Source organism: Streptomyces sp. NPDC087901, from assembly GCF_044742205.1.
In the GTDB taxonomy this organism is placed as follows: Bacteria; Actinomycetota; Actinomycetes; order Streptomycetales; family Streptomycetaceae; genus Streptomyces.
This window is the reverse complement of the sequence record NZ_JBIUUC010000003.1, coordinates 395,413-452,473: the sequence shown is the minus strand read 5'-3', so window position 1 is coordinate 452,473 and position 57,061 is coordinate 395,413. Positions and strand designations below refer to the sequence as shown.

Annotated in this window: 49 protein-coding genes and 1 riboswitch (2 of these 50 running past the window's edge); of the genes, 29 read left to right on the top strand and 20 right to left on the bottom strand. The window is 71.2% G+C overall.

What is annotated here, in order from left to right; translation table 11 throughout:
* Both ACIOEW_RS11570 and ACIOEW_RS11565 read left to right on the top strand, forming a co-directional pair.
* Positions 1-138, top strand: the 3' portion of a protein-coding gene (locus ACIOEW_RS11570; RefSeq protein WP_401963409.1) for an RNA polymerase sigma factor. 1,113 nt of this gene lie to the left of the window's left edge; 138 of the gene's 1,251 nt are visible here — the last part of the coding sequence; its start codon lies beyond the left edge, outside the window; it ends in the stop codon at positions 136-138.
* Positions 139-201: 63 nt separating this feature from the next.
* Complete coding sequence (locus tag ACIOEW_RS11565; protein ID WP_401963408.1) at positions 202-672, top strand: VOC family protein; 471 nt, start codon at positions 202-204, stop codon at positions 670-672.
* Between the two features lie 75 nt (positions 673-747).
* Here ACIOEW_RS11565 and ACIOEW_RS11560 read toward each other — a convergent pair whose 3' ends face one another.
* Positions 748-1,461: a tectonin domain-containing protein gene (locus ACIOEW_RS11560; RefSeq protein ID WP_362555288.1), complete on the bottom strand. Its 714-nt coding sequence runs from the start codon at positions 1,459-1,461 to the stop codon at positions 748-750.
* 391 nt (positions 1,462-1,852) lie between these two features.
* Here ACIOEW_RS11560 and ACIOEW_RS11555 point away from each other — a divergent pair, with 391 nt between their 5' ends.
* Entirely contained in the window at positions 1,853-2,518 is a 666-nt protein-coding gene (locus ACIOEW_RS11555) for a hypothetical protein (protein WP_401963407.1), read from the top strand.
* 53 nt (positions 2,519-2,571) lie between these two features.
* On the top strand, positions 2,572-2,937 hold the full coding sequence (locus tag ACIOEW_RS11550; protein WP_362555292.1) for a hypothetical protein: 366 nt from the start codon (positions 2,572-2,574) through the stop codon (positions 2,935-2,937).
* 12 nt (positions 2,938-2,949) lie between these two features.
* On the opposite strand, the gene ACIOEW_RS11545 is transcribed toward ACIOEW_RS11550, so the two are convergent.
* Positions 2,950-4,197 (bottom strand): THUMP-like domain-containing protein, encoded by a 1,248-nt coding sequence (locus ACIOEW_RS11545; RefSeq protein ID WP_362555294.1) that lies wholly within the window; start codon positions 4,195-4,197, stop codon positions 2,950-2,952.
* Between the two features lie 96 nt (positions 4,198-4,293).
* Here ACIOEW_RS11545 and ACIOEW_RS11540 point away from each other — a divergent pair, with 96 nt between their 5' ends.
* From ACIOEW_RS11540 to groL, 4 genes are all read left to right on the top strand, one after another.
* Positions 4,294-5,310, top strand: coding sequence for a polysaccharide deacetylase family protein (locus ACIOEW_RS11540; protein ID WP_401963404.1), 1,017 nt, complete (start codon positions 4,294-4,296; stop codon positions 5,308-5,310).
* The gene (locus tag ACIOEW_RS11535) at positions 5,307-5,630 is read left to right on the top strand and encodes a hypothetical protein (RefSeq protein WP_401963402.1); all 324 of its coding nucleotides are present in this window, start codon (positions 5,307-5,309) and stop codon (positions 5,628-5,630) included. The genes ACIOEW_RS11540 and ACIOEW_RS11535 overlap by 4 nt, the downstream gene beginning before the upstream one ends.
* A 264-nt stretch (positions 5,631-5,894) precedes the next feature.
* Positions 5,895-6,203, top strand: coding sequence for a co-chaperone GroES (gene groES / locus ACIOEW_RS11530; RefSeq protein ID WP_024490209.1), 309 nt, complete (start codon positions 5,895-5,897; stop codon positions 6,201-6,203).
* Between the two features lie 103 nt (positions 6,204-6,306).
* The gene (gene groL / locus ACIOEW_RS11525) at positions 6,307-7,929 is read left to right on the top strand and encodes a chaperonin GroEL (protein WP_362555297.1); all 1,623 of its coding nucleotides are present in this window, start codon (positions 6,307-6,309) and stop codon (positions 7,927-7,929) included.
* Between the two features lie 88 nt (positions 7,930-8,017).
* On the opposite strand, the gene ACIOEW_RS11520 is transcribed toward groL, so the two are convergent.
* The 5 genes from ACIOEW_RS11520 to ACIOEW_RS11500 all read right to left on the bottom strand — a co-directional run bounded on the left by ACIOEW_RS11520 (position 8,018) and on the right by ACIOEW_RS11500 (position 13,374).
* A complete protein-coding gene (locus ACIOEW_RS11520) occupies positions 8,018-9,046 on the bottom strand; it encodes a hydroxyacid dehydrogenase (RefSeq protein ID WP_401963400.1) in 1,029 nt (342 codons plus the stop codon).
* 36 nt (positions 9,047-9,082) lie between these two features.
* The gene (locus ACIOEW_RS11515; RefSeq protein WP_351001581.1) at positions 9,083-9,937 is read right to left on the bottom strand and encodes a carbohydrate ABC transporter permease; all 855 of its coding nucleotides are present in this window, start codon (positions 9,935-9,937) and stop codon (positions 9,083-9,085) included.
* A complete protein-coding gene (locus ACIOEW_RS11510) occupies positions 9,934-10,827 on the bottom strand; it encodes a sugar ABC transporter permease (protein ID WP_362555301.1) in 894 nt (297 codons plus the stop codon). The genes ACIOEW_RS11515 and ACIOEW_RS11510 overlap by 4 nt, the downstream gene beginning before the upstream one ends.
* On the bottom strand, positions 10,827-12,155 hold the full coding sequence (locus ACIOEW_RS11505) for an ABC transporter substrate-binding protein (RefSeq protein ID WP_401963398.1): 1,329 nt from the start codon (positions 12,153-12,155) through the stop codon (positions 10,827-10,829). The genes ACIOEW_RS11510 and ACIOEW_RS11505 overlap by 1 nt, the downstream gene beginning before the upstream one ends.
* Before the next feature lie 133 nt (positions 12,156-12,288).
* Entirely contained in the window at positions 12,289-13,374 is a 1,086-nt protein-coding gene (locus ACIOEW_RS11500; protein ID WP_401963396.1) for a substrate-binding domain-containing protein, read from the bottom strand.
* A 213-nt stretch (positions 13,375-13,587) separates the two neighbouring features.
* Here ACIOEW_RS11500 and ACIOEW_RS11495 point away from each other — a divergent pair, with 213 nt between their 5' ends.
* A complete protein-coding gene (locus ACIOEW_RS11495) occupies positions 13,588-15,117 on the top strand; it encodes a right-handed parallel beta-helix repeat-containing protein (RefSeq protein ID WP_401963394.1) in 1,530 nt (509 codons plus the stop codon).
* 8 nt (positions 15,118-15,125) lie between these two features.
* Here ACIOEW_RS11495 and ACIOEW_RS11490 read toward each other — a convergent pair whose 3' ends face one another.
* Both ACIOEW_RS11490 and ACIOEW_RS11485 read right to left on the bottom strand, forming a co-directional pair.
* On the bottom strand, positions 15,126-15,899 hold the full coding sequence (locus ACIOEW_RS11490; RefSeq protein WP_362555309.1) for an SDR family oxidoreductase: 774 nt from the start codon (positions 15,897-15,899) through the stop codon (positions 15,126-15,128).
* Between the two features lie 57 nt (positions 15,900-15,956).
* On the bottom strand, positions 15,957-16,622 hold the full coding sequence (locus ACIOEW_RS11485) for an MOSC domain-containing protein (RefSeq protein ID WP_401963856.1): 666 nt from the start codon (positions 16,620-16,622) through the stop codon (positions 15,957-15,959).
* A gap of 90 nt (positions 16,623-16,712) precedes the next feature.
* Between ACIOEW_RS11485 and ACIOEW_RS11480 the strand changes: the two genes are divergently transcribed.
* The gene (locus ACIOEW_RS11480; RefSeq protein WP_362555311.1) at positions 16,713-17,603 is read left to right on the top strand and encodes a LysR family transcriptional regulator; all 891 of its coding nucleotides are present in this window, start codon (positions 16,713-16,715) and stop codon (positions 17,601-17,603) included.
* A 127-nt stretch (positions 17,604-17,730) separates the two neighbouring features.
* Here ACIOEW_RS11480 and ACIOEW_RS11475 read toward each other — a convergent pair whose 3' ends face one another.
* Entirely contained in the window at positions 17,731-18,057 is a 327-nt protein-coding gene (locus ACIOEW_RS11475) for a WhiB family transcriptional regulator (RefSeq protein WP_362555313.1), read from the bottom strand.
* 412 nt (positions 18,058-18,469) lie between these two features.
* Between ACIOEW_RS11475 and ACIOEW_RS11470 the strand changes: the two genes are divergently transcribed.
* The 4 genes from ACIOEW_RS11470 (at position 18,470) to ACIOEW_RS11455 (ending at position 22,847) form a co-directional block, all read left to right on the top strand.
* On the top strand, positions 18,470-19,081 hold the full coding sequence (locus ACIOEW_RS11470; RefSeq protein WP_003948568.1) for a response regulator transcription factor: 612 nt from the start codon (positions 18,470-18,472) through the stop codon (positions 19,079-19,081).
* A gap of 321 nt (positions 19,082-19,402) precedes the next feature.
* On the top strand, positions 19,403-19,978 hold the full coding sequence (locus tag ACIOEW_RS11465) for a sigma-70 family RNA polymerase sigma factor (protein WP_148020273.1): 576 nt from the start codon (positions 19,403-19,405) through the stop codon (positions 19,976-19,978).
* Positions 19,979-20,115: 137 nt separating this feature from the next.
* Positions 20,116-21,618 (top strand): IMP dehydrogenase, encoded by a 1,503-nt coding sequence (gene guaB, locus ACIOEW_RS11460; protein WP_362555315.1) that lies wholly within the window; start codon positions 20,116-20,118, stop codon positions 21,616-21,618.
* A 104-nt stretch (positions 21,619-21,722) separates the two neighbouring features.
* Positions 21,723-22,847 (top strand): GuaB3 family IMP dehydrogenase-related protein, encoded by a 1,125-nt coding sequence (locus ACIOEW_RS11455; RefSeq protein ID WP_015610798.1) that lies wholly within the window; start codon positions 21,723-21,725, stop codon positions 22,845-22,847.
* Positions 22,848-22,924: 77 nt separating this feature from the next.
* Here ACIOEW_RS11455 and ACIOEW_RS11450 read toward each other — a convergent pair whose 3' ends face one another.
* Positions 22,925-23,509: a hypothetical protein gene (locus ACIOEW_RS11450; protein ID WP_362555318.1), complete on the bottom strand. Its 585-nt coding sequence runs from the start codon at positions 23,507-23,509 to the stop codon at positions 22,925-22,927.
* Positions 23,510-23,626: 117 nt separating this feature from the next.
* Positions 23,627-24,889, bottom strand: coding sequence for a nucleotide sugar dehydrogenase (locus ACIOEW_RS11445; protein ID WP_362555320.1), 1,263 nt, complete (start codon positions 24,887-24,889; stop codon positions 23,627-23,629).
* A 409-nt stretch (positions 24,890-25,298) separates the two neighbouring features.
* On the opposite strand from ACIOEW_RS11445, the gene ACIOEW_RS11440 reads away from it, so the two are divergent.
* From ACIOEW_RS11440 to ACIOEW_RS11410, 7 genes are all read left to right on the top strand, one after another.
* Positions 25,299-27,005, top strand: coding sequence for a glycerol-3-phosphate dehydrogenase/oxidase (locus ACIOEW_RS11440; protein ID WP_401963393.1), 1,707 nt, complete (start codon positions 25,299-25,301; stop codon positions 27,003-27,005).
* A gap of 514 nt (positions 27,006-27,519) precedes the next feature.
* Positions 27,520-29,475: a protein kinase gene (locus ACIOEW_RS11435; RefSeq protein ID WP_401963391.1), complete on the top strand. Its 1,956-nt coding sequence runs from the start codon at positions 27,520-27,522 to the stop codon at positions 29,473-29,475.
* Positions 29,476-29,653: 178 nt separating this feature from the next.
* On the top strand, positions 29,654-32,419 hold the full coding sequence (locus tag ACIOEW_RS11430) for a protein kinase (RefSeq protein ID WP_401963390.1): 2,766 nt from the start codon (positions 29,654-29,656) through the stop codon (positions 32,417-32,419).
* Between the two features lie 132 nt (positions 32,420-32,551).
* Positions 32,552-34,228, top strand: a complete 1,677-nt coding sequence (locus tag ACIOEW_RS11425) for a serine/threonine-protein kinase (RefSeq protein WP_401963388.1) — start codon at positions 32,552-32,554, stop codon at positions 34,226-34,228.
* 217 nt (positions 34,229-34,445) lie between these two features.
* Positions 34,446-36,074: a succinic semialdehyde dehydrogenase gene (locus ACIOEW_RS11420; RefSeq protein ID WP_362546079.1), complete on the top strand. Its 1,629-nt coding sequence runs from the start codon at positions 34,446-34,448 to the stop codon at positions 36,072-36,074.
* Positions 36,075-36,136: 62 nt separating this feature from the next.
* On the top strand, positions 36,137-37,972 hold the full coding sequence (locus tag ACIOEW_RS11415; RefSeq protein WP_362546082.1) for a GMC family oxidoreductase: 1,836 nt from the start codon (positions 36,137-36,139) through the stop codon (positions 37,970-37,972).
* Positions 37,973-38,290: 318 nt separating this feature from the next.
* Positions 38,291-40,042 carry a peptidase gene (locus tag ACIOEW_RS11410; RefSeq protein WP_401963386.1) on the top strand — a complete coding sequence of 584 codons (1,752 nt, stop codon included), beginning with the start codon at positions 38,291-38,293 and terminating at the stop codon, positions 40,040-40,042.
* Between the two features lie 369 nt (positions 40,043-40,411).
* On the opposite strand, the gene ACIOEW_RS11405 is transcribed toward ACIOEW_RS11410, so the two are convergent.
* Positions 40,412-40,732: a chorismate mutase gene (locus ACIOEW_RS11405; protein ID WP_362546088.1), complete on the bottom strand. Its 321-nt coding sequence runs from the start codon at positions 40,730-40,732 to the stop codon at positions 40,412-40,414.
* Between the two features lie 375 nt (positions 40,733-41,107).
* Between ACIOEW_RS11405 and guaA the strand changes: the two genes are divergently transcribed.
* The 4 genes from guaA to ACIOEW_RS11385 all read left to right on the top strand — a co-directional run bounded on the left by guaA (position 41,108) and on the right by ACIOEW_RS11385 (position 45,719).
* Complete coding sequence (guaA, locus tag ACIOEW_RS11400) at positions 41,108-42,694, top strand: glutamine-hydrolyzing GMP synthase (protein ID WP_362546091.1); 1,587 nt, start codon at positions 41,108-41,110, stop codon at positions 42,692-42,694.
* A gap of 172 nt (positions 42,695-42,866) precedes the next feature.
* Positions 42,867-43,637 (top strand): class II aldolase/adducin family protein, encoded by a 771-nt coding sequence (locus ACIOEW_RS11395; RefSeq protein ID WP_401963385.1) that lies wholly within the window; start codon positions 42,867-42,869, stop codon positions 43,635-43,637.
* Between the two features lie 126 nt (positions 43,638-43,763).
* Positions 43,764-45,029, top strand: coding sequence for a hypothetical protein (locus ACIOEW_RS11390; RefSeq protein ID WP_362546096.1), 1,266 nt, complete (start codon positions 43,764-43,766; stop codon positions 45,027-45,029).
* Positions 45,030-45,209: 180 nt separating this feature from the next.
* On the top strand, positions 45,210-45,719 hold the full coding sequence (locus ACIOEW_RS11385) for a DoxX family protein (protein WP_362546099.1): 510 nt from the start codon (positions 45,210-45,212) through the stop codon (positions 45,717-45,719).
* Here ACIOEW_RS11385 and ACIOEW_RS11380 read toward each other — a convergent pair.
* Together ACIOEW_RS11380 and ACIOEW_RS11375 are read right to left on the bottom strand one after the other, a co-directional pair.
* Positions 45,626-45,889, bottom strand: coding sequence for a hypothetical protein (locus tag ACIOEW_RS11380; protein WP_362546102.1), 264 nt, complete (start codon positions 45,887-45,889; stop codon positions 45,626-45,628). The two genes, ACIOEW_RS11385 and ACIOEW_RS11380, sit on opposite strands and share 94 nt — an antisense overlap.
* Positions 45,876-47,210 carry a PspC domain-containing protein gene (locus tag ACIOEW_RS11375; RefSeq protein WP_401963383.1) on the bottom strand — a complete coding sequence of 445 codons (1,335 nt, stop codon included), beginning with the start codon at positions 47,208-47,210 and terminating at the stop codon, positions 45,876-45,878. Before ACIOEW_RS11375 ends, ACIOEW_RS11380 begins: the two co-directional genes overlap by 14 nt.
* A 173-nt stretch (positions 47,211-47,383) precedes the next feature.
* Here ACIOEW_RS11375 and ACIOEW_RS11370 point away from each other — a divergent pair, with 173 nt between their 5' ends.
* Positions 47,384-48,682 (top strand): PspC domain-containing protein, encoded by a 1,299-nt coding sequence (locus tag ACIOEW_RS11370; RefSeq protein ID WP_401963382.1) that lies wholly within the window; start codon positions 47,384-47,386, stop codon positions 48,680-48,682.
* Positions 48,666-49,370 (top strand): response regulator transcription factor, encoded by a 705-nt coding sequence (locus ACIOEW_RS11365; protein WP_362546110.1) that lies wholly within the window; start codon positions 48,666-48,668, stop codon positions 49,368-49,370. Before ACIOEW_RS11370 ends, ACIOEW_RS11365 begins: the two co-directional genes overlap by 17 nt.
* A gap of 38 nt (positions 49,371-49,408) precedes the next feature.
* Here the strand turns inward: ACIOEW_RS11365 and ACIOEW_RS11360 are convergent, their stop codons facing one another.
* A complete protein-coding gene (locus ACIOEW_RS11360; protein WP_401963380.1) occupies positions 49,409-50,182 on the bottom strand; it encodes a GNAT family N-acetyltransferase in 774 nt (257 codons plus the stop codon).
* Positions 50,183-50,258: 76 nt separating this feature from the next.
* Positions 50,259-51,305 carry an NlpC/P60 family protein gene (locus ACIOEW_RS11355; RefSeq protein WP_401963378.1) on the bottom strand — a complete coding sequence of 349 codons (1,047 nt, stop codon included), beginning with the start codon at positions 51,303-51,305 and terminating at the stop codon, positions 50,259-50,261.
* 356 nt (positions 51,306-51,661) lie between these two features.
* On the opposite strand from ACIOEW_RS11355, the gene ACIOEW_RS11350 reads away from it, so the two are divergent.
* A complete protein-coding gene (locus tag ACIOEW_RS11350; RefSeq protein ID WP_401963377.1) occupies positions 51,662-52,015 on the top strand; it encodes a hypothetical protein in 354 nt (117 codons plus the stop codon).
* Between the two features lie 90 nt (positions 52,016-52,105).
* On the opposite strand, the gene ACIOEW_RS11345 is transcribed toward ACIOEW_RS11350, so the two are convergent.
* The 3 genes from ACIOEW_RS11345 to ACIOEW_RS11335 all read right to left on the bottom strand — a co-directional run bounded on the left by ACIOEW_RS11345 (position 52,106) and on the right by ACIOEW_RS11335 (position 54,923).
* On the bottom strand, positions 52,106-52,528 hold the full coding sequence (locus tag ACIOEW_RS11345; protein WP_362546122.1) for a MerR family transcriptional regulator: 423 nt from the start codon (positions 52,526-52,528) through the stop codon (positions 52,106-52,108).
* 17 nt (positions 52,529-52,545) lie between these two features.
* Complete coding sequence (locus tag ACIOEW_RS11340) at positions 52,546-53,547, bottom strand: MDR family NADP-dependent oxidoreductase (RefSeq protein WP_401963375.1); 1,002 nt, start codon at positions 53,545-53,547, stop codon at positions 52,546-52,548.
* A 200-nt stretch (positions 53,548-53,747) separates the two neighbouring features.
* The gene (locus tag ACIOEW_RS11335) at positions 53,748-54,923 is read right to left on the bottom strand and encodes an NlpC/P60 family protein (protein WP_401963373.1); all 1,176 of its coding nucleotides are present in this window, start codon (positions 54,921-54,923) and stop codon (positions 53,748-53,750) included.
* Positions 54,922-55,086, bottom strand: a riboswitch (cyclic di-AMP (ydaO/yuaA leader). It overlaps the preceding gene by 2 nt.
* A 258-nt stretch (positions 55,087-55,344) precedes the next feature.
* Here ACIOEW_RS11335 and pcrA point away from each other — a divergent pair.
* Positions 55,345-57,061: the 5' portion of a DNA helicase PcrA gene (pcrA, locus tag ACIOEW_RS11330; protein WP_401963371.1), read on the top strand. It continues 722 nt past the right edge of the window; 1,717 of the gene's 2,439 nt are visible here — the first part of the coding sequence; it begins with the start codon at positions 55,345-55,347; its stop codon lies off the right edge, out of view.

Sequence of the window (57,061 nt, the reverse complement as noted above, 5' to 3'; positions counted from 1 at the left end):
TTGCTGCCGAGCGTCCGCGGGGATCTGCTGGAGCGGATGGGACGTACGGACGAGGCACGCGCCGAGTTCGTACGGGCGGCGGAGCTCACCCGCAACGAACGGGAACGGGCCCTGCTCCTGGGCCGGGCCGGCCGATGAGTTCCAGGCCTGCCACCGGTCTACCCTGCACGGCGTTTCGCACCACCGAGTGAGGAGAAGACCATGCAGAAGGTCACCACGTTCCTGTGGTTCGACAAAGGCCAGGCCGAGGAGGCGGCGGACCACTACATCTCCGTCATCGGCGGCGACTCGCGCGTCCTGGACGTGACCCGCTGGACCGCGGCCTCACCGGGCGAGGAGGGCGCGGTGATGACCGTACGGTTCCAGCTGGACGGCGCCGAGTACATCGCGTTCGACGGCGGCCCCGAGTTCCCCTTCAGCGAGGCCGTCTCCCTCTCCGTCGAGTGCGCGTCGCAGGAGGAGGCGGACCGGCTGTGGGACAGGCTCACCGCGGACGGCGGACAGGAGAGCCAGTGCGGCTGGCTCAAGGACAAGTTCGGCGTCTCGTGGCAGATCATCCCGCCCGGTCTCGGTGAGGCCCTGACCGATCCGGATCCGGACAAGGCGGCCCGCGCCATGAAGGCGATGCTCGGCATGAAGCGCCTCGACATCGAGGCCCTGCGCAACGCCTGACACGGGTGTCATGCGGCATCGGTACTGCGGTCCGACCTGGTTCCAGGCCGGACCGCAGCGCTCGTAGGACAGGGATCAGCTCGGCTGGTCTCCGGTGTACCGGTAGATCTCCGCGCCGCTGTTGATGTGCCACACGGTGCCGTCGGCGCCGGCGGCGATGTCGATGGCGGTGCCCGGGATATTGATCCACGGGTTGCCGCCACTGGCGTCGTTGTTGGTGTACCGGTAGATGCTGCCGGCAGGATCGACGCCCCACACGTTCGTGCGGGACCCCACCGCGATGCGCTTGAGGCTGCCGGAGACGTTCCTCCACGGGTTCGAGGAGTCCTGGTCCCCGGTGTACCGGAAGACCTGGTTGCCGCTGTTGACGCCCCACACGGTGCCGTCGGCGCCCGCGCCGATGTCGCTCAGCGCCCCGGGGATCTTGACCCACGGGTTGGCGTCGTGGTTCGTGTACCGGTAGATGGAGTTGGCGGAGTCCACCCCCCACACGTTCGTGCGGGAGCCCGCGTCGATGCGGACCAGGCTGCCGGAGATGCCCTTCCAGGGGTTGGAGCCGTCCTGGTCGCCGGTGTACCGGTAGATCTGGTTGCCGCCGTTGACGCCCCACACGGTGCCGTCGGCGCCCGCGCCGATGTCGCTGAGACCTCCTGGGATGTTGATCCACGGACTGGCGTCGTAGTTGGTGTACCGGAAGATGCTGCTTGCCGCGTTGACACCCCACACCGTGGTCCTGGACCCCGCGGAGATGGCAGTGAGACTGCCCGCGATCTTCACCCAATCCGCCATGCCGAACTCGCCTTCCTTCGTGCCAGTGCTTGCCCTCATCCTTGGCAGGCAGACGAGTCGGCCAAACAGGTTAATAACTGCACTAATCATAAAAAAGTCTGCAAACCGGCGTTTGATCTCGGCCCGCCTTGTGAGCTGTGGGCGGTGAGGGGCTCGGCAGGGAGCCGGGCGACCGAAAGCGCAGTCCCGCCCAGGGGGGATGGACACGTGAACCGTCCTGTGCAGATGGCAACTGCGACTGCATCAACAGGCATCGTTGGGTGCGGTGTCGGACGGTGCCATGCGCTCAACGGCGTCTGCGCCCGGCAGTGAACAACCGCCGGCAAGGACGAACAGCCGCGGTGGTCGGTCGGGCGTGGGGCGGCCCCCGGCGCTCGGTAGGGTCTGGCGCATGCCCCCTCGCTCAGCGCTGCCGCCGCCCCCGCCGCCCGTGGAGATACGTTCCTGGCCCGACCGGGGCGCGTTGCTCGCCGACCGGGCCTTCATTCTCGGTGCGTTGGTGAGGATGCACCTGGGGCCCGGACGGCTCGGGCTGCTGTGGCTGTGGGGCGCGCTCGGTGCACTCGGCTGGGCGCTGATCGGCGCGGCCTTCGTCACCTTCGAGGAGTCGTACGACATCTTCAGCGCCGCCTTCGGCGCGATCATGCTGGCCATGGGTGCCTGCTGCCTGCTGCCGGCCGTCATCCTCGTCGTCATCGGTCTGCGCCGGGACCGGGAGATCCGCCGACTGCTCGCACAGTGGGGCGCGTTGGACCGTGATCCGGCGAGCGACGCCGCGTACCGGCTGCCGGGCGTGAGCCTCGCCTGGCTGCTGGGGTCCTTCGCGCTCTGCGCGTGCGGGCTGTACGCCTGCTTCGCGGTGCCGGCGGGCGCCGTCCGCGGCGACGACACCTACGGTCTGATGGCTCTGGTCATGGGCCTCGGGTTCATCGCCTGGCTCATTGGCCTCATCGGCATCACCAAGGCCTTCTGGCACCGGCGTTGGATCCTGAGGACACTGGCCGGCGCGGCCGCACCCGAGCCTCTCGTCTCCTCCGGCGGCGGTGCCCACCGCTGACCCCGGCCCTATCCTTGGCGCGTACACGGGCGACTTTGGGGGAGGGCGTTTTCATGGCGTGGTACTGGTGGGTGCTCATCATCTTCTGGACGGGCGGCTTCGGCTGGGTGGTCGACAACGTCCGTACGGCGCTGCGCAATCGGCACACCCGCAGGCTGGAGCTGCTGGAGGCCGACAAGCAGGAACGGCTGGCGGTCGAGGCGGCGAACAGGCCGCCGGAGCCGGTCTGCGGCTGCACGCACCATCTCGCCAAGCACGACAAGCAGGGCAAGTGCCACGAGCGGGTCGAGGTGCCGACCGCGTGGGACGAGCAGAAGAAGCCGGTGCGCTTCGAGTCGGGGCAGTGCAACTGCCAGCAGTACGTGGGTCCGCAGCCGCTCTCGCAGGTGTACGCGGAGGACCTGACCGACCTCGCCTGAGGCCGTCCGCAGTCACCCGAGGCCGGCCTCCGGGCCGGTCACGGGACGGCCGATCAGCATCGTCGGCGCGTCCGCGACCCGGGTCAGGAAGACCGTGGCCGCGTTCGGGCCCTGGAGCTTCATCTTCCTGCGCAGTTCCTCCGGTTCGACCGCCGAGCCGCGCTTCTTGACCGTGAGGACGCCGACCTTCCGCTCCCGCAGCAGCGCCTTCAGCCGCTTCATGTTGAACGGGAGCTGATCGGTGATCTCGTAGCCGGAGGTGTACGGGGAGTCGTACAGCTCGTCGCTCGTGACGTACGCGATCATCTCGTCGAACAGCCGGCCGTGGCACCGCTCCACGATCCCGGCGACCAGATGCGCCCGGATCACCGCGCCGTCCGGCTCGTACAGATAGCGGCCCACCGGGCCGACGGGCGGGGCGGGCAGTGCGGCCGGAGCGGACAGGGTGGCGCCCGACGGGAGCAGGGTCGCGCGGTACGAACCCGCCTCGAAGCCCTCACCGAACCAGAGCACCGCCTCCTTCACGTCGCCGCCGTCCGAGATCCACTCGGCCTCCGCCTGCGGCCCGATCGCCTCGTGCGGGACACCCGGGGCGATCTTCAGCGCTGCCCTGGGGGCCTTCAGCGCGGCCGCCATGGCCCAGGACAGGGGCGGGGAGTACGCCTCCGGGTCGAAGATCCGGCCGCGTCCGCCCCGGCGGGCCGGGTCGACGAAGACGGCGTCGTAGGGCGAGGTGTCGATCTCCGTGACGTCGGCGCACCGCACCTCGATCAGCGCGTCCAGGCCGAGCGCGACGGCGTTGGCGCGGGCCACCTCGGCGGTCAGCGGGTCGCGGTCCACGGCGAGTACGGAGATCCCGGCCCGGGCCAGGGCGATCGCGTCGCCGCCGATCCCGCAGCAGAGGTCGGCGACGCTGCGCACCCCGGCGTCCGCGAACCGGCGGGCGCGGTAGCCGGCCACCGAGGTGCGGGTCGCCTGCTCGACCCCGTTCGGCGTGAAGAACATCCGGTGCGCGTCCTCGGCCCCGAACTTCGCCACCGCCCGCTGCCGCAGCCGGGCCTGCCCCAGCGCCGCCGAGACGAGGGCGGCCGGGTGACTGCGGCGCAGCCGGGTGGCGGTGGCCAGTTCGGTGGCGGGGTCGTACGACCGCAGCCCGGCCAGCAGCTCGGCGCCCTCGGGGGTGCGCAGGGCCAGGAAGGCGGCGAGAGGGTCGGGGGCGTCGGACGGGCCGGTCGGGGCGAGAGCGTTCACCCGCCCCATTGTGGGCCAGTCGGCTGCGCGCCAGCCGGGGGACCGTGCGGGGCGGGCGCTGTGTCGGGCCGGATGCCCGATCCCGGGCTGGCAGGATGCGGCGCCATGCAGCCAGTACGACAAAAGGAAGAATTCGACATGAAGAGGCGCAGACCGGGTGCGGTGTCGGACGGGCAGGGGCGGAAGAGGCGCGCGCAGGGACACTTGCGTCGCCGGCCGGGCTACGCGGTCCTCGCCGCGCTCCTGGTCGCCGCCGTCGGGTCGGGCTGTGCGGCCGGGACCGGTGACCGTGCCCCGGCCGATCCGGCGCGCGCGGCCGCCGCCCGGGCCGGACAGCAGGGCGGCCCCCCGGCAGGGGCGGTGGGCTCCGTCGCGGCGAAGGCGGAGAAGGTGCGCCGCGCCCAGGCCGCACGGGCGGTCGCCGCCAAGAAGTGGGGCCTGGCGAGCACCCCGCTGGCTCCGCCGGCGCCGCCCGCCGCGAAGCCGCACATCACCACCCGCAAGGGCTTCGAGGTCGAGGGCGGCGACGCCTCGCTGCCGCCGGTCTTCACCACGGTCCCCACCAAGGAGAAGGTCGTCTTCCTGACGATGGACGACGGGGACGACAAGGACCCCGAGCTGCTGCGGATGATGTCGGAGCTGAGCATCCCGTACAGCGCCTTCCTCAGTGACTACCTGGTGCGCGACGACTACGGGTACTTCAAGGAGGCCCAGGCCCGCGGTGTCGTCCTCGGCAACCACACGCTGAACCACCGCTACATGCCGGGCCTCTCCCACGAGGAGCAGAAGCGGGAGATCTGCGACCAGCAGGACATCATCGAGCAGCAGTACGGCGAGCGCCCCCGGCTCTTCCGGCCGCCGTACGGCAACTACAACGGCGACACCCTGCGGATCGCCAGGTCCTGCGGCATCACGGCCGTGCCCCTCTGGGCGGCCGAGGCGTTCCCCGACCACATGGAGTGGCGGGAGGAGGACCAGGACCTGCACCCCGGCGACATCATCCTCACCCACTTCCGCGGCAAGAAGGACTGGAAGGGCAGCATGCCCGACCTGATCCGGTCCGTCATGAAGGTCATCACGGACAAGGGATACGCGGTGGCCCGGCTGGAGGACTACGTATGAGCAGGGCGCACCGGCTGCTGGCCGGACTGCTGACCGCCGGTGCGCTCCTGACCGCAGCCGGCTGCGCGCAGTCGGTGGACGCGATCGAGCGGCTGGGCCGGAAGGCGGCGCAGCGGGTGAACCCGTCGCCGAGTGCGGTGGAGGTGCGGCCCACGGCGGTGCGCGGTGATCACGGGGCGCCCGGGGCGATGGTCGTCGTCGCCTGCGGCCGCGCCGCGGCGGCCGGGGACGCCCGGGTGCGCCCGCCGGTCCGCTGGTGGCCGGAGCGGTCGGGGCCGCGCGGCGGGGCGGCCGCGGATGCGGGGTGCCGGCGCTCCTGACGTGCGGAACGGTCCGGACGCTTGCGGCGTTCTCCCTGTGCCGGGCGGGTCCCGACAGGGGGCGACCGGACGCCACGAGGGGCGTGAATTGGCACTCCGCTTGACCGAGTGCTAATCGCGGTCATAGTCTCAGTGCTGGCACTCCCCACTGGAGAGTGCCAGCAGTTCTGTGCGACCGGCAGGTCCGGCACCCGCGACGACGGGCCCACCTGGTCGCCACCCAAAGACTGATAACCCCGTGAGATCTCCGAAGGGGGAGACCGGATCGTGTCGACCAGCACCAAGGTTGCGATCAAGCCGCTCGAGGACCGCATTGTGGTCCAGCCGCTCGACGCCGAGCAGACCACGGCCTCCGGCCTGGTCATTCCCGACACCGCCAAGGAGAAGCCCCAGGAGGGCGTCGTCCTGGCCGTGGGCCCGGGCCGCTTCGAGAACGGCGAGCGCCTTCCGCTCGACGTCAAGACCGGCGATGTCGTGCTGTACAGCAAGTACGGCGGCACCGAGGTGAAGTACAACGGCGAGGAGTACCTCGTCCTCTCGGCTCGCGACGTGCTCGCGATCATCGAGAAGTAATTCACTTAACGTTTGCTTCTGTTCTGCGCCCCTGGCCCCCTGCGAAATGACTAGCCGGGCGGCGAGGGGCGCAGTTCTTGTTTTGAGAGGACAGTTCAGCTCCATGGCGAAGATCCTGAAGTTCGACGAGGACGCCCGTCGCGCCCTCGAGCGCGGCGTCAACAAGCTTGCCGACACGGTCAAGGTGACGATCGGCCCCAAGGGCCGCAACGTCGTCATCGACAAGAAGTTCGGTGCGCCCACCATCACCAACGACGGTGTCACCATCGCGCGCGAGGTCGAGCTGGACGACCCGTACGAGAACCTCGGTGCCCAGCTGGTGAAGGAGGTGGCGACCAAGACCAACGACGTAGCCGGTGACGGTACGACCACCGCCACCGTCCTGGCCCAGGCGCTCGTCCGCGAAGGCCTGCGCAACGTGGCCGCGGGCGCGTCCCCGGCCGCCCTGAAGAAGGGCATCGACGCCGCGGTCAAGGCCGTCTCCGAGGAGCTCCTCGCGACGGCCCGCCCGATCGAGGACAAGTCCGACATCGCCGCCGTGGCCGCGCTCTCCGCGCAGGACACCCAGGTCGGCGAGCTCATCGCGGACGCGATGGACAAGGTCGGCAAGGACGGTGTCATCACCGTCGAGGAGTCCAACACCTTCGGTCTGGACCTCGACTTCACCGAGGGCATGGCCTTCGACAAGGGCTACCTGTCCCCGTACATGGTGACCGACCAGGAGCGTATGGAGGCCGTCCTCGACGACCCGTACATCCTGATCCACCAGGGCAAGATCGGCTCGATCCAGGAGCTGCTGCCGCTCCTGGAGAAGGTCATCCAGGCCGGTGCCTCCAAGCCGCTGCTGATCATCGCCGAGGACGTCGAGGGCGAGGCCCTGTCGACCCTGGTCGTCAACAAGATCCGTGGCACCTTCAACGCCGTCGCGGTGAAGGCCCCGGGCTTCGGTGACCGCCGCAAGGCCATGCTCGGCGACATCGCCACCCTCACCGGTGCGACCGTCATCGCCGAGGAGGTCGGCCTCAAGCTCGACCAGGCCGGTCTGGACGTGCTGGGCACCGCCCGCCGCGTGACCGTCTCCAAGGACGACACCACCATCGTCGACGGTGGCGGCAAGTCCGACGAGGTCGCCGGCCGCGTCAACCAGATCAAGGCCGAGATCGAGTCCACGGACTCGGACTGGGACCGCGAGAAGCTCCAGGAGCGCCTGGCGAAGCTGGCCGGCGGTGTCTGCGTGATCCGCGTCGGTGCGGCCACCGAGGTGGAGCTCAAGGAGAAGAAGCACCGTCTGGAGGACGCCATCTCCGCGACCCGCGCTGCGGTCGAGGAGGGCATCGTCTCCGGTGGTGGCTCCGCTCTGGTCCACGCCGTCAAGGTCCTCGAGGGCAACCTCGGCAAGACCGGCGACGAGGCCACCGGTGTCGCGGTCGTGCGCCGCGCCGCCGTCGAGCCGCTCCGCTGGATCGCGGAGAACGCGGGCCTCGAGGGCTACGTCATCACCTCGAAGGTCGCCGACCTCGACAAGGGTCAGGGCTTCAACGCCGCGACCGGCGAGTACGGCGACCTGGTCAAGGCCGGCGTCATCGACCCGGTCAAGGTCACCCGCTCCGCGCTGGAGAACGCCGCGTCCATCGCGTCGCTGCTGCTCACGACCGAGACCCTGGTCGTCGAGAAGCCGGCCGAGGACGAGGCCGACGCCGGTCACGGCCACGGTCACTCGCACTAGCGTGTAGCTTTCCGCGCAAGCGGTGAGGCCCGGTATCCCCTCGGGGGATACCGGGCCTCTTGCGTTGCGTGTTCGGGCCCGGGGAGGGTCACGCCGAGCGGGACAGCCCCTCCCCGTGCACCGGGTCCGCGAACGGCCGGCCGGCCGCGAAGCGTTCCAGTTCGTCCAGGGCCTGGTCCGCCATCCGGTGCAGCTCGTTGCCCAGCGACCCCGCGACATGCGGAGTCAGCAGCACGTTCGGCAGGTCGTACAGCGGTGAGGACGCCCGCGGCAGGTCGGGGTCCGTCACGTCCAGGACCGCGTGCAGCCGCCCGCTCGTCAGCTCGGGGAGCAGCGCGTCCTCGTCGACCAGCGACCCGCGCGCCGTGTTGATCAGCGTCGCGCCCGCCGGCATCGCCGCCAGCTGGGCGGCGCCGACGAGATGGTGCGTCTCGGGCAGTTGCGGGGCGTGCACCGAGACGACGGAGCTGCTCGCGCACAGGTCGTCGAGCGTGGTGAGGCGGACACCGAGCCGTGCCGCCCCCTCCTCGCTGACGTACGGGTCGTACAGCAGGACGTCGAGATCGAAGGGGCGCAGCAGCTCGATCACCCGGCGCCCGATCCGGGAGGCGCCGATGATCCCCACCGTGCGGCGGTAGTTGCCGGTGCCGTCCAGCTCGTCGAGCCAGTCGTGCCTGGTGCGCAGGGCGCGGTAGCGCTGCGCGGAGCCCAGGACCTGCTTGCCCGCGAAGAGGATCGCGGCGAGGGTGAACTCGGCCACCGGCAGCGCGTTGGCCCCGGCCGCCGAGGTGACGGCGATGCCCCGCTCCCAGCAGGCGTCGGTGATGTGGTGCTTCACGGACCCGGCCGCATGCACCACCGCACGCAGCCGCGGGGCGGCGGCCAGGACCGGCGCGGTGAGCGGCGTCGCGCCCCAGCAGGTGAAGAGCACGTCGGCCTCGGCGAGCGCGGCCGCCACCTCGGGCGTCGGATCGGCCAGGTCATGGGCGACGAGACGCGTGTCCGTACGGGTGAGGGCGGCCAGCCGGGTGTGGTGGCGTTCGGCGAGGAGACGTCCGGCGATGCCGGGGCCCATCGCGAGCAGGGCACGGGGCCGGTTGTCAGAGGCGTGCTGCATGGTGGAACTCGTACTCCTCGGGGCTCGCGTGGACGGTCACTTGACGCTTCCGGCGGTCAGTCCCGCCTTCCAGTGCCGCTGCAGGGAGACGAAGGCGACGATCAACGGGATGACGGCGAGCAGGGAGCCGGTGACGACGAGGGGGTAGAAGCTCGGCTCGCCATGGGTGTTGGTGTTCCACGAGTACAGACCGAGGCTCAGCGGGAAGAGCTTGCGGTCCGAGAGCATCACGAGGGGGAGGAAGAAGTTGTTCCAGATCGCGGTGAACTGGAAGAGGAAGACGGTCACGAAGCCGGGCATGACCATCGGCAGACCGACGGACCAGAAGATGCGCAGCTCACCCGCCCCGTCGATACGGGCGGCCTCCAGCGCCTCGTTCGGTATGTAGCCCGAGCAGAACACCCGCGCGAGATACACGCCGAACGGGTTGACGAGCACCGGGATCAGCACCGACCAGTAGGTGTTGACCAGTCCGACCTTGGACGCCAGCAGGTACATCGGCAGGGCGAGCGCGGTGGTGGGGACGAGCACACCCATCAGCACCAGGCCGAACAGATTCTCCTTGCCCCGGAATTCGTACTTGTCGAAGGCGTATCCCGCGGCGACGCAGATCAGCGAGCAGACGATCGCCCCGCCGCCCGCGTACAGAAGGCTGTTGAGGTACCAGCGGAAGTAGATGCCGTCGCCGTACGAGGCCAGGTTCGACAGGTTCTCGCCGAGGTTGAAGCCGTCGAAGGAGAACGCGTTGCCGGCGAGCAGATCGCCGGTGTCCTTCGTGGCGGCGGTGACCAGCCAGACGAGCGGGAAGAGCATGTAGACGACGGCGAGCAGGAGGAAGCCGTTGACCGCGGTCTTCGACATCCAGCGGCCGCGGGAGGCGGGGGAACTCATGCTTTCTTGCCCTTCCGGCCGGTGAAGCGGGTGACGACGAAGGACAGCAGCGCGGCCGTGAGCGCCAGCAGGATGGAGGCGGCCGCTGCGAGCCCGTAGTCGTTGCGCTCGAAGGCCGCGGTGTACGCGTACATGTTCGGCGTCCAGGTGGAGGTGACGGCGGAGCCGGTTCCCTTGTTGAGGATCAGCGGCTCGGTGAACAGCTGGAGCGAGCCGATGACGGTGAACAGCGCGACCATCACGACGGAGGCGCGGATCAGCGGGACCTTGATGCCGACCGCGATGCGCCAGGCGCCGGCCCCGTCGACCGTGGCCGCTTCGAGTACGGAGCGGTCGATGGCCTGCAACGCGGCGTAGAAGATCACCATGTTGTAGCCGAGCCACTCCCACAGCGCGATGTTGACGACGGAGGGCAGGGCCCCTCCGGGCGAGAAGAAGTCGAATCCGATGCCGCCGGACTCCATGGCGCTGACGACCGGGCTGAGCTGCGGTGTGTAGAGGTACACCCAGATCAGTGCGGCGATGATGCCGGGCACCGCGTGCGGCAGGAACAGCGCGAGCTGGAAGAACCGACGGGCACGGGCCAGCGTGGAGTCCAGCAGCAGCGCGAGGGCGAGGGCTCCGACGAGGAGCAGCGGGATGTAGAAGAGGCAGTATCCGAGGAGTACGCCGAAGCCCTCGCGGAATGCCCGGTCGCCCAGGGCCGCCGTGTAGTTGTCGAGTCCGCTGAAGACGGTCTCGGTGCCGCCGAAGCCCAGGCCGGACTGCTTCTCGGTGAACAGGCTGAGCCAGACCGCGTATCCGATCGGCAGCACCATCGCCAGCGTGAACAGTACGAAGAAGGGCCCCAGCAGGACGGCGGCGGCTCTGGTGGTCCGGGCGTGCTTCATCAGCCTGCGTCCTCGACCTTCAGACCGCGCTTCTTCAGCTCGGCGACGGTGGCGTCGTGCCCGGCCTTCACGGCGTCCTTGACGGTGGTTCCGCCGCTTGCGACCTTGCCGAACTGGTCCTTCATCGTGGTGTTCGTGGTGCCGGTCGTCGGGCCCCAGTTCCAGTTCGGGCCGATGGACGTCGCGGCGTCCTCGAACACCTGGTAGATGTCCTCGCCGCCGTAGAAGTCCGCGTCGAACGCCTTCTTCGCGACCGGGCGCAGGGACGCCGCGGCAGGGAAGGCGCTCGACGTGCCGGACTCGATGCGGGCCTTGATGCCTTCCGGGGTGGTCGACATCCAGGTGGCGAACTCGACCGCCGCCTCGGCCTTCTTGCTGTCCTTCGTCACCGCGAAGGTGGAGCCGCCGAGCATGCCGCTGGCCGGTGTGCCGTCCCAGCTGGGCATCGGGGCGACGGCCCACTTGCCGCTCTGCTCGGGCAGGGTGCCCTTGAGGACACCGGCGCCCCAGGCCGCGCCGAGGTAGCCGACGGTGCCGCCGTTCTTGAGGGAGTTGGTCCACTCGGGGCTGAACGAGGCGTTGGCGCGGATCAGGTCGTCGTCGAGCAGACCCTGCCAGTAGTCGGCGACCTTGTTGGTGGCCGCGTCGGTGGTGTCGACCTTCCAGGTGTCGCCCTCGGGCTTGTACCACTGGGCGCCGGCCTGCCAGGCCATCGCCTGGAAGGTGGTCGGGTCGTCGGGGAAGAACGTGCCGATCCGGGCCTTCTTGTCGGCCTTCTTTACCTTCTCCGCGGCCTTGCGGAAGTCGTCCCAGGTCTTGGGGACCTCGACGCCGTACTTCTCGAACAGGTCCTTGCGGTAGTAGAAGGACTGCGGCGAGGCGTCGAAGGGGACGGCCCAGTTCTTGCCGCCGAGTGTCGTCAGCTCCACCGCCTGGGGCAGCAGCTTCTTCCGGATGTCCTCGGTGAAGTACTGGCCGATGTCCTGGAGGGCGCCCTGGCTGACGTACTCCGGAAGCTGCGGGTACTCGATGGAGACCAGGTCGGGGGCGTTGCCCGCCTTCACAGCGTTGGAGATCTTGGCGTAGCCGCCCGCGTTGCCGGACGGGATCTCCTCGTACACCACCTTGATGTCCGTGTGCGAGGCGTTGAACGCGTCAACGACTTCCTTGGATCCCTTGGTCCAGCCCCAGAAGGTGACGCTGACGGGCTTGCCGTCACTTCCGGCGGCGGAACTGTCGTCTCCGCTGCCGCCACAGGCCGTGAGAACGGCGAGGGCGGTGGCGGCGCCGACTACGGCGAGGGAGGTTCTGCTCGAACTGCGGCTCACAGCGAGGCTCCTGAACAGACGGCGACATTGGCGTTGGCCGTGATCCTTGAACCAGCCGTGACCGAAGTCAAGAGCGAAAGATCGATTGATCGAAAAAAGATCAGAAGAGTTGTGTGCGGAAGCCTCGGTACGCCTACAGGAGAGGCGCTCCGCAGGAGTCCCTGACCCTCAGCTGCGGGAGCAGCGTCAGGTGCCGCCGGGGGGCGCCGGCGCCCTGGCCCAGCCGCTCCACCAGCAGCTCCGTCGCGTGGCGGCCCACCTCGCGCTTGGGCGGGGCCACGGCGGTGAGCGGGGTGTCCGCGAGGGCCGCCACCTCGTCGTCGTACGCGATCAGCGCCAGGTCCTCCGGGACCCGTACGTCCAGCTCCGCCAGGCGCTGGACCACCTGGATCGCGTCGACGTCGTTGTGGATCAGCGCCGCCGTCGCCACCCCCGACCGGACCGCCTCGCGCAGCGCCTGCACGGCCTGCTCGAACGCCTCCGGGGCCAGTTCGGCCGGTACGGAGTCGATCACGTCCTGCGGCGGGCGCAGCCCCAGCACGGTCAGCGCCTCCGCGTATCCGGAGCGCACCGCCAGGGCGGTCGGGGAGTCCGCGCGGGCCATCAGCAGGGGCGCTCCGTGCCCGAGGTCCACCAGGTGGCGCACGGCCAGCAGCACCCCGTGCGCGTGGTCCGAGCAGACCCGGTCCAGGACGTCCAGGGGCGATCCGGCGGCGGGCCTGCGCTCCAGCAGGACGGTCGGGACGGGCAGTGAGCCGATCCAGTCGCCGAACGCCGACGGGTCGCCCGGATGCTGCCAGCCGGGCGCGACCAGCAGGCCCTCGGCGCCCGCGGAGAGCAGCCCCTCGGTACGGGCCTGGTCCTCCTGCGGCCGGTAGTCGGAGATCCGCAGGATCAGCCGGGCGCCCGCCCGTGCGGCGGCCTCGTGGGCACCCCGGATGACCTCGGCGAAGTAGTAGGTCGCGGAGGGCGCGAGCATGCCGAGGACCAGGCCGTTGCCCGCGCCGCCCGGCCCCGTGGCGGGTTCGGTGTCCTGGGGCCAGGACACCGAACCGTGGACCCGGTCGAGCAGGCCGCGGCCGGCCAGGTCCTCGACGTCCCGGCGCACCGTGACGGGCGAGACCCCCAGCTGCGATGCCAGGTCCGACACTCGGGCGGAGCCCCGGTCCCGTACCAGCCCGAGCAGGCGGTCATGACGTTCAGCAGCACTTTCGCGCACGGCGGCAGTCCCCTCGCAGTGTGTGACCCGGCCCTGGCCCGGCCGGTTCCGGAGCCGGTGTCCGACCCTAGACCAACGTGATCGAACGATGGGAGTTTCGATCATTCAAACGTAATCCATTGACGTTCGATCAGTCCGAGTCCAGGATTCCCGGCGATGCCGATCCGGCCGTTCCCGGCCCGTCCCGACCCTGACTGTTCGTACGGAGGAATTGTGAGACATCGCCTCACCGCCGTGGCGCTCGCGGCCCTGATCGCCCCCGCCGGTCTGACCCTCGCAGGCCCGGACTCCGCTCAGGCGGCACCTGCCCGCCGAACCTTCCATGTCGACTGCGGCGCCAACCCCCAGGGGGCCACCGGCAGCAGTCAGCATCCCTGGACCACGCTCGCCGAAGCCAATGCGCACACCTACGGGCCCGGCGACCGGCTGCTCTTCAGGCGCGGCGCCACCTGCACGGGCACCCTCGCCCCCACGGGCACCGGCTCGGAACGCGCACCGTTCACCATCGCCGACTACGGCACCGGCCCGGACCGGGCCCGTCTCGACGGCGCGGGCGCACACGACACCGTCCTGCTTTCCAACACGCAGTACGTGCACCTCAGGGACCTGGAGATCACCAACGCCGACAACCCGGGCAGCGAGCGCAACGGCGTCCGCCTGCGCCTCACCGACTACGGCGTCGCCCGGGGCTTCGACATCAGCGGTCTCTACATCCACGATGTGCGCGGGGGCGACTACAAGACGGTGGCCGGCTCCAGCGCCATCCACATCGCGGTGGAGGGCACGGCCAAGGCCAGCTGGTACGACGGGCTGGACATCGGGCACAACCGCATCGAGGACGTCGACCGCGAGGGCATCTACTTCAAGTCGACCTTCTCCAAGCGCGATCTGGTCGGACAGCAGCAGGACCCGAACGTCTACCCGGGGGAGTGGACCCCCAGCACCGGCGTCCGTATCCACCACAACACCCTGAAGTCCCTCGCCGGTGACGGCATGAAACTCGACACGACGAGCGGCGCCCGCGTGGACCACAACCGGGTCGACGGCTTCCAGCTCCGCTCGCCCTCCGCCAACGCGGGCATCTGGACCTTCAACACCGACGACACGACCGTCGAGTACAACGAGGTCTCGGGCGGCGGCAACACCCATGACGGCATGTCCTTCGACGCCGACGGCGCCTCGCGGAACACCGTCTTCCAGTACAACAACAGCCACGACAACAAGGGCGGCTTCCTGCTGATCTGCCCGTACAGCGGCGCGAAGACCATCGGCACGGTCGCCCGCTACAACGTCAGCCGCAACGACGGCGCCCGCCTCGTCCAGAACTGCTGGGGCCCGATCCTCGGCACCGAGATCTACAACAACACCTTCCACAACAAGGAGCAGATCCCCGGCTTCCTCGTCCAGGACGATGCCGGAAGCCCCTCCACGACCCAGCACGAACTGTCAATCCGCAACAACGTCTTCGTCAGTGAGGGCACGGGCGGCTACCTCTTCAAGAACCCGACTCCCGGGCTCTCCTTCGACCACAACGCCTTCCACGGCATCGACATGACCCGCCCGAACCCCGGCGGCATCACGGCCGACCCGAAGCTGCGGGAGGACTTCCGGCTCGGCACGGGCTCGCCCGCCCTTGCCGCCGGAGCCGTCATCGAGGACAACGGCGGCAAGGACTACTTCGGCAACCGGCTGAAGCCCGGCGCCCCCAACATGGGCGCCTACGCGGGCCACGGGGTGCGGTAACCCGGCGCTCACTGGGGTCCGTACTTGCGGCCTGTCTTGGAGGTGACCCCTCCGAGCAGGCCGCGCGGCGTCACCTTCACCAGACCCATCAGCGCCTTGTACCGCGCGTCCGGAACCGAGACCGACTTGCCGCGCGCCAGGTCCGCCAGGGCCGTGGCCACCAGCTTGTCGGCGTCGAGCCACATCCAGCCCGGGATGTTGCCCGTGCCCATCCCGGCCCGCTGGTGGAACTCGGTCCGCACGAAGCCGGGGCAGAGCGCCATCAGCCGCACGCCCGAACCGGCCAGGTCCTTCGCCGCGCCCTGGGTGAACTGCACGACCCACGCCTTGGACGCCCCGTACGTGCCGCGCGGCACGAACGCCGCCACGGAGGCCACGTTCACGATGCCGCCCCTGCCCCGCTCCTTCATGCCGGCCGCGGCCGCGGAGGTCAGTCGCAGGACCGCCTCGCAGTGCACCTTCAGCATCGCCAGTTCGTCCGCCATGGGGACGTCGAGAAAGTGGCCCTTGTTGCCGAACCCGGCGTTGTTGACCAGGAGATCGACCGACTCCTTGCGGTCGGCCAGCCGGGCCTCGACGGCGGCGATCCCGTCGTCCCGGGACAGGTCCGCGGTCAGCACCTCGGCCTCGATGCCGTGCCGGTCGTGCAGTTCGGTGGCCTGTTCCCGCAGCCGGTCGGTGTCGCGGGCCACCAGGACGAGGTTGTGCCCCTCGGCCGCCAGCCGCCGCGCGAAGGCGGCCCCGATGCCCGCGGTCGCGCCCGTAATCAGTGCAGTCGTCATACGCGGCACGTTAGTGCCCGGCGCACACCACCGGACGACCCGCCCGCCGCTCCCCGCTCAGCCCTGACGGGCCGCGTACGCGCGCGCCTTCCGCAGCGCCCGGGGGTGCAGGGCCTCGCCTGCCGGAAGCAGCAGCGGCAGCAGCTCGCTCCGGGTCGTGACGGCCCGGAACTGCAGCTCGACCGTCACCTCGTGGCCGGGCCGGTGCACGATCTCGACCGGGTCGCCGGCCCGGATGCTGCCCGGCGTGATCACGCGGAGGTAAGCGCCGGGCACGGCGGCCTGCGTGAACCGCTTGACCCAGTGCTCCTCGTCGACGTGGCCCGCGAACGTACGGCACGGAATCCGGCCGGAGGTGACCTCGAGGACCAGCTCGGCACCGATCCGCCAGCGCTCGCCTATCAGCGCGCCGCTGACCGTCACACCGTCCGTGGTCAGGTTCTCGCCGAAGGAGCCGTTGGGCAGCGGGCGCCCCAGCTCCCGCTCCCACGTGTCGAGCTCCTCGCGGGCGAAGGCGTACACGGCCTGGTGCGAGCCGCCGTGATAGCGCAGGTCGCAGACCGTGTCCCCGGCCAGGCCGCTGCCGCCCTCACCCTCGGGACCCGGGTCGCAGACCCGTACGAGCCCCTCGACGGGGCGCTTGTCGATCCCGGTCATGCCGCCCGGGGCGTTGGTGTAGGACGCAGCCACGGGGCGGCCCGCGTTCACGGTCAGCACAGTCATCGCAGTCATGCCCGAACGTCTAACGACTCCCGGCTCAAAGGCGCACGCCATTAACTCGCCTCTGACCCAAGAATCCCTTATATTTTAAGGGTGATCGAAGCCCGTCATCTCCGAGTCCTGCGCGCCGTGGCCGGTACCGGCTCCTTCTCCGCCGCCGCCCGCGAGCTCGGCTGCACCCAGCCCGCCGTGAGCCAGCAGATGAAGGCGCTGGAGTCCTCGGCGGGCACCACGCTGCTGATCCGCACCGGACGCGAGATGCGGCTGACGCAGGCCGGTGAGGCGCTCGTACGCCACGCCTCGGGCATCCTCGCCGGGCTCACCGCCGCCGAGGAGGAGGTCGCCGCGATCGCCGGGCTGCGGGCCGGCCGGGTCCGGCTCGTCTCGTTCCCCAGCGGCAGCTCCACCCTGGTCCCGGGCGCCCTCGCCGCGCTCCGGGCCGCCCATCCCGGCACTCGGGTCTCCCTGGTCGAGGCCGAGCCGCCCCGCTCGGTGGAGATGCTGCGCGACGGTGACTGCGACATCGCGCTGGCCTTCCGCTACGGCACGCCGGGCGCGGAGTGGGACGACCTGGTGGTGCGCCCCCTGCTCACCGACCGGCTGATCGGACTGCTCCCCGAAGGTCACGAGCTCGCCGACCGGGCCGAGGTGGGCATCGGCGAACTCGCGGGAGAGTCGTGGATCGCCGGCTGCCCGCGCTGCCGCCGTCAGCTGGTGGAGGTCTGCGAAGCGTCCGGCTTCACCCCGCGGATCGACTTCGCGACCGATGACTACCCGGCCGTGATCGGACTGGTCGGCGCGGGTCTCGGGGTGGCCGTCCTGCCGGCGCTGGCGATCGAGTCGGTACGCCCCAGGGGCGCCCGGACCGTCACGGTGGAGCCGGCCATCGAGCGCGAGATCGTCGCGCTGACCCTGCCCGACCTGGCGCAGGTCCCGGCCGTGGCGGCCACCCTGGACCAGCTCTCGCATGCGGCGGCCCGCTGAGCGGTCCGCCTCGGGCCCTCGGGCCCGAGCGGGCAAGGGTGCGCGCCCGCGGGCACCCGAGCGAAGAGGGCATGCGCCCACGGCCCGGGTGGAGAAACGTTTCTTCCCTGGTGGAGCGTAGTGGGGCTCAGCCGTGCCCGGGCGGGAACGAGGGTGCCGCCGCGGCGATCAGCCGGTTGCGGGCCCGTCCCATGAGCTCTTCGCGCTCGTCCTCCGTCAGTCCGCCCCACACTCCGTAGGGCTCGCGTACCGCCAGTGCGTGGGCTGCGCACTCGGCGCGTACCGGGCATCGCATGCAGACCTCTTTCGCGGAGGTCTCGCGGGCGCTCCTGGCGGCTCCGCGTTCCCCCTCGGGGTGGAAGAACAGTGAACTGTCGACCCCTCGGCAGGCCGCCAGCAGCTGCCAGTCCCACAGATCGGCGTTGGGTCCGGGAAGGCGGGAAAAATCTGCCATTGCTTGTCCCCTCGAAACCATGCTGAGTCGGAAACGTCGTGGTCGTCCGTCGTGCTGTTGCCCATGACCGTACATCTACGGTGTTAGTAGATGTAAATATGACTGATTGCGAATCTAGCCACAGACACCAGCAAAAGGGAAGAAAATCGGCTAAATGGTGCATAAGTTCCTGTGGAGATTCGGTTGACGGCTGGACGACCTCGTGGCGCTCTCCTCCGTGTCCGGCCCCTCACGTAGAGTGCCGAACTCGGTCGTCCGACCCGTAACTCTTTCGAGTGACCATCGTTGAGAGTGCGGAGGCGGTTGGCAGAGAAGGCGATCGGGCAAATGTCCGAGAGCGTCAACCGCACAGGTGACGACTTGTAACAGCCTGGAGGCTCAAGGTGACGCGCATCAGCTGCGGAGGGCGGTCATGACATCCGTCCTCGTCTGCGACGATTCCCCGCTTGCCCGAGAAGCGCTCCGTCGCGCGGTCGCGACCGTGCCCGGCGTCGAGCGTGTGACGACGGCCGCGAACGGCGAGGAAGTACTCCGCCGCTGGGGTGCCGACCGTTCGGATCTGATTCTGATGGACGTACGCATGCCCGGTCTGGGGGGTGTGGAGACGGTCCGGCGGCTGCTCTCCGCCGACCCCGGGGCGCGGATCATCATGCTGACCGTCGCCGAGGACCTGGACGGTGTCGCGCTGGCGGTCGCCGCCGGGGCCCGCGGATATCTGCACAAGGACGCCTCCCGGGCGGAGCTCCGGGCGACCGTCACCCAGGCCCTGGCCGATCCGACGTGGCGGCTCGCCCCGCGCCGGCTGCGCTCGGCCGAGATGGGTGCGGCGCCCACGCTCACAGCGCGTGAGATCCAGGTGCTCGAAGGGATGAGCCACGGCCGCTCCAACGCGGAGATCGGCCGTGAGCTGTTCCTCTCGGAGGACACGGTGAAGACGCACGCGAGGCGCCTGTTCAAGAAGCTCGGCGCCTCGGACCGTGCGCACGCGGTGGCGCTCGGTTTCCGCTGGGGCCTGGTCCGCTGAGGGCGGGCCGTGACCGGCCGCCGATCCATCCCCCGTCCGCTCGCGGGCGGACGGGGGACCCTCGGGAGAGGGGTGCGGGCCGGGTCGTGTCCCCGGACGCGACCTGCTCGTACCCCACCCGTGCAGCCCGCCGCACCGGCGGCATGTGACGCTTCCCGGCCGATGACGCATCCTTGAGACGTGGAGTTCCTCGGGAACGATTCGGTCGAGCGGAAGGGGAGGGCGCAGGACATGACTTCCGGCGCACCCGCTCATAACGCTTCAGTGCACAACTACGGACGCGGTGCCGCGGATGACGCGGCGCCGGGGCACCATGGTTCGATGCGCGAGGACGGAACGACGGTGATCGGTGCCCTGGTGCATCGCGCCGTCGAGGGCGACGCGCAGGCCACCCATGATCTGCTGGCCCATGTCCACCCCCTCGCGCTGCGCTACTGCAGGTCCCGGCTGAACCGGCTGCCCGGTGATGCCCGTCACTTCGTGGAGGACCTGGCGCAGGAGGTCTGTGTCGCGGTGCTCATGGCGCTGCCGCGGTACAAGGACACCGGCAGGCCCTTCGAAGCCTTCGTCTTCGCCATCGCCGGCCACAAGGTGGCCGATCTCCAGCGTGCCGCGATGCGGCACCCGGGATCGACCGCGGTGCCCTCCGACGAGATGCCGGAGCGGCCGGACGACTCGCTCGGCCCCGAGGAGCGGGCGCTCCTCAGCAGCGATGCGGCCTGGGCCAAGAAGCTCCTCGCCAACCTTCCGGAGAACCAGCGCGAACTGCTGGTCCTGCGGGTCGCCGTCGGGCTCACCGCCGAGGAGACCGGCCAGATGCTCGGCATGTCGCCGGGTGCGGTCCGGGTCGCCCAGCACCGTGCGCTCAGCCGGCTGAGGGCCCTCGCGGAGCAGTGAGCCGGGCCTGTGGCGCCGCGGAACGAGGCCGTAGGAAGCTACAGAACCTCCTGGTGATCTTGTTCATGGAATGAGACACCCCCGGAGGCCGTTAGCATGGACATCCGCACCGATCAAGGCCATTTGGGGAAGGTGTCATGACTGCAAACGTCGACGGAGTGCCCGAGAAATTCGCGACGCTCGGGCTGACATACGACGACGTGCTGCTGCTGCCGGGCGCATCTGAAGTGCTGCCCAACGCGGTCGACACCTCGACGCTCATCTCGCGGAACGTACGGGTGAACATCCCGCTGCTCTCCGCCGCGATGGACAAGGTGACCGAGGCCCGTATGGCCATCGCCATGGCCCGTCAGGGCGGCGTCGGCGTACTGCACCGCAATCTCTCGGTCGAGGACCAGGTCAACCAGGTCGACCTGGTGAAGCGGTCCGAGTCCGGCATGGTCACCGACCCGATCACGGTCAGCCCGGACGCCACGCTCGGCGAGGCCGACGCGCTCTGTGCCAAGTTCCGCATCAGCGGCGTCCCGGTCACCGACCCGGCGGGCAAGCTGCTCGGCATCGTCACCAACCGCGACATGGCGTTCGAGTCGGACCGCTCGCGTCAGGTGCGTGAGGTCATGACGCCGATGCCGCTGGTCACCGGCCGGGTCGGCATCTCCGGCGTGGACGCCATGGAGCTGCTGCGCCGCCACAAGATCGAGAAGCTTCCGCTGGTCGACGAGGCGGGCATCCTCAAGGGCCTCATCACGGTCAAGGACTTCAAGAAGGCCGAGCAGTACCCGAACGCGGCCAAGGACGGCGAGGGCCGCCTGCTCGTCGGCGCGGCCGTCGGTGCCAGCCCGGAGGCGCTGGACCGCGCCCAGGCGCTGGCCGGGGCCGGGGTGGACTTCCTGATCGTCGACACCTCGCACGGCCACAACAGCAACGCCCTCAACTGGATGGCGAAGATCAAGTCGGCCGTGAACGTGGACGTCATCGGCGGCAACGTCGCGACGCGCGACGGCGCCCAGGCCCTGGTCGACGCCGGCGTGGACGGCGTGAAGGTGGGCGTCGGACCCGGTTCGATCTGTACCACCCGTGTGGTCGCCGGCATCGGCGTCCCGCAGGTCACCGCGATCTACGAGGCCGCGCTGGCCGCCCGTGCGGCGGGCGTCCCGGTCATCGGCGACGGCGGCCTCCAGTACTCCGGCGACATCGGCAAGGCGCTCGCCGCCGGTGCCGACAGCGTGATGCTGGGCTCCCTCCTCGCGGGTTGCGAGGAGTCGCCGGGCGAGCTCCTCTTCATCAACGGCAAGCAGTTCAAGTCGTACCGCGGCATGGGTTCGCTGGGCGCGATGCAGTCCCGTGGGCAGGGCCGCTCGTACTCGAAGGACCGCTACTTCCAGGCCGAGGTGTCCTCCGACGACAAGCTCGTCCCCGAGGGCATCGAAGGCCAGGTGCCCTATCGCGGCCCGCTGGCCAACGTGCTGCACCAGCTCGTCGGCGGCCTCCGCCAGACGATGGGGTACGTGGGCGCCGCGTCGGTCGACGAGATGGAGAGCAAGGGCCGCTTCGTGCGGATCACCTCGGCGGGTCTCAAGGAGAGCCACCCGCACGACATCCAGATGACGGTCGAAGCACCGAACTACAGCAGGAAGTAACGCGACAGCGCAGGTGAGGGGCGGACCCGGGTTCCCGGGACCGCCCCTCACGCGTGCGTCGGGGATACTGGACAGCGCAGACGTAGAGGGAAAGGCCACACATCGTGACTGAGATCGAGATCGGGCGCGGCAAGCGCGGCCGCCGGGCATACGCATTCGACGACATCGCCGTCGTCCCGAGCCGCCGGACCCGCGACCCGAAGGAGGTCTCGATCGCCTGGCAGATCGACGCCTACCGCTTCGAGCTGCCGTTCCTGGCCGCTCCCATGGACTCCGTCGTCTCCCCGCAGCACGCCATCCGCATCGGCGAGCTCGGCGGCCTCGGCGTGCTCAACCTGGAAGGCCTGTGGACCCGGCACGCCGACCCGCAGCCGCTCCTCGACGAGATCGCCGAGATGCCGGTCGAGGCCGCGACCCGCCGACTCCAGGAGATCTACTCCGCCCCCATCCAGGAGGAGCTGATCGGGCAGCGCATCAAGGAGGTGCGCGACTCGGGTGTCGTCACCGCCGCCGCGCTCTCCCCGCAGCGCACCGCCCAGTTCTCCAAGGCCGTCGTCGACGCGGGCGTGGACATCTTCGTCATCCGCGGTACGACGGTCTCCGCCGAGCACGTCTCGGGTGCGGCCGAGCCGCTCAACCTGAAGCAGTTCATCTACGAGCTGGACGTCCCGGTGATCGTCGGCGGCTGTGCCACGTACACCGCGGCCCTGCACCTGATGCGTACGGGCGCGGCCGGTGTCCTCGTCGGCTTCGGCGGCGGCGCCGCGCACACCACGCGCAACGTCTTCGGCATCCAGGTCCCGATGGCGACCGCGGTCGCCGATGTGGCCGGTGCCCGCCGTGACTACATGGACGAGTCCGGCGGCCGGTACGTGCACGTGATCGCGGACGGCGGCGTCGGCTGGTCCGGCGACCTGCCGAAGGCCATCGCCTGCGGTGCGGACGCCGTGATGATGGGCTCCCCGCTCGCCCGCGCGACGGACGCGCCGGGCCGCGGCCGCCACTGGGGCATGGAGGCCGTCCACGAGGACGTGCCGCGCGGCAAGCTGGTCGACCTCGGCTCCGTCGGGACGACGGAGGAGGTCCTCACCGGTCCTTCGCACACCCCCGACGGCTCGATGAACATCTTCGGCGCGCTGCGCCGGGCGATGGCGACGACTGGGTACAGCGACCTCAAGGAGTTCCAGCGCGTCGAGGTGACGGTGGCGGACTCGCAGCACCGCCGCTGACTTCTTCGCACACGCAGGAGGGCCCGGACCGCGATCGCGGTCCGGGCCCTCCTGCGTGTGTCGTGCCCGCGGTCCGACTAGTCGGACGTCTTGCGGGCCGTGGAGAACGCCACGACGCCGGCGACCACGAAGAAGACGACGCCCATGAAGTCGATCTCTTCCTTCCACGCCTTGCTCAGGTCGCCGAAGTGATCGAAGAAGATCTCGGAGACCGAGAGCGGGATGATGTCGCTGAGGAGGATCGCCGCACCGAGCAGCTGGCCGAGGTACACGCCGAGCAGCGCGAAGACAGCGCTGACGACCGGCAGGGCGGGGTTGCGTCCGCCGAGCTTGCCGGCGGCGAGGCCGACGAGGGCGCCGACACCCACGGCCGCGTAGCCGATCTCGTGCTCCGTGGCGCCGATGATCGCGCCGTAGATCCCGGCCGCGACGAGGGCGGCGACGAACGCCACGAGGATGCCGAGGCCCACGTTGTTACGCGCGGGTGCCACCGGTGCGAACGGGGCGCCGCCGCCGTACGGGGCGCCGACGGGCTGCTGACCCGCGAACGGGTTGCCGGTCGGGGCGCCGGGCTGGGGCTGGCCGGGCTGGGCCGCGTACGGGTTGCCGGGCTGGGGCTGGGCGTCGTGCGGCTGGTTCGGCGGTGGTACGGGCGTGCTCATGTTGGGTTCCCCCTGGGACGTCTGCGCACGGGTGTGCGATGAGTGACGCCGCAGGCTAGCAGCCGGTTCCGACATCGGCCCACCGGAATCCTTGGGGGGACTGAGCGGGGAGCGGTTTCAGAGCCGGTGCGCGGCTCCTGCCGGGGTCGCGCCGCGGGTGTCGAGAAGGAGCTGCGCCTTCACCGCGAGGCCCTGGAGGTCGTACGTGCGGTGGTGCTGGAGCAGCACCGTCAGATCGGCGCTGGAGGCCGCCTCGTACAGCGAATCGGCACGGGGGACCGGGAGTTCGCGTACGCGCCAGTCCAGGACGTGCGGATCGTGGTAGCCGATCTGGGCCCCCATGTCCATCAGCCGGGTGGCGATCCCGCGGGCGGGGGAGGCCTCCTGGTCGGCGAGGTCCGGCTTGTAGGTGACGCCGAGGAGGAGGACCCGGGCGCCGCGGACGGACTTCCCGTGCTCGTTGAGGAGGGTGGCGCAGCGCTGGATCACGTACTGCGGCATCCGGTCGTTGATCTCCTGGGCGAGCGAGACCATCCGCAGGGGGTGCCCGGGGGTGCGGCTGTTGTACGGGAGGTAGCCCGGGTCGACCGGGACGCCGTGGCCGCCGACGCCGGGGCCCGGGCGGAAGGGCTGGAAGCCGAAGGGTTTGGTCTCGGCGCACCGGATGACGTCCCACAGGTCGACGCCGAGGTCGTGGCAGAGCACGGCCATCTCGTTGACCAGGGCGATGTTGACGTGCCGGAAGTTGGTCTCCAGGACCTTCGTCATCTCGGCCTCGCGCGGGCCCCGGGCGCGGACGACCTTGTCGGTGAGCCGGCTGTAGAAGGCCGCGGCCGACTCGGTGCAGGCGGGGGTGAGGCCGCCGATGACCTTGGGGGTGTTGGCGTAGACGTGGGTGCGGTTGCCGGGGTCGAGCCGGGTGGGGGAGTGGGCCAGGTGGAAGTCGCGTCCGCCGCGCAGCCCCGAGCCCTCTTCGAGGAGGGGGAGCAGAAAGCTCTCGGTGGTGCCGGGCGGGACGGCCGACTCCAGCAGCACTGTGGTGTGCGGGCGCAGCCGGGCGGCCAGGGCGCGGGCGGCGGCGCCCACGCCGGTGAGGTCGAGGGTGCGGTCGGGGCCGAGGGGCGTGGGTGCGCAGATCACGGCGGTACGGACCCGGCCAAGCTCGGCCTGGTTGGTGGTGGGGCGGAATCCGCCGGAGAGCATCCGGCGGATGTCCGACGCGGTGAGCGATCCCTCGACGGGGGTGCGGCCTGCGGAGAGCTCCGCGAAGGCCCGGGGGTCGGTGTCGTAGCCGATGGTCTGGATACCGGCGGCGACGGCGGCTTGGGCGAGGGGCAGGCCGAGGTGACCGAGTCCGATGACGGCGAGGTCTGCAGGCACGTGGGTGGCCGTCCTTCCCTAAGACCGACCGGCACATGAGGGGTGGCGTCGCGGGGCGGGGTGCGTGCAGCTGCGGCGTTGTCGTCAATCACCATGGCTCCGCCATGCCTCAATCCTCCGCCTTGCAGCTGCACGCACCCCGCCCCGCTCCTTCTTCCACCCCTCATGTGCCGGTCGGTCTAAGACCATGAGGAGAGAAAGCGCAACTGCTGGGGACAGCGCAATGTCAGACTAGGCGTAAATATGACCTATATGCCGCATTGTGTGGCCCCAGTCGTCCGGGTGTTGTCCACAGGCGGTGGCTGAAGTCGCGGAGCGCGGACAGAATCGAGAGGTGGGCACGGGCACCCGACCCCGCGGTCGGACCGCATCCCCGTGCCGGACCACCCCGATCTACCGGGAGGCAGCAGTGAGGACAGCGACACTGGGACCCGCGGAGCGCGCCCAGGCGCTCGCCGCGATGGCCGAGCGCGAACTGGACGTGCTGGTCGTGGGGGCGGGCGTGGTCGGCGCCGGGACGGCACTGGACGCGGTGACAAGAGGGCTCTCGACCGGACTGGTCGAGGCGCGCGACTGGGCGTCCGGCACGTCGAGCAGGTCGAGCAAGCTGATTCACGGCGGGCTGCGCTATCTGGAGATGCTCGACTTCGCGCTCGTCCGCGAGGCGCTGAAGGAGCGCGGGCTGCTGCTGGAGCGCCTCGCCCCGCACCTGGTGAAGCCGGTGCCGTTCCTCTACCCGTTGCAGCACAAGGGCTGGGAGCGGCTGTACGCCGGTTCGGGCGTCGCGCTGTACGACGCGATGTCGGTGTCGTCCGGGCACGGCCGCGGACTGCCCGTGCACCGGCACCTCTCCCGCCGCCAGGCCCTGCGGGTCGCGCCGGCGCTGAAGCGGGACGCCCTCGTGGGGGCCCTGCAGTACTACGACGCCCAGATGGACGATGCCCGCTATGTGGCGACGCTGGTGCGCACCGCCGCCGGGTACGGCGCGCAGGTGGCGAACCACGCGCGGGTGATCGGCTTCCTCCGGGAGGGCGAGCGCGTCGTCGGCGCCCGGGTGGAGGACGTCGAGGCGGGCGGTGAGTACGAGGTCAGGGCCAAACAGGTGGTCAACGCCACCGGCGTCTGGACGGATGACACCCAGGCGCTGATCGGCGAGCGCGGCCAGTTCCACGTACGGGCCTCCAAGGGCATCCATCTGGTCGTTCCGAAGGACCGCATCCACTCCTCCACGGGCCTGATCCTGCGCACCGAGAAGTCGGTCCTCTTCGTCATCCCGTGGGGACGGCACTGGATCGTCGGGACGACGGACACCGACTGGGACCTGGACAAGGCGCATCCGGCGGCGTCCAGCGCGGACATCGACTATCTGCTCGAACACGTCAACTCGGTCCTGGCCACCCCGCTGACCAGGGACGACGTCCAGGGCGTCTACGCAGGGCTGCGGCCGCTGCTGGCCGGCGAGTCGGACGCGACCAGCAAGCTGTCGCGCGAGCACACGGTGGCACACCCGCTGCCCGGCCTCGTCGTCGTCGCGGGCGGGAAGTACACCACGTACCGGGTGATGGCCAAGGACGCCGTCGACGAGGCGGTGCACGGCCTCGACCAGCGGGTCGCGGAGTGCGTCACGGAGGACATCCCGCTGCTGGGGGCCGAGGGCTACCGCGCCCTGTGGAACGCACGGGCCAGGATCGCCGCCAGGACCGGCCTCCACGTCGCCCGGGTGGAGCACCTGCTGAACCGGTACGGCTCCATGACCGAGGAGATCCTGGAGCTGATCGTCGCCGACCCGGTGATGGGTGAACCGCTGCCGTCCGCCGACGACTACCTGAAGGCCGAGATCGTGTACGCGGCCTCGCACGAGGGGGCCCGCCACCTCGACGACGTACTGACCCGTCGCACCAGGATCTCCATCGAGACCTTCGACCGGGGCACGCGCTCCGCACGGCTGTGCGCGGAGCTGATGGCGCGGGTGCTCGGCTGGGACGAGGGCCGGATCGACCGTGAGGTCGCGCACTACGAGAAGCGGGTGGAGGCGGAACGGGAGTCGCAGCGCCAGCCCGACGACCTGACCGCGGACGCGGCGCGGCTGGGAGCACCGGACATCGTGCCCATCTAGGGCCTTTCGTTCGGATCGTGCCGGTCTCGCGGGTCAACGCCACCTCGTCGCCCGCCGCCCTCTGTCCGTCCGCCCCGCCGCCCCGCTCACCTGTCGCCCCGCGGAGGCGGCCGCCCTGCCGTCCCGCCCGCCGGTCGCCTCCGCCGGGCGGGATCTGGGCGTGGGTGCTGGAACTCCGGTGCTCACGGCGTGGGTTCGAAGGTGGCGGTGACGTTCTGGGACAGGCCTTCGGGGCGGTACGCAAGGACGGGCCGGGAACGCGGCGGTCCTGACCGTCGCTCCGGACGACCGGGCCGTGGTAGGCAGGAGGGTGCCCGGGTGGAATGTGGTTCCCTGGGCAGGGAACCAGTGGGGGCGCGCGGCCATGGCACGGCAGCGCCGCGCCGTACGTGCCCGGCAGGAAATCCCTTCCTCCGGCCACAACATGACGGTCCCCGGACCCGGCACCAGGACCGGTCCAGGGGTGAGGGACAATGAACGCTCTGCCAGGGCGGGTTGATCGCAGAGGGGACGCATGTCGGAGGCGGAGCAGGCACGGGGGCCCCAACGGGACAAGGACGGACGTCTTCTCGCGGGGCGGTACCGGCTCGGGGAGGTGCTCGGCCGGGGCGGAATGGGCACGGTCCACCGCGCCGTCGACGAGACGCTGGGCCGCACGGTCGCGGTCAAGGAACTGCGGTTCCCCACGGCCATCGACGACGACGAGAAGCGCCGGCTCATCACGCGTACGCTGCGCGAGGCCAAGGCGATCGCCCGGATCCGGAACAACGGCGCGGTCACGGTCTACGACGTGGTCGACGAGGACGACCGGCCGTGGATCGTCATGGAACTCATCGAGGGCAAGTCGCTGGCCGAGGCGGTGCGCGAGGACGGCGTCCTGACGCCGCGACGGGCGGCCGAGGTCGGCCTGGCCATCCTCGACGTGCTGCGTTCGGCGCACCGCGAGGGCATCCTGCACCGCGACGTGAAGCCGTCCAACGTGCTGATCTCCGAGGACGGCCGGGTCGTGCTGACCGACTTCGGGATCGCCCAGGTCGAGGGCGACCCGTCGGTCACCTCCACCGGCATGCTCGTCGGCGCCCCCTCGTACATCTCGCCGGAACGGGCCCGCGGGCACAAGCCCGGGCCGCCGGCCGACCTGTGGTCGCTCGGCGGACTGCTGTACGCGAGCGTGGAAGGCTGCCCGCCGTACGACAAGGGGTCCGCGATCGCGACCCTGACCGCCGTGATGACCGAACCGCTGGACCCGCCGAAGAACGCGGGCCCGCTGGAGGAGGTCATCTACGGGCTGCTCGCCCGGGACCCCGAGCAGCGGCTCGACGACGCGGGCGCGCGCGCCCTGCTCAACGCCGTCATCGACGCCCCGGAGCAGCCGGAGCTTCCGGTGCCGCCGCCGGCCGATGCCACCCAGGTGATGGCCCTCCCCAAGAACGTGGCCGACGCCCCGCCCAAGGCGGCGAAGAAGTCCGCCGATACGGGCGAGGGGACACGCGACCGGCTGCGCGGGGCGCTGCGCTCCGTGCGGAACGCGAAGGCTGCACCCGCCGCGGCCGCCGGTGCCGGCGCCGGCGCGGTCGCCTCCACCCCGGCCCGGCCCACCACGGCTCCCGCGACGGTCACGGCCTCCCCTTCGGGCGCCGTGCCGCCGCCGCGTCCGGCCACCTCGCCGGTCACTCCGCCCCGCGCTTCGCTCACGGACGTGGTGCCGCGCCGCACGCTGGCGATCATCGCGGCCGTCATCGTGCTCGCCGTGCTCGGCACGGTCCTCGCGCTCACGCTCGGCGGGGACGACAAGGGCTCCGACGACGCCGGCAAGTCCAAGGACGGCACGTCCGCCTCGGCCGGATCCTCCGCCGGCAGCGGCTCCGGCGGCTCCGGCGACACGGAACAGGGCAGCGGCAAGGAGCAGGGCAAGGACGAGGACGCGAAGGGCAGCGGCAGCCAGGGCGCGGACGACGACGCGAGCACGGGGCCGGACGGTTCCGGCGACGGCTCGGACGGCGCCGACGCACTGCCCGCCGGGTACAAGCGGGTCACCGACAAGCGGTTCCACTTCACCATGGCCATGCCCGAGGGCTTCCGGCGCAACTCGATAGCGGGCATCAACTCCGGCGGGATCTACAACATCGACAAGGGATACCCGCGCGTCCAGGTCGACTACAACAGCTCGCCCGGCCAGGACGCGGCCGGCGCCTGGAAGGCGCTGAAGAGCGCGGTCGCCGCCTCCAGCAACGGCTACCGCCACCTGGGGATAAAGCCGGTCGAGTACAACGGCTACCCGACCGTCGCCGACTGGCAGTTCGAACGGAACGAGAACGGCCAGCGAAGCCGGATCCTGAACCGCGGATTCAAGGTCGATGCCAAGCGCGGCTACTCGATCATGATCAGCTGCAAGTCCGACGAGTGGGACGGCGCGGAGTGCCGGACGCTGCGCAGGACGGCGTTCGACACCTTCAAGCCGCTCGACTGAGACAAGCCGCCCGGCCGGGTTGCGCCGACCCGCCGCGCGGCCGCCTCATGCCACGTATTGTGAGAACCCGAAGACCGTACGCAGCCGAAACCACAAGTCAATTGCACAGCAAGTGACTGCAATTGATGGCTTCGTGCGGTCTGCGTGACCGGGGGACAGCGCGCTCTGGGGAGGCGTCGTGGACGACTATGCGGGTCGGGTACTTGCCGACCGCTACCGCCTTCCGCTGCCCCCGTCCGACGAGTACGAACTGGTCGAGACCCGGGCGTTCGACACCTATAGCGGCCAAGAGGTACTGGTCCGTCAGGTGCCGTTGCCCGAGGTCGTGGACGCCGAGGTGCTCGACGCGGACGGGCTGCCCACGGCGGCGCGGCGGACGAGCGGACGCACGGTGCGCAGGTCCACCGATCCGGCGGTCCGGCGAGCCATCGAGGCCGCCCAGGCGGCGGCCCAGGTGCCCGACCACCCGCGCCTGGACCAGGTCTTCGACGTGTTCGCCGAGGCGGGATCGCTCTGGATCGTGAGCGAACTGGTCGCGGCCCGGCCGCTTGCGGCCCTGCTCGCGGAGCACCCGCTCAATCCGTACCGGGCCGCCGAGATCGGCTCCGACGTCCTGACCGCGCTGCGCGTCCTGCACGCCCACGGCTGGACCCACCGCAACATCACCGTGCGCACGGTGCTCATCTGCGACGACGGACGCGTCGTGCTGACGGGCCTGGCGGCCGGGGCGGCGGAGGAAGCGCTCTGCGGGTACGTTCCGGTGCCGCGCACCGACGACGACGGCGAGGGCGGCTACGGCGCCCCCGCGATCGAGTCGGGGCCCACGGGCCCGTACGCCCCGCCGGACAGCGCCGATTCCTACGGCCCGCCCGCGATCGAGCCCGAGGGCGCCGATCCGTACGGCCGGCCCGAGGTGCCCGGTTCCCGCGGGCCCGCGGCCATCGAGTCGGGGTCCGGGGGCGGTCCGGCGCAGCCCTACGGAGCCGGCGAGCTGGAGTCCGTGCGCCGGCCGCCGCCGCCCGCACCGCCCGCCACCGTGCCCGTCCCCGCATCCGAGGCCGGCAGCGCGCAGGCGCGGGCCGCGCGGGCAGGCGCCATCGCCGCATACCGTGCGGGCGCCCGCGCCGCCGCGCGAGTCAGCGAGGAGGAGCGCCGGGCCGGTACGGACGAGGCGCAGGAAACCGGCATCCTTCCGGTCCCGCGGCCCGCCCACCCGCAGCCGCCCCTCGCCCGGCCCGGCATCCCGGCCGCGTACGACGCCCAGGACCTCTACGACGACGAGGATCCGTACGACGACGAGGGCGACGGCTTCGACAGCGGTGACTTCAACGGCAACTACGCCGCCGCCGACGATGACGCCGACGACGGTGATGGCAAGGCACCGCCCCGGCGGCTCCACCTGACCGGTTCCTGGGACGACGGCCCCGGCCGCGGGCGCCCGGTGTCCGCGGGCGGATCCAGCGAGGACGCACTGCGCGCCGACTCCCGGCGCCAGGGCACCACCCCGGCCGTGCGCCCGCAACTGCCCGCCAGCACCCGCGAGACCGCCCCGGGCCGGTGGGACGAGATCGTCGCCGGAAGCCGTGACCGGTCCGCGTACCGAGGCCCTGCCACCACCCTCGCCGCCGAGCGGGCCCGGCAGGCCCGGATCGCCGTCGTCGGCGCGGTCACCGAGCGCTGGGCGCCCGAGCAGGCCGGTCCGGTCCACGAGAACTGGCAGCTGGCACCGCCCATCGGCCCCTCCACCGACCTCTGGGCGCTGGGCGCCCTGCTCTACCGCGCCGTACAGGGCCACGCCCCGTATCCGGAGGAGAGCGCCGCCGAACTCGTCCAGATGGTCTGCGGTGAACCGCCCGCCTTCGCCGAGGAGTGCGGGCCGCTGCGGCCCGTCGTCGAGTCGCTGCTGAGGCAGGACCCCACCGAGCGCCCGGACTTCGAGGAACTGCGCGGCTGGCTGCGCTCCCTCGTGCGGTCGGCGCCCGAGCCGGAGGCCGGTCTCGACGTCGTGACGCTGCCCTCGGCCGACGCCACCCGGCTGCCCGTAGTACGCCGCCGGGGCGAGCTCGTCCGCAAGCGCCGCGGCCGCCGCGGCGGGGCGGCGCACGGCCGGCACCGTCACACCAAGGAGCGGCTGGAACCCGCGGAGCGGGCCACGCTTCAGCCGCGCGAGCCCAGGAGTCCCAAGCCGCCGCGCGAGCCCAAGGGCCCGAAGGCGTTGCGCACCCCGCCCCGCCCGCAGCGGGAGGGGACGCACGCACCGCGCCGGCTCGGCCGGCTGCTGCTCGTCCTGATCCTGCTGGTCCTGGCCGCGGTGGTCGCGTACGCGGTGATGTTCATGCCCAAGTCCGGTACGGAGTCCGGTGCCGGCGCCGACCCCTCCCGCACCCCGTCAGGAGCGCCCGAGCCCGGCTCCCAGGACTCCGGGGGGCCGTCATCCGCGGGCTCCTCCGGCGCGCAGCAGCCGCAGACCAGCCGTTCCGCCGTCGCGCTCGCACCCGGCTACACCCTGCGCAGGGACGCCGAGGGCTTCGAGGTCGGGACGCCCAAGGGCTGGCAGCGCAGCCCCGCCAACGCGAACGGTCAGATCCGTTACGGAAGCGATGGCTTCAGCCTCCTCGTCGTCCCCGGCCGCGACACCGTGAAGGCCAACGGCGCCGACCCGCTCGACTACCAGCGGGACAAGGAAGCGGAGTTGAAGCCGTTCCGCGACTCCAGCTGGGCGTCGGCGAGCGGTCTGCGCCGGATCGACGTCGGCCGGCAGGCCATGGCGGAGGGCCAGTTCACCTGGCGGGAGGCCGGTGGCCGCGAGGTCTACGTCCGCAACCTGGTGATGGTCGTCGAGGGCCGCTACCACATCCTCCAGGTCATCGGCCCTGAGGACCAGCGCGACAAGGTGACCGAGATCTACCAACAGGCCAGCGTCTCCTACCGCGTGACACAGTGAAGGGAAGCCGTTCGGCGGCGGGCGTTCCGGCAGGGCGACAAGCATCACAGTGCGGTCTCGTGAGCGATGCGAGGTTCCGTGGCCGTACTTCCTCTCCGTAACCTGTCATCCGAAGGAACGGGGCGGGGACACGTGGATCGATCACAGGGCACGGAAACGGGACTGGTGCTGGCCGGGAGGTACCGGCTCGGCGAAGTCCTGGGACGCGGCGGAATGGGCAAGGTCTGGCGCGCCCACGACGAGGTGCTGCACCGCACCGTCGCCGTCAAGGAGCTGACCGCCGGGCTGTACGTCGCCGAGGCGGACCGGGTGGTGCTGCACGCGCGCACCCAGAAGGAGGCCCGCGCCGCCGCCCGCATCACGCACCCCGGCGTGGTCACCGTCCATGACGTGATCGAGTACGACAACCGGCCGTGGATCGTCATGCAGTACGTCGACGGCCCGTCACTTGCCGACCGGATCAAGGAGTCCGGCGAGACCGAGCCGCGCGAGGCTGCCCGGATCGGGCTCCACGTGCTGAGCGCCCTGCGCGCAGCACACGCTGCCGGGGTGCTGCACCGCGATGTGAAGCCGGGCAACGTCCTGCTCGCGCGGGACGGCCAGGTACTGCTGACCGACTTCGGGATCGCGGCGATAGAGGGCGACTCGACCATCACCAGGACCGGTGAACTGGTCGGCTCCATCGACTACCTGGCACCCGAGCGGGTCCGCGGCGGCGACCCGGGCCCCGCCTCCGACCTGTGGTCGCTGGGCGCGACGCTGTACACCGCGGTCGAGGGACGCTCGCCGTTCCGCCGTACCTCCCCGATATCGACGATGCAGGCCGTGGTGACCGAGGACCCGCCGGTGCCCGGCAGGGCCGGGGCGCTCGCCCCTGTCATCACGGCTCTGCTCCGCAAGGAACCCGAGGACCGGCCGTCGGCCGCGGAGACGGAACGGATGCTGCTGGAGGCCATGGAGGGGCGCGAGCCCCGGTCGGCCCAGGCGTACGTCCCCACCCAGCGGGTCCCCGAGGAGGTGCTGCGCTCCATGGGCGCCGACGGCACCTCCGGCGGCGGGATCCCGCACGGCGGCACGGCCCAACTGCCCTACTCCGAGCCCGCCCCGGCCCCCGGCTCCGTGCCGGTCACCCGGCGCAGCCGTGGCCGGTGGCGCACGACGGTCGTGGTCATCGCCCTGGCGGCACTGGTGGGCGGCGGCGCGGGCATCGCCGCGATGCTGTACGCGAACCGCTCGGACGCGAACACCGGGAGCGGCGGCACGGCATCCCACGGCACCCGGTCGCCGGGGCCGGCCACCGCCACGCCCACCCCCACACCGACACCCACGCCGGACCCGGCGAAGGGGGGCGTGCCGGACGGCTGGCGACGGGTGGAGGACCCCTCCGGGTTCAGCATCCTCATGCCGATCGGCTGGGAGCGCCGGGTGGAGGGCACCAACATCGACTACACCCCGGACGACGGTGTGCACTACCTCCGCGTCAGCGTCGACCCGGCACCCGACTTCGAGCACCCGTACACGCACATGCAGAACCTGGAGACGAGTCTGCGCGAGCGGCTGCCGGACTACCGGAGCCTGGAGATGAACAGCAACGTCTACCGCGACCGCCCCGGATCCATCTGGGAGTTCACCTGGACCGAGAAGGACGGCGCCGGACCGCGGCACGCCATCGACCAGATGTACTACGCGCGGGAGGGCGGCCCGGAGTACGCGCTGTACATGACGGGGCCGGAGGGCGACTGGGACATCACCCGGGACCGGTTCAACACGATGCTGCGCAGCTGGCGCGCGCCGGCCGACGCCGGCTGATCCCGCGGGACGGGCAGGAGATTTCCGGGCAGCCGGCGGAAGGGCTCAAGATTCACTCCTCCGGAGCGGGGAGCGGAAGATAGCCCCTGATCAGCGGTTATTCAGCCAGTGATCGCTGGCTCGATTGGCGGGGGGCATCGGAGGGCTGTTGTGGGGACTGTGAAAAGCTGTTACCCACGGGTACCCAAAGCATCCGGCTCGACGTACTCTCGCCCTCATGACGGACTCGCAGGCCTCCACGTCCACCTCCGCCGCGGTTGTCGGCACCAACCCGGTGGCCGCAGCGCCCGCGGGCGTGCGCACGGCCGCCGATGTCGTGACGCCCGAGGTGATCGCCCAGCTGACCCGTGGCGTCGTCGGCTCCGGCCGTACGGCCAACCACACCCCCTTCACCGGCGAGAAGCTGGCCGACCTGCCCGAGTCCACCCCCGAGGACGTGGCGACCGCCTATGAGCGGGCCCGCGCCGCCCAGCCCGCCTGGGCCGCGACACCGGTCCGGGCCAGGGCCGCCGTGCTGCTGCGCTTCCACGACCTCGTCCTGGACCGTCAGTCGGAGGTCCTCGACCTCATCCAGCTGGAGACCGGCAAGGCCCGGCTGCACGCCCACGAGGAGGTGCAGGCGGTCGCCGTCGCCGCCCGGCACTACGGCCGCAAGGCCGGGGCGTATCTGAAGCCGAAGCGGCACACCGGTGTCGTACCGACCCTCACCAAGGTCACCGAGCTGCGCCAGCCCCGCGGTGTCGTCGGTCAGATCGCGCCGTGGAACTACCCGTTCGAGCTGTCCGTCGGCGACGCGCTGCCCGCGTTCGTCTCCGGCAACGCCGTGGTGATGAAGCCGGACACGGAGACCGCGCTGACCGCGCTGTGGGCCCGCGACCTGCTCATCGAGGCAGGTCTTCCGGCCGAGGTCTTCCAGGTCGTGCTCGGTGACGGCCCCGTCGTCGGCCCCGAGGTCGTCAAGCACGCCGACTACGTCTCGTTCACCGGCTCCACCCGCACCGGCCGCGAGGTCGCCCAGGGCGCTGCGGCCCGGCTCGTCGGCGTCTCGCTGGAGCTCGGCGGCAAGAACGCGATGCTGGTCCTGAAGGACGCCGACGTGGAGAAGGCCGCCGCCGGCGCCGTCCGCGCCTGCTTCTCCTCCGCCGGCCAGCTCTGCATCTCCATCGAGCGGCTGTACGTCCACGAGTCGATCGCCGACGACTTCGTGGCCCGGTTCGCCGCCCGTACGAAGGCGATGCGGCTCGGGAACTCCCTCGCGTACGGCGCCGACATGGGTTCGCTCGTCGGCGAGCGCCAGCTGGAGACCGTCAGCCGGCACGTCGCCGAGGCCGTCGAGAAGGGCGCCAAGCTCGTCGCCGGCGGCGTCGCCCGCCCCGACATCGGCCCGCTGTTCTACGAGCCGACCATCCTCGACGGCGTCGAGGCCCCGATGGCCGTGTGCAGCGAGGAGACCTTCGGACCGGTCGTCTCGGTCTACCGCTTCAGCGACGAGGACGAGGTCATCGACCTCGCCAACGCCACCCCGTACGGCCTCAACTCGAGCGTCTGGACCAAGGACGGCAGGCGCGGCCACCAGGTCGCCGCCCGGCTGCGGACCGGCACGGTCAACATCAACGAGGGCTACGCCCCCGCGTACGGCAGCGTGCAGTCCCCGATGGGCGGCATGAAGGAATCCGGTCTCGGCCGCCGCCACGGCTCCGAGGGCATCCTCAAGTACACCGAGGCCCAGACCGTCGCCCAGCAGCGGCTGATCCCGCTCGCCCCGTCCTTCGGGATGGACGACGCGAAGCACGCGGCGTTCATGACCCGCAGCCTCAAGGCGATGAAGTCCTTCCGCCTGCGCTGACCGGCCCGCCCATCGCCCCTTCCCTTCCCGCCCAGGTTTCTCGTACCGCACCGAGGAGAGCCATGTCCCAGGTCAGCCCTGCCCGGAATCAGTCCGTGGACCCGGAAGGAGCCGATGACGACGCCGCGTACGACTACGACGTCCTGATCGTCGGTTCGGGCTTCGGCGGCGCGGTGTCGGCGCTGCGGCTGACCGAGAAGGGGTACCGGGTCGGCGTCCTGGAGGCCGGCCGGCGGTTCACGCCCGGCACCCTCCCCAAGAACTCCTGGGATCTGAAGAACTACCTCTGGGCCCCCGCCCTCGGCCTCTTCGGCATCCAGCGCGTTCACCTGCTCGGCAAGGTGATGGTGCTGGCCGGTGCCGGGGTCGGCGGCGGCTCGCTCAACTACGCCAACACGCTGTACGTGCCCCCGAAGCCGTTCTTCGAGGACCGGCAGTGGGCGCACATCACCGACTGGCAGGACGAGCTGAAGCCGTACTACGACCAGGCCACGCGGATGCTCGGGGTCCGGCTCAACCCGACGATGACGCCCTCCGACGTCCATCTGAAGGCGACCGCCGAGGTCATGGGCGTCGGTGACACCTTCCATCTCGCCCCGGTCGGCGTCTTCTTCGGCGACGGCAAGGACGCCGACGGTACGGCGAGGACGAAGCCCGGCGGCACGGTCGCCGACCCGTACTTCGGCGGCGCCGGCCCGGCCCGCAAGGCCTGCACCGAGTGCGGCGAGTGCATGACCGGCTGCCGCCACGGGGCGAAGAACACCCTCAACGAGAACTACCTCCACCTCGCCGAGAAGGCCGGTGCGGTCATCCACCCGATGACGTCCGTCGTCGGGATCACGGACGACCCGGCGGGCGGCCACTTCGTCTCCACCGTGCCGACCGACCGCCGCAGGAAGGCGAAGCCCACCGTGCTGCGCGCCCGCAAGGTGGTCGTGGCGGCGGGCACGTACGGCACCCAGACCCTGCTGCACACCATGAAGGACCAGGGACAGCTGCCCCGTCTCTCGGCCCGCCTCGGCGAGCTGACCCGGACCAACTCCGAAGGCCTCGTCGGCGCGCAGACCTCCGACCGCCGCTACCGCAAGAAGCACGGCACCAAGGCCGATTTCACCAGGGGTGTGGCCATCACCTCGTCGATCCACCCCGACGAGAACACGCACATCGAACCGGTCCGCTACGGCAAGGGATCCAACGCGATGGGCGGCATGACCATCCTCCAGGTCCCGTACGGCACCCACCGGGTGCTGGGCTGGATCGGCAGCATGGCCAAGCACCCGACGCTCGCCCTGCGATCGCTCTCCAACCGGCGCTGGTCGGAGCGGACCATCATCGGGCTCGTCATGCAGTCGCTGGACAACTCCCTGACCGCGTACCGCAAGCCCCGCGGCATCGGGAAGGGGCTGCTCACCGCCCGCCAGGGCCACGGCGCGCCCAACCCGACGCAGATCGCCGAGGCGACGCAGAGCGCGACGCTGCTCGCCGCCGAGATCAACGGCTTCGCGGGCTCCAACATCGGCGAGCTGATGGGCACCCCGCTCACCGCGCACTTCCTCGGCGGCTGCCCGATCGGCGCGACTGCCGAGGAGGGGGTCATCGACCCGTACCACCGGCTGTTCGGCCACCCGGGCATCTCGGTCGTCGACGGTTCCGCGGTCTCCGCCAACCTCGGCGTCAACCCGTCGCTGACGATCACCGCGCAGGCGGAGCGGGCCATGTCCTTCTGGCCCAACAAGGGCGAGCAGGACCTGCGCCCGGCGCCGGGCGAGGCGTACGAACGGCTGTCGGCGGTCGAACCGCAGGCGCCGGCCGTCCCGAAGGAGGCGTTCGGCGCGCTGAGGCTGCCGTTCCTGGGGATGCCGGCGGTGCCGCCGAAGAAGACCACGAAGGCGGAGTAGGGCGGACCGGTCGGACCGGGCGGACTGGTCGGGCCGGTCCGGACAGCAGAAGGGGCTGCACCCCCCTCCGAGTGCAGCCCCTCACGCTCTACCGGTGAAGCCGTGTTACGGATGTGACCGGTGGTTCCGCATGAATGACCTGTAGGACGCCCTGATGGTTGTCCCAAGGAGGACGACATTCCGGTGTGAGGTCGGTCACGCCCCGCGACGTACCCGATTCGTGATCGGAGCGCGCGCAACTATTCCCGCAGGCCCCTGGTCGTACCCATACCGCTGTCACAGCGGTCACACAGCTACCGACGACCACAAGGGCCCGAGATGAGAAGCACGCCCCCGAGAGCAGCTCTCCGTCGTGTCACCGGAGGTTTCGCCGCAGCAGGCCTTCTGGCCGCCGCCGCTCTCGCCCTGAACACCCCGGCGCAGGCCGCGGTCCCCGAGTTCACCCTCGGCGGCCCCGCCGAGACAGCCCTGCACCCGTACCCGGCCACGGGCACCCCGCAGAAGGCCACCCTCGGCTTCACGGTCAACAACCCGTCCCTGGACGAGGAGAACGGGACCTTCGCCGACGAGTACACCGTCCGCTTCGACCTCAGCGGGATCGCCGGTGTCGCGGACGTGTCGTTCAGCAAGGAAGGCAGCGCCGACTGCCGGACCACCGGGACGACCGCTGTCTGCACCGACTGGGGCGTCTTCCCGGGCCTGAGCACCTTCGCCGACCTCGAGCTCACCGCGGCGAAGGGCAGCAAGGACGGTGACGCCGGCACCATCGAGGTCACCGCGGAGGCGCAGGGAATCACCTTCCGGCCCTTCTCCGCCCACGTCGGCATCGGCGGGCCCGACCTGTCGATGAAGCGGCTCCCCTTCAAGACGAAGCTCAAGCCCGGCGACAGCCAGCCGGTGCCCATCACCTTCACGAACAACGGCACCCGCGCGGCCGAGGGCGTGCTGCTCACCCTGCGGCACACCCGCGGCATGGCGTTCACGGAGCGGTACCAGAACTGCGAGTACAGCGAGGCCGATCTGGGCATGGGCAGCCCCGGCGCCTGGACCACCGCCCTGTGCTCCTTCGACGGCAGCTACGAACCGGGCGCCACGTACACGCTGGCCGAGCCGCCCACCATCGAGGCCACCACGCGCGCGTTCTACGACTCCTTCATCTACGGCATCACGGAGGACGGCTCCGCCGCCCGCACCGCGGGGCGGGCCGGTGCGCGGTACAGCTCCGGCGAGGGCGCCACGCTGACCCTGCGCAAGGCCCCGACGACGCGTTCGGCCGACATCGAGCCGGGCGACAACCAGCAGGACGTCGACTTCCGGACCTCCAACAGCGCCGACTTCGCGGCGTACGGGGCACGGGCCGGGGGCGCCGCCGGCGACACGGTCGAGGTGACGGTCGGATTCCGTAACCGGGGGCCCGCGTGGGTCGGGTACATCCGCTCCGGCGAGAACGTCGCCACGGTGGACATCACCGTGCCCGAGGGCGCCACGGTCATCGGCAAGCCCGCGTTCTGCCGTGGTGTGACCGCGGCAGGTGAGTACCGCGAGAACCAGAAGGCCGCCCCGCGCTACTTCTGCTCCACGCCGATGTCCGTCCGGGAGGACGCCGACTTCGCCCTTCCGTTCGAGCTGAAGATCGACAAGGTGGTCGCGGGGGCGTCCGGCAAGGTCCTGGTCCGCAACACCCACCTCGCCGACCCCGCCCTGCCCTTCGACCCGAAGCCCGCCAACAACACCGCGTCCCTGGTGCTGAACGGCAAGGACTCGGGTTCGGGCGGCACCGGCTCCACCACCGGCGGAGGTACCTCGGGCTCGGGCGGATCCGCCGCCACCGGCGGTTCCACCGGGGGATCCCCGGACAGCGGCGGCACGGCCGGCGGCTCCGGCGGTTCGACCGGCTCGTCCTCGACAGGCACCACCACCGGCGGCGGTTCCGCCAGTGGCACCACCACCGGGGGCGGTCTCGCCTCCACCGGCTCCGCCGCGCTGATGACGGGCGGCGCGGCTCTCGTCGCCCTGGCCGCGGGCGGTGTCCTCTGCACGGTGTCCCGCCGCCGTCACGTGACCCGCTGAAACCCGATCCGGACACCTGCCCCCCGAGGGCCGGTGTTCCGGACAGAGAACGGCCGGCTCCGGGCGTCCCCGGAGTCGGCCGTTCGTGAAGAGACCGGCGAGCGGTCTCTCCGAGTGACCGGGCTGCTGTCCCCTGCCGACCGGTCACGCACGCCGGTGCGCGGTCCCACGGCGTACATGCAGTACGCCACACGCCACGGCGGAGCCACGCGTGGTTTCTTCTTCCAAAGCCGCCCCTGGCTGGCACGGACACCGGGACCAACGAAGCCGTGCGGGGCCCGGTCACGCGCCGTACGGGTGAGAGTCCGCCCGAACTGGGATACGCCCTTACAGCCCTGCCCACCCTTGGGGCGCCTGACCTGCGGTGCGTCACACGCGGCCGCGGCACAGCTCCAGCAGGGTCATCGCGAGGGAGGTGCCGGGCTTGCCCAGCGCGTCCCGGTACTGGCCCAGGATCTCCATCTCGCGGGAGAGGTTGACCCTGCGGCCGCCGGAGGTGATCCGGGCCTCCTGGATGACCGTGGAGACCGCCATCCGTTCCTGGACGAGGCCGATGATCCGGTCGTCGAGGGCGTCGATGCGCCCCCGGGCGTCCGCGATCAGGGACGCGGCCTCGTCGGTGTGCGCGCCGGTGACCTCGGTGGGGGTCTTGGCGGGGGTGGCGGGCCTGGCGGTTGCGGTGCTGCTCATGGCGGGTCTCCCGGTGGGGTGCGGCCCCCCGGGGCCGACCGGGCCCGGAACGCCAGAACGCCCCGGGCCTGTCGGCCCGGGGCGCCTGGAACGTTGCTTGTCAGTTGCTCAAGCAGCACGACCATGGCAGCCGGCGGGCCGGGTGCCATAGGTAAAGACGAAGGTCGTGTGCTGACGCATGGGGGACAGTATGGCCCCGGTGGCGGGCCCGGGCCAACGCCCGGCCCGGATGGTGAGACGGCCGCGTGTCCGTCCCCCGGGCGCCGGTGCGACGAGGGATGCCCCCGGCCCGTAACCGCTGCGACGAGGGATGCCCCCGGCCGCCGGTAGAATCGGAAGAACCGACCCCCTCTCCACCGCCGGAAGGCCGCCCCCGTGCCAGCAGCACCCCCCGCCGCCCCCGACACCACCACCGACGTGGTCCTCGTTGTCGACTTCGGCGCGCAGTACGCCCAGCTCATCGCCCGACGGGTCCGTGAGGCCCGGGTCTACAGCGAGATCGTGCCGTCCACGATGCCGGTGGCCGAGATGCTGGCCAAGAACCCCCGGGCGATCATCCTGTCCGGCGGACCCTCGTCCGTGTACGCCGAGGGCGCGCCCTCGCTCGACCGCGCGCTGTTCGAGGCCGGGGTCCCCGTCTTCGGCATGTGCTACGGCTTCCAGCTGATGGCCACGACGCTCGGCGGCACCGTCGACGACAACGGTGCCCGTGAGTACGGCCGCACCGCGCTCGCCGTCTCCAAGTCCGGCTCCACCCTCTTCGAGGGCACCCCGGACGAGCAGTCGGTGTGGATGTCGCACGGCGACGCCTGCTCCGCCGCCCCCGAGGGCTTCACCGTCACCGCGTCCACGGACGTCGTCCCGGTCGCCGCCTTCGAGAACGACGAGAAGAAGCTCTACGGCGTCCAGTACCACCCGGAGGTCCTGCACTCCACGCACGGCCAGCAGGTCCTGGAGCACTTCCTCTACCGTGGCGCCGGCATCGAGCCGAACTGGACGACCACCAACGTCGTCGAGGAGCAGATCGCCCTCATCCGCGAGCAGGTCGGCGACAAGCGCGCCATCTGCGGTCTGTCCGGCGGCGTGGACTCGGCGGTCGCGGCGGCCCTCGTGCAGAAGGCCATCGGCTCCCAGCTGACCTGTGTGTACGTCGACCACGGGCTGATGCGCAAGGGCGAGACCGAGCAGGTCGAGAAGGACTTCGTCGCCGCGACCGGCGCGAAGCTGAAGGTCGTCGACGCGGAGAAGCGCTTCCTCGACGCCCTGGCCGGTGTGTCCGACCCGGAGCAGAAGCGGAAGATCATCGGCCGCGAGTTCATCCGCGTCTTCGAGCAGGCCCAGCTGGAGATCCTCCAGGAGGAAGGCCCCGAGGTCGCCTTCCTCGTCCAGGGCACGCTCTACCCGGACGTCGTCGAGTCCGGCGGCGGCACCGGCACCGCCAACATCAAGTCGCACCACAACGTGGGCGGGCTGCCCGACGACATCGAGTTCCAGCTCGTCGAGCCGCTGCGCCAGCTGTTCAAGGACGAGGTCCGGATGGTCGGCCAGGAGCTCGGCCTGCCGGAGGAGATCGTCCAGCGCCAGCCCTTCCCCGGCCCCGGCCTCGGCATCCGGATCGTCGGAGAGGTCACCAAGGAGCGGCTCGACCTGCTCCGCGAGGCCGACGCCATCGCCCGCGAGGAGCTGACGGCGGCCGGCCTGGACCGTGACATCTGGCAGTGCCCGGTGGTCCTGCTCGCGGACGTCCGCAGCGTCGGCGTCCAGGGCGACGGCCGCACCTACGGTCACCCGATCGTGCTGCGCCCGGTCTCCTCCGAGGACGCCATGACGGCGGACTGGTCGCGGCTGCCGTACGAGACCCTCGCCAAGATCTCCACTCGCATCACCAACGAGGTCGCCGACGTCAACCGCGTCGTGCTCGACGTGACGAGCAAGCCCCCGGGCACCATCGAGTGGGAGTGATCCTCCCCTCACCGCTCGTGCCGATGCCGCCGTCCGTTCCCACGGGCGGCGGCATCGCCGCGTCCCCGGCTCCGAATCGATGGCCGATACCTCTGGCCACCTGCGGCGACCGGCGGTAACTTCCGATCCCGTACGCCTGATCCCGTACGCCCGGGAGTCCTGAGGAGTCGCCATGCCCGAGCCCACACCCGTACCCGTGGACCAGCTCCGCTTCGCCATGCCGCCCGTCCACGCCTCCGTGGAGGAGGAGCGCGCCCATCGCAAGGAACGCCTGGCCGGGGCGCTGCGTCTGTTCGGGGAGTACGGGTACGAGGACGGCGTCTCCGGACACATCACGGCGCGCGACCCGGAGTTCGGCGACTGCTACTGGGTCAACCCCTTCGGTGCCCCCTTCGACGGGCTGCGGCCGGACGAGCTGATCCTGGTGAACGGTGAGGGCCAGGTCGTCGAGGGGAGCCGGCACGTCAACCAGGCGGCGTTCGCCGTCCACGCGCAGGTGCACCGGGCCCGCCCCGACGTCGTCGCGGTCGCGCACACCCACTCCGTGCACGGCAGGGCGCTGGCCGCGCTGGGGGAACTTCTCGAGCCGATCACCCAGGAGGCCTGCGCCTTCTACGAGGACCACGCGCTGTACGACGCGTACACCGGGGTCGTCGTGGACGAGGAGGAGGGGCGCCGGATCGCGGCCGCGCTCGGGGCGCGCAAGGCCATCGTGCTGCGCAACCACGGGCTGCTGACCGTGGGCGACTCGGTGGACGCGGCCGCCTGGTGGTTCCTCGCGCTGGAGCGGTCCTGTCAGGTGCAGCTGGCCGCGCGGGCTGCCGGGAAGCCGGTGCTGATCGAACACCGGGACGCGGTCACCACCCGCGAACAGCTCGGCAGCGACCTGGTCGCCTGGATCAACTACCAGCCGCTGTGGAGCCGGATCTCTCGAACATTCTGACGATCCCACCCGCCCGGTGTGCCCCGATGCGGGAACCTCCCGCACCGTACGGCACAATTCGCAGCAATCACAGCCGAGTTGGGTTGATCAACGGCTGTACCGGGGCGGGAAAGGGCGGCGTTCTCCGTGGCGTTGGACGAGGCGAGACAGAGCACGCACGGCGGTGGCTGCACGTGTGGCGACTGCCCGCACGGAGCACGCCAGGGACACCGGCGCGCGGTGGCCGCCTTCCTGGCCAAACGGGACGAACTCGCCGCAGGCCAGGGGCTTCCCGCCGGGGTCGCCCAGTCGCCCTCCGCGACCAGGCAGTGGGTCTCGGACGAGCTGACCCAGTCCGCGCGCGCTGTCGCCGACCGCGGCCGCGAGGCCGGTGACGCCTGGCTCTACCGGGTGTGGCAGCGCACCCTGGTCATCGTCTGGGGCGCCGTCGCCGTACTGGCCGTCGCCGAGGCCGCCACCGCCATCGGGGCCGGCTGGACCCACGCCCGCACCGCCGGCCTGGTCGCCGGACTCGTCACCGCGGGACTGCTCACCGCGGCCGCCCATGTCCACCGGGCGCGCGGCGGCCTCCTCGCCCCGCTGATCGGCGAGGACAACCGGCTCTCGACCTCCCGTGCGGTCGCCGCTTCCTGGGTGCTGCTCGCCGTCTTCTCCGTACTCGTCCTCGCCCTCCAACTGGCGGGCGCCTCCGGCCACGCACAGCGCGACGCGCTGATCGAGGGCCTGGACCTGGCGCGCGGCGCCGGGGTGGTGACCGTGCTGGCGCTGGTGTGCGCCATCGCGGTGGTCGTCCGGCGGGTGGTGAGCGTACGGGTGCTGTCCGGGCGGCTGCAGAAGCTGCGGGCGGACCGGCCGCGCGCCGCCGACCTGCTGACCGACGACTCGGGGCGCGGCGGGTTCACCGATGTGCAGTACGTGCTGGTGTCCACCGTCGCCGTCGTCTTCGCCGCGGTCCGGCTCGCCCGCCGCCCCGAGCAGCTGCCCGACCTGCCGTGGGGGCTCGCCCTGCTGGTGGCCGTCTCGGCGGCCACCTACTTCGCCGGGAAGTACACCGAGGGCGGCCGGCCCGTGGTGCTGTCCGTGGTCCGGGCCCGTGAGGCGGGCGACCTGGACGCGCCGATCCGTACCGGCGACGACATCGAGATCCGCGGCGCGGGGTTCGTGCCGCCCGGCGCCGGGGCCCCGGACCGGCTGGCCCGCATGGTCGTGCGGATCGGCCCCGTCCACGTACACGTGCCGATGGTCCCGGTCACCGGTGGCTTCGCCAACCCGACCGACACCGTGCTGACCGTGCCGGTGCCGGTGGAGGTGGAGCCGGGGGTGGTCGAGGTGCAGGTGGTGACCGCGTCCGGGGCGGAGTCGAACCGCGTCGCGATCGACGTGACCGACTGACCCGGGCGGCCGCGCCGCCGTGGTACCGAAGCACGATGAACTCGACCGCGCACCTGGTGAGCCGGGCGTTCGGGACGTACGTATGGTCTGGTGACGGATCGAACGGTCCGGCGAGGGTCGAACGGCTCTGTTGACGGACCCGGCGGTCCGGCGGCAGAGGCTGCGGAAGGCGGGAGAACCATGCACGGGTACGGCACGAACGGGCGCGGTCTGGGCGAGGCCAGGAGCCTGGGGGAGCTGGCGCGGGAGCACGCCCTGCTGCCCTTGCGGATCTTCCTCGGGGTCACCTTCATCTACGCCGCGCTCGACAAACTGACCGACAGCGCCTTCTTCCACGCCACGGGAACCGGTTCGATCGGCGAGCAGATGACGGCCGTCCGCGACTCCTCCGCGATCCCGGCCCTCGTCGACCTCGCGCTGAAAAGCCCGTCCGGCTTCGGATACGCCATCGCCTTCGGCGAACTCGCCGTCGGCATCGGCACGCTGCTGGGCCTGTGGACGCGGATCGCGGCACTCGGCGGGGCGCTGATCTCGCTCAGCCTGTGGCTCACCGTCAGCTGGCAGGTCTCGCCGTACTACCTCGGCAACGACCTGATCTACCTCATGGCCTGGCTGCCGCTGCTGCTCGGCGGGGCCGCGTCGTTCTCCGTGGACGCCTTCCTTGCGACCCGGCGGCGCCGGATCCGGTAGGCGACCCACGTCACGGTGGCGGCCAGCCACAGGCCGCCCACGAAGAGCGGGACGAAGAAGACCCACGGGGCGTTCCACAGGTCCGCCGCGTCGGCCGCGTAGCCGGCGGCCAGCGCCAGCATCACCAGGCCGGCTACGGCCCGTCCGGGCCGGAACTCATGACGCAGCACGGGTGACCTCCACCTGTCCGATGCCGACTTCCAGATCGAGCTCGACCGTGCCGGCCGGCTTGCTGCCCTCGGCCGGCGGCAGTGTCCGGTGCTCGTTCTGCGAGAGCCGGATGTCCACATCGTCCTGGCGCCGGTCGGCCGTCAGCGCGATGTCGCCGAGGCCGGCTCGCGCGTACACCTTCACGGTGACCGCCTTCGGCACCCGCACGACGATCCGGCCGGCACCGAGCCCCACCTCGGTCCTGACCGTGTCACCCGCGGGTACGGCGACCCGGGTGAGGTCCAGCTTCGCCTCCCCGGAGCCCAGTTGGTACCGCGGCTGCACCGCGGTGGCCGAAGCGGGCCGCCACTCCTTGCGCGCCCAGTCGGTGGTGATGTCCTTGGGCAGGACCGACGCCCCCGCGAGCAGTCCGGCCGTGATCATCGCCAGCAGGAGCGTGCCGAAACCGGTCCGGCCGGCGAAGGCGCTGATCAGCATCCCCAGCCCGAACACCGCGAGCGCGGCGGCCAGCCCGATCTGCAGACTCGTGCCGAGCGGGTGGGAGTCCCAGCTCAGGCCCGAGCCCAGACCGCCCGCGATCATCGCGTTGACGAAGACGGCACCGCCGATCGACCGAGGCCCCCGGACCTCCCGCGACCGCTGCGGCGGGCGGAACGCGGCGTCGGCCGCCGTCCGGGGCGCACCCTCCGCCCGGCCGTCGAGAACGGCGTCCGGCGGTCCCCACAGATAGCCCGCACCGGCCGGCCCCGTGGTCCCGTCCTTGACGATCGGGTCGCGCCACCAGGACGGGCCGGACGGCGTCGGCGGCGCCTTCACCTCGGGCGGCGCGTCCGATACCGCCCGCTCGGCCGCCGGATGCGTCCGCTCCTGCGGATCGGCCGTCCTGCGGTGCTGCGTCCAGACGGTGAAGCCGATGACCGCGAGCGAGAGCATCGCGGAGAACGCCAGCGTGCCGCTGTTGCCCAGCATGGACAGGAACAGACCGCAGCCGATCAGCGCGCACAACGCCGCGACCAGCGACGACCCCTCGACCCGGCCCGACAGCAGCCGGCGCGCCTCGTTCTCCTCCTCGCCCTCCAGCGGGATCAGCAGCCACGCGAAGCCGTAGAAGATCAGTCCGATGCCGCCGGTCACGGAGAGCACGCCGAGTACGATCCGGAAGATCACCGGATCGACGTTGCAGTACCGGCCGAGCCCGCCGCACACCCCGGCCACCACCTTCTGCCGCGAGACGCGGTGCAGCTGCGGCACGGGCCCGGGGGGCGGTACGACGCCGGGGGGCGGTACGACGCCGGGCGGCGCATCCTGGGGAACGGTCATGGCTCCATGGTGACGGCCGCCGGCCGCTTCCGGCACCCGCCCCGACCCTGGCCCGTCCCTGATATTGGCCCGGCCGACCCTGAGGGGGCCCGCGCAGCGTTCCGGCGTTCTCAGGGTAGATGTGGGGGCCGACCCTGATGCCCTCACCCGCACGGACGTGTGACGATCAGGTCATGCCAGCCGCCACGCCCCGAGCCGCAAGCTCCCGCATCCCCGACCTGGAGGAGCCGCCCCAGCGCAAGCTGTACCGCAGCGCCGACGGACGGCTGCTCGGCGGCGTCGCACGCGGTCTCGCGGGACACCTCGGGCTGCCGGTCGCCTGGGTGCGGTTCGTCTTCCTCGGGCTCTTCCTCGCGGACGGCCTCGGCGCGCTCCTGTACGCCGTGTTCTGGATCGTCGTCCCGCTCGGTGTCGGCGGCGTGGACGGCCCGCGGTCCGTCTTCGAGACCGCCCCCGACGGCACCCGCCGGCTCCGCAAACCCGACAAGGGCCAGGTCTTCGCCCTCATCGCGCTGCTCATCGGCGCCCTGATCTTCGTCGGCAACGTCGACATGGGCAGCAAGGCCGACCGCTACATCTGGCCCACCCTGCTCATCGGCGCCGGCTCCGTCCTGGTGTGGCGCCAGGCCGACAACGCCCGCCGCGCCCGCTGGATGGAGGTCGGCAGCCGCCGCCGGGTCCTGCACCTGGCCCGCGGCCTGGCCGGCGTCGCGCTGGTCGGCCTGGGCCTGGCCGGCTTCATGGTCGTCCGCGGCTCCGCCGCCCAGCTCGGCAACGTCCTCACCGCGGCCATCGCCGTGCTCACCGGCATCGCCCTGCTCGCCGGCCCCTATCTCGTCCGGATGACCCAGGACCTCTCCGAGGAACGCCTGATGCGCATCAGGGCCCAGGAGCGCGCCGAGGTCGCAGCCCACGTCCACGACTCGGTGCTGCACACCCTCACCCTGATCCAGCGCAGCGCCGAGGACCCGGGCGAGGTCCGCAGACTGGCCCGCGCCCAGGAACGCGAGCTCCGCAACTGGCTCTACAACCCCGAGGGCACCGGGAAGGACGAGGACGACGAGCCCGAGACCCTGGCCGAGGCCGTCAAACGGGCCGCAGCCGAGGTCGAGGACAAGCACGGCGTCCCGCTGGAGGTCGTCGTCGTCGGCGACTGCCCGCTCGACGAGAAGCTGACCGCACAGATGCAGGCCGCACGCGAGGCGATGGTCAACGCCGCCAAGTACGGTGGCGAGGGCGGCGCCGTCCAGGTCTACGCGGAGGTCGAGGGCCGCACGGTCTTCGTCTCGGTGCGCGACCGGGGTCCGGGATTCGACCTGGATTCCGTACCGGGGGACAGAATGGGCGTACGAGAATCAATCATCGGCCGGATGCAGCGCAACGGCGGTACCGCACGGCTGCGTTCGGTGCCCGGCGGGGGCACGGAAGTCGAGCTGGAGATGGAGAGGACGAGCGATGAACGTGACCACTGAGGCGACCGGGAGCCACGAGGGCCCGGAGCGCCGGGTACGAGTCGTGCTCGTCGACGACCACCGGATGTTCCGCACCGGCGTACAGGCCGAGATCGGCCGCACCGAGGAGACCGGTGTCGAGGTCGTCGGCGAGGCCGCCGACGTCGACCAGGCGGTCACCGTCATCACGGCGACCCGCCCCGAGGTCGTCCTCCTCGACGTCCATCTCCCGGGCGGCGGCGGCGTCGAGGTGCTGCGCCGCTGCGCCCCCTTCATGGGCGCGGTCGAGAACCCGGTGCGCTTCCTGGCGCTGTCCGTCTCGGACGCCGCCGAGGACGTCATCGGTGTCATCCGCGGCGGCGCCCGCGGCTATGTCACCAAGACCATCACCGGCGCCGACCTGGTCGACTCGGTCTTCCGGGTCCAGGACGGCGACGCGGTGTTCTCGCCCCGGCTGGCCGGTTTCGTCCTCGACGCCTTCGCCTCCACGGACGCGCCCCCGGTCGACGAGGACCTCGACCGGCTGACCCAGCGCGAGCGCGAGGTGCTGCGGCTGATCGCCCGCGGGTACGCGTACAAGGAGATCGCCAAGCAGTTGTTCATCTCGGTGAAGACGGTCGAGTCGCACGTCTCGGCGGTGCTGCGCAAGCTCCAGCTCTCCAACCGGCACGAGCTGACCCGCTGGGCGACGGCCCGTCGGCTGGTCTGAGACCGGCGGGCCCGTCACGCGTCGTGCCGCGTCTCCGCTCAGGCGGCCGGGCGTTCGGGGTCGAGCGAGATGTTCAGCTTCTCGCCGATCCGGCGGTAGCCGATGGCCGCGTAGATCCGCTCCACCTCGGAGTCGCCCGGCTCCAGCCACACCACCCGGCAGCCCCGCGCGAACGCCGTCTCCGTCAGATGGACGGAGAGCGCGGCCCCGATGCCGCGGCGGCGGAAGTCCGCCGCGACCGCGAGACCCGCCAGCTCGCTGAGACCGTCGACGGGGACCGAGCAGCCGCCCGCGCCTGCCGGGGTGCCCCCGACGGTCGCGAGGGCGGCGACCCCGCCGTCCGCCGCGGCGGTGCGCAGCCACTGGGCCGTACCGGCCTCCGGCTCGCCCGTCCCGCCGTAGCCCAGGTGCTGGACGAGGGCCGCGGCGTCGAACTCCGCGTCCGTGGCGGGCTCCGCCATCACCAGGCCGTCCACCGGCTTCGGCGGCAGCAGACCGCCGGGGGCGCAGGCCAGGAGCGGGGCGCGGTTCTCCACGGTGAACCCGGTGGCCAGCAGGGCGGGTTCGACCGCCGGCGCCCAGGTGGGCAGGAACTCCAGGCGCGGCATCCGGTCCAGTTCGCGGAAGGCTGCGATCAGGGCGTCGAGTTCGGCGGGCGTCGGCTCGGCACCCTGGTCGGGGATCGCGTAATTGGCGTACTTCAGGGACCAGTTCGGGTTGTAGCGGATCACGAACGGGCCGACCCGGACGTGGTCCGGTGAGCGGAGCGTGAGCGTACGGGCATGGTGCTGGACGTCTGCGTCCATGGGCATGTGCGAGTGTCCTTCTGGCCGTTCCGGTCGGAGCCGGGAGCTTAGCCCGACCGGCACACGGGGGGCGGCGTCGGGCTCATGCCACCCGGGTCGCTCCCGCGAAGGGCATCTGGTCGATCGGTGCGACGCGGACCGGGGCTCCCGGGCGCGGGGCGTGGATCATCTGGCCGTTGCCGATGTAGAGGCCGACGTGGGTGACGCCCGAGTAGAAGAACACCAGGTCCCCGGGGGCCAGTTCGGAACGTGAGACGCGCCTGCCCGCATTGATCTGGGTGTACGTGGTCCGGGGGAGCGAGACACCGGCGGAGCGGTAGGCGGCCTGGGTGAGGCCGGAGCAGTCGAACGAGGAGGGGCCGGTGGCGCCCCACACGTACGGCTTGCCGAGCGCGGTGTACGCGAAGGCGACGGCTTCCGCGGCGCGGGCGTTGGGCGCCTGGGCCGATCCGCGCGGGGCGCTGCGGCCGGCGTGGGCGTCGCCGCGGCCGCCCTCCGAGGCGTCGTAGGAGGCGCGCTCGGCGGGGGAGAGGCGGGCCAGCAGCTGCCGGGCCTCGGCGAGTTTGGTGCGGACCGTCGCCTTGTGCTTCTGCAGGGCGGCCTGGCGGGCGGCGAGCTCGGTCAGCTGACCGGCGGCCTCGGCACGGACCTGGGCCACGTCCGCGACCTGGCGCTGCACGGCGCGGACCTCGGTGGCGCGCCGCTCGCCGGCCCGGTCCACGTACGAGGCGCGCTGGAGGTACTGGTCGGGGTCCGAGGAGAGCGCCAGCTGCACGGCGGGGTCGATGCCCCCGGAGCGGTACTGCGCGGCGGCGTACGAACCCAGCGCGTCGCGTGCGGTGTTGAGCCGGTCGGTCCTGCGGGCGGCCTCGTCGCGCAGGGCGTCCACGGACTTGGCGGTGGCGGCCGCCTTCACCTTCGCGCCGTTGTACTGCTCGGTGGCGACCTCCGCCTCCCGGTACAGCCGGTCCACCTCGGCCTTGACCTGCGCGGGGGTCGGCGCCGGATCGGCGTGCGCGGATCCCGGCAACGCGGCAGCGGTCGCGGCCCCGGCGAGGGCGAGCGTCGCTGCGGTGCGGGCAGCAGAGCCGGTGTACGGGCGCTGCTTGGGTTTCCGGTGCGCTGCCACGAGGGCGGGCGTCCTTCCTTTCGACGGCCCGCCGGGGTCTACCGACGGGCCCGCCCGGCCCGGCGGCGGGCCGCCAACAGGGGGAGCGGCCCGCCGCCGGAACCTCAGCGGGGTGACCGGGAACGCCGTCCGGGTGCGGATCGGCGGTGTGCCGGCCACCTGCACAGGGACGCTAAACCCGGGACACGGGAAAGAGTTGTAATGACGCTTATTGTCTGAACTTGGCGTTGCGTTGTCGCCGGATGATCGGAAAAACTGCATCAGAGTCAGGCAATTGGTGCATCTCGCGGTCAAGTGGTCACTTAGGTCGACCGGGCTGCGGAGTGCTGATATGGCCGGGGCTAGGCTGCGGAACCATGCGTGTACTCATCGATGTCTTCGTCGCCCTGCACATCATCGGCATCGCCTCCCTGCTCGGCGGTTTCCTCACCCAGATGAAGGCGATGGGCGCGGGCACGGCACGGTTCGTCCCGGCCATGCTGCACGGCGCGCTGACCATGCTGGTCACCGGCATCGCCCTGGTCGGCCTCGACCAGGCCGACGACCACCCCGTGAACAACGTCAAGATCGGCATCAAGCTGCTGATCCTGGTCGTGATCCTCGGGCTCGTCTACGTCAAGCGCGACGAGGAGAAGGTCGACAAGCGCCTCTTCGCCGCGGTCGGCGGACTGACGATCGTCAACATCTTCATCGCCACGCTCTGGACCTGAGCCGGATCACCGGCCGCACGAGACGCCGCTGCCCGGACCCCAGGGGGTCCGGGCAGCGGCGTTTCCGTGTACCGAAGCCGCCCTGCTGGATCAGCGCTCGGGCTCAGGTGCGGGCAGGCTGTCGCCCTGTGCGGGGGGCGGCGCGCACGGCGGCTCCCCAGCGGCCGCGGCGAGGCCCTGCCGCAGGCGCGTGAGGCGCGCGATCTCCGCGTCCAGGGTCGTCAGCCGCTCGGCCACGACGTCGCTGAACCCGCCGGCGCCGCCGGAACAGGATGCCGCCGACGGGTCCTGGACGAGGAGGTCCAGGCGGTGGGCGCGGCGGCGGATGTCCTCCAGCGTGAGGCCCAGTGCCAGAAGACTGCGAATGACGCGGACGCGGGCCACCTCGGCGCAACCGTACTCACGCTGACCGGATGAGGTGCGTGGCGCCACTCCCAGCAGGCCGCGGGCTTCGTACAGGCGCAGCGCGCGGGGTGTGGTTCCTGACGCCGCCGCTGCCTCACCGATCCGCATGCCCGCTCCGCCCTGTCCTACAACTCCACGATCGTCGCCCCGAAGGAGCGGCCCGCGATCAGTCCGGGCAACGCCCCCGGGGCTTGCTCCATTCCCTGGACCGGGGTGTACGGGAACCGGATCTGCCCCGCCCGCAGCCAGTCTCCGAGGCGGGCCTCCCATTCCGCCTCGACATCCGGGTGGTCCCCGCCGCTGTAGCCGGCGATCGTGATGCCGCGGGTCAGCAAGCGGTAGGTGTCGAGCACGGCCGGCGCGCTCCCGCCCGCCCGGTCCGGGGACAGCTGCCCGTCCAACGCGCCCACAAGGGCGAACCGGGCGCCCCGGTTCGCCGCGTGGACGGCGGCCGTCAACTGCTCGCCACCCACGGTGTCCAGGACGACGTCGATGCCGTCCGGCGCCGCCTCGGCGAGTTGACCCTCGAGCGGGGCCGCCCCGCGCAGCACGGTGGCGTCGTAGCCGAGTTCCCGCTCCAGCCGCTCGGCCTTGTCCGGTGAACCGGTGCTGCCGATCACCCGGGCGGCACCGAGCAGCCGGGCGATCTGGCCCGCCATGGTGCCCACAGCGCCCGCGGCGCCGGTCACGAACACGGTGTCGCCTTCCCGGACACCGGCCAGCCGGGTCAGTGCGCCGTAGGCCGAGGAGCCCTGGGCGAGATGGGCCACCGGGTCGGACAGGGCGCCGTCCAGCAGGCGGCACTCAGCGGCGGCAGGCGTCGCGTACTCCCGCCAGCCCTGGAGGTGCAGCACCAGCCGGCCCTTCTCCAGCGGCCCGTCGGTCACTTCGCCGATCGCGGGGCCGAACAGGGTGTCGCCGGGGTGCAGCGGCGGCAGCGGGACATCGCGTGTCTCACCCCCGATGAGGGTGCGCAAGCCCGGGAAGACGAGGAAGTGGGTGTTGCGGACCAGTACCTGGCCGGCCTCGGGACGGGGGACGGGCGCCTCTGCCAGAGTGAAGTCGCCGGTGACCGGCAGTCCATCGGGGCGGCGGGCAAGGCGGACAAGACGATGCGTCGTGTTCATGGCCGGACGCTAAGCCCTGACCCATGGGTCAGGGGCAAGGGCCGGCATCAGGGCGGTTTCCGCACACCGGCCGGTCACCTCCCCTGCCGGCCGGTGCCCCCACACTTGCGCGCACCAGGAAAAAGCGGCACGTGGCGAAGGCGAACCGGACACGGAGTGATGACCGCCCCGTGTCCGGCACCCACAGGTGAAGACGCGAGTCAGCCCGGCCGCACGCTCCCGTAGATCGGCATGTAGAAGATCGACTCCTCGCGCACGTTCGCCCCCGGCTTCGGCGCGTGGATCATCATGCCGTCGCCCTTGTAGATGCCGACGTGGCTGATGTCGTCGTAGAAGAAGACCAGGTCCCCCGGCTGCAGATCCGCCGTGGCGATCCGGGTACCGACGTTCACCTGGTCCCAGGTGGTCCGCGGAATGTCGACGCCCGCCGCCTTCCAGGCCGCCTGGGTGAGCCCCGAGCAGTCGTACGAGGCCGGGCCGGTCGCCCCCCAGACGTACGGCTTGCCGAGCTGCGCCCTGGCGAACGCCATCACCTTCTCGGCCTTGGTCGAGGCGTCGGTGTCCGAGCCCGAGCCGGTGCCGGTGCCCGTGCCGCTCCCGGTGTCCGTACCGCTTCCGGTGCCGGCCTCCTTGGCGGCCTCCTCGGCCTTGCGGGCGGCCTCGGCCTTGGCGGCGGCCTGCTTCTTCGCCAGTTCCGCGGCCTTGCGCTCGGCCTCCGCCTCCTTCTTGCGCTCCAGCTCCGCCAGGCGCGCCTTCTCCTCGGCGGTCAGCTTCGACAGCAGGCTGCGGGCCTCGGACAGCTTCGTCTGGACGTTCTGCTTGCTGGTGCGCAGCGTCGCCTGCGACTCGGTGAGCGTCTCCAGGCTCGCCACGGCTTCGGCCCGCTGCTTGGACGCCTTCGCCTGCTGCGTACGGAAGTCCGACACGGCGCTCGTCTGGCGCTCGGTCATCCGGTCCATGAGGTGGGTCTGGTCGAAGAACGACTGCGGGTCGTCGGCCAGGAAGAATGTGGCGGTCGGAGCGAGGGCGCCGCCACGGTACTGGGCGGCGGCATACGTGCCGAGTGTCCTGCGGGCCTCGTTCAGCTTCTCGGTGCGCCGGGCGACATCGTCCAGCAGGGTGTCCACCTTGGAGCGCTGCTTGGTCGTCGCCTCCTTCGCCTGGTTGTACTGCTGGGTCGCGGAGCCCACCTGGCGGTAGAGGTCGTCGACCTTTTTCTGCACGTCCTCGATGCTGGGCTTGGGGGCCGGGGCGGCCAGTGCGCTCTGCGTGGACAGCAGAGTCACCGACGCCAGCGCGGCCGTCGTGAGCCCGACGGCGGGGCCGGTGTTGCGCACCAGGGTGCGCGGTTTGCGATGCGACGCCAAGGCCGGCATCTCCTTCCGTGGACCGCCTACCGGGTTAGCTGTCGGGTTCGGGCGGAACGGAAGGCTGCCCTACGGTCCTGGTGGGGGATTCGGACCGATTCACCCCGGTGATGCGTGTGGGTCCCCGGTTCCGGACTCCTGATGCGGAGCCCGAATTCGGCGTGGACGCCCGCTCGGCGTGGATCGCCTCTGGGGGTTCGGGCCGCCCGAACGAGCACGCTAGCCAACTCATGGTGCCGCTGTGAAGGTTGATGTTCGATATGCCCGATACATTTTCGTGACCTCGACGGATCGGGGCGCTGCGGAGCAGGTGGGGCCGTAATTCCCCCACTCCGTGCGGTCCACTGCTAGCTCTGTGTGCCCGGTCGTGAGTGCGTGGTTGGTCACTCGGGCCCGGAGTGTCAGTGCGCACGCCTAGACTCGGGAGGCGATGAGCAGCCTCTTTGACGACAGTTTCCTGGCCGGCCTCCAGCACACGGAGGAAGGGCCCCCACCGCCCCCCGAGGGCTCCGCACCCGAAGCGGTGCCGGAGGACCTCTTCGCGGGCGTTTTCGACGGCCCCCCGCCGCCCCGCGACGCGTACTACCGCGACGGGGCCCACCGCCCCGTCGTCGACGCCGCCGCGCTGCTCGACGGGCTGAACACCGAGCAGCGCGCAGCCGTCGTGCACGCCGGGTCCCCGCTGCTCATCGTCGCCGGTGCCGGTTCGGGCAAGACCCGTGTACTGACCCACCGCATCGCCCACCTGCTGGCCGAGCGCGGGGTGCACCCGGGCCAGATCCTGGCGATCACCTTCACCAACAAGGCCGCGGGCGAGATGAAGGAGCGCGTCGAGCAGCTCGTCGGGCCGCGGGCCAACGCCATGTGGGTCATGACCTTCCACAGCGCGTGCGTGCGGATCCTGCGCCGCGAGTCGAAGCGGCTCGGCTTCACCTCGTCGTTCTCGATCTACGACGCCGCCGACTCCAAGCGCCTCATGGCCCTGGTCTGCCGCGATCTCGACCTCGACCCGAAGCGCTTCCCGCCGAAGTCGTTCACGGCGAAGGTCTCCAACCTGAAGAACGAGCTGATCGACGAGGAGACCTTCGCCGGTCAGGCCGCGGACGGCTTCGAGAAGACCCTCGCCCAGGCCTACGCGCTGTACCAGTCCCGGCTGCGCGAGGCCAACGCCCTGGACTTCGACGACATCATCATGACGACGGTGCACCTGCTCCAGGCGTTCCCCGACGTCGCCGAGCACTACCGCCGCCGCTTCCGGCACGTCATGGTCGACGAGTACCAGGACACCAACCACGCGCAGTACACCCTCGTACGCGAGCTCGTGGGCCCGGCGGGCGAGGCCGACGCCCCGGGAGAGCTGTGCGTCGTGGGTGACGCGGACCAGTCGATCTACGCCTTCCGCGGCGCGACCATCCGCAACATCCTTCAGTTCGAGGAGGACTACCCGGACGCGACGACGATCATGCTGGAGCAGAACTACCGCTCCACGCAGACGATCCTGTCCGCGGCCAACGCCGTCATCGAGCGCAACGAGAGCCGTCGCCCGAAGAACCTCTGGACCAACGCCGGCACCGGCGCCCGGATCACCGGATACGTCGCGGACACCGAGCACGACGAGGCGCAGTTCGTCGCGGACGAGATCGACCGGCTCACGGACGCCGGGGACGCGAAGGCGGGCGACGTCGCCGTCTTCTACCGTACGAACGCCCAGTCCCGCGTCTTCGAAGAGATCTTCATCCGCGTCGGTCTGCCCTACAAGGTCGTCGGCGGAGTGCGCTTCTACGAGCGCAAGGAGGTCAGGGACGTCCTGGCCTACCTCCGGGTCCTCTCCAACCCCGAGGACACCGTCCCGCTGCGGCGCATCCTGAACGTGCCCAAGCGCGGCATCGGTGACCGGGCCGAAGCGATGATCGACGCCCTGTCGATGCGCGAGAAGATCTCCTTCCCGCAGGCGCTGCGCCGTGTCGACGAGGCGTACGGCATGGCGGCCCGCTCGACGAACGCGGTGAAGCGGTTCAACACGCTGATGGAGGAGCTCCGCACGATCGTGGAGTCCGGCGCCGGACCGGCCGTCGTGCTGGAGGCCGTCATGGAGCGGACCGGCTATCTCGCCGAACTCCAGGCGTCGACCGACCCGCAGGACGAGA

Excerpts from the sequence above, each read along its gene's own strand:
- ACIOEW_RS11565 (WP_401963408.1), top strand. The coding sequence starts at position 202 with ATGCAGAAGGTCACCACGTTCCTGTGGTTCGACAAAGGCCAGGCCGAG.
- ACIOEW_RS11560 (WP_362555288.1), bottom strand. The coding sequence starts at position 1,461 with ATGGCGGATTGGGTGAAGATCGCGGGCAGTCTCACTGCCATCTCCGCG.
- ACIOEW_RS11555 (WP_401963407.1), top strand. The coding sequence starts at position 1,853 with ATGCCCCCTCGCTCAGCGCTGCCGCCGCCCCCGCCGCCCGTGGAGATA.
- ACIOEW_RS11550 (WP_362555292.1), top strand. The coding sequence starts at position 2,572 with ATGGCGTGGTACTGGTGGGTGCTCATCATCTTCTGGACGGGCGGCTTC.
- ACIOEW_RS11545 (WP_362555294.1), bottom strand. The coding sequence starts at position 4,197 with ATGGGGCGGGTGAACGCTCTCGCCCCGACCGGCCCGTCCGACGCCCCC.
- ACIOEW_RS11540 (WP_401963404.1), top strand. The coding sequence starts at position 4,294 with ATGCAGCCAGTACGACAAAAGGAAGAATTCGACATGAAGAGGCGCAGA.
- ACIOEW_RS11535 (WP_401963402.1), top strand. The coding sequence starts at position 5,307 with ATGAGCAGGGCGCACCGGCTGCTGGCCGGACTGCTGACCGCCGGTGCG.
- groL (WP_362555297.1), top strand. The coding sequence starts at position 6,307 with ATGGCGAAGATCCTGAAGTTCGACGAGGACGCCCGTCGCGCCCTCGAG.
- ACIOEW_RS11520 (WP_401963400.1), bottom strand. The coding sequence starts at position 9,046 with ATGCAGCACGCCTCTGACAACCGGCCCCGTGCCCTGCTCGCGATGGGC.
- ACIOEW_RS11515 (WP_351001581.1), bottom strand. The coding sequence starts at position 9,937 with ATGAGTTCCCCCGCCTCCCGCGGCCGCTGGATGTCGAAGACCGCGGTC.
- ACIOEW_RS11510 (WP_362555301.1), bottom strand. The coding sequence starts at position 10,827 with ATGAAGCACGCCCGGACCACCAGAGCCGCCGCCGTCCTGCTGGGGCCC.
- ACIOEW_RS11490 (WP_362555309.1), bottom strand. The coding sequence starts at position 15,899 with ATGACGACTGCACTGATTACGGGCGCGACCGCGGGCATCGGGGCCGCC.
- ACIOEW_RS11485 (WP_401963856.1), bottom strand. The coding sequence starts at position 16,622 with ATGACTGTGCTGACCGTGAACGCGGGCCGCCCCGTGGCTGCGTCCTAC.
- ACIOEW_RS11475 (WP_362555313.1), bottom strand. The coding sequence starts at position 18,057 with ATGGCAGATTTTTCCCGCCTTCCCGGACCCAACGCCGATCTGTGGGAC.
- ACIOEW_RS11470 (WP_003948568.1), top strand. The coding sequence starts at position 18,470 with ATGACATCCGTCCTCGTCTGCGACGATTCCCCGCTTGCCCGAGAAGCG.
- ACIOEW_RS11465 (WP_148020273.1), top strand. The coding sequence starts at position 19,403 with ATGCGCGAGGACGGAACGACGGTGATCGGTGCCCTGGTGCATCGCGCC.
- guaB (WP_362555315.1), top strand. The coding sequence starts at position 20,116 with ATGACTGCAAACGTCGACGGAGTGCCCGAGAAATTCGCGACGCTCGGG.
- ACIOEW_RS11450 (WP_362555318.1), bottom strand. The coding sequence starts at position 23,509 with ATGAGCACGCCCGTACCACCGCCGAACCAGCCGCACGACGCCCAGCCC.
- ACIOEW_RS11435 (WP_401963391.1), top strand. The coding sequence starts at position 27,520 with ATGTCGGAGGCGGAGCAGGCACGGGGGCCCCAACGGGACAAGGACGGA.
- ACIOEW_RS11420 (WP_362546079.1), top strand. The coding sequence starts at position 34,446 with ATGACGGACTCGCAGGCCTCCACGTCCACCTCCGCCGCGGTTGTCGGC.
- ACIOEW_RS11415 (WP_362546082.1), top strand. The coding sequence starts at position 36,137 with ATGTCCCAGGTCAGCCCTGCCCGGAATCAGTCCGTGGACCCGGAAGGA.
- ACIOEW_RS11410 (WP_401963386.1), top strand. The coding sequence starts at position 38,291 with ATGAGAAGCACGCCCCCGAGAGCAGCTCTCCGTCGTGTCACCGGAGGT.
- ACIOEW_RS11405 (WP_362546088.1), bottom strand. The coding sequence starts at position 40,732 with ATGAGCAGCACCGCAACCGCCAGGCCCGCCACCCCCGCCAAGACCCCC.
- ACIOEW_RS11395 (WP_401963385.1), top strand. The coding sequence starts at position 42,867 with ATGCCCGAGCCCACACCCGTACCCGTGGACCAGCTCCGCTTCGCCATG.
- ACIOEW_RS11385 (WP_362546099.1), top strand. The coding sequence starts at position 45,210 with ATGCACGGGTACGGCACGAACGGGCGCGGTCTGGGCGAGGCCAGGAGC.
- ACIOEW_RS11375 (WP_401963383.1), bottom strand. The coding sequence starts at position 47,210 with ATGACCGTTCCCCAGGATGCGCCGCCCGGCGTCGTACCGCCCCCCGGC.
- ACIOEW_RS11370 (WP_401963382.1), top strand. The coding sequence starts at position 47,384 with ATGCCAGCCGCCACGCCCCGAGCCGCAAGCTCCCGCATCCCCGACCTG.
- ACIOEW_RS11365 (WP_362546110.1), top strand. The coding sequence starts at position 48,666 with ATGAACGTGACCACTGAGGCGACCGGGAGCCACGAGGGCCCGGAGCGC.
- ACIOEW_RS11360 (WP_401963380.1), bottom strand. The coding sequence starts at position 50,182 with ATGCCCATGGACGCAGACGTCCAGCACCATGCCCGTACGCTCACGCTC.
- ACIOEW_RS11350 (WP_401963377.1), top strand. The coding sequence starts at position 51,662 with ATGCGTGTACTCATCGATGTCTTCGTCGCCCTGCACATCATCGGCATC.
- ACIOEW_RS11345 (WP_362546122.1), bottom strand. The coding sequence starts at position 52,528 with ATGCGGATCGGTGAGGCAGCGGCGGCGTCAGGAACCACACCCCGCGCG.
- ACIOEW_RS11340 (WP_401963375.1), bottom strand. The coding sequence starts at position 53,547 with ATGAACACGACGCATCGTCTTGTCCGCCTTGCCCGCCGCCCCGATGGA.
- ACIOEW_RS11335 (WP_401963373.1), bottom strand. The coding sequence starts at position 54,923 with ATGCCGGCCTTGGCGTCGCATCGCAAACCGCGCACCCTGGTGCGCAAC.